Annotated in this window: 42 protein-coding genes, 2 tRNA genes, 1 other RNA gene and 2 pseudogenes (1 of these 47 cut by a window edge); 19 read left to right on the top strand and 28 right to left on the bottom strand. The window is 38.1% G+C overall.

Annotation, left to right across the window (positions count from 1 at the left end):
• The 3 genes from RMB03_RS21015 to RMB03_RS21005 all read right to left on the bottom strand — a co-directional run.
• The coding region (locus RMB03_RS21015) for an integrase arm-type DNA-binding domain-containing protein (protein WP_311077468.1) at window positions 1–775 on the bottom strand (775 nt) is incomplete at its 3' end.
• Window positions 776–945: 170 nt separating this feature from the next.
• Window positions 946–1,035, bottom strand: a tRNA-Ser gene (locus RMB03_RS21010).
• An 86-nt stretch (window positions 1,036–1,121) separates the two neighbouring features.
• Window positions 1,122–3,152, bottom strand: coding sequence for an NADPH-dependent 2,4-dienoyl-CoA reductase (locus tag RMB03_RS21005; RefSeq protein WP_311077467.1), 2,031 nt, complete (start codon window positions 3,150–3,152; stop codon window positions 1,122–1,124).
• Between the two features lie 446 nt (window positions 3,153–3,598).
• On the opposite strand from RMB03_RS21005, the gene argG reads away from it, so the two are divergent.
• Window positions 3,599–4,957, top strand: coding sequence for an argininosuccinate synthase (gene argG, locus RMB03_RS21000; protein ID WP_080026529.1), 1,359 nt, complete (start codon window positions 3,599–3,601; stop codon window positions 4,955–4,957).
• 62 nt (window positions 4,958–5,019) lie between these two features.
• Here argG and RMB03_RS20995 read toward each other — a convergent pair whose 3' ends face one another.
• On the bottom strand, window positions 5,020–6,282 hold the full coding sequence (locus RMB03_RS20995) for a diguanylate cyclase (RefSeq protein WP_311077466.1): 1,263 nt from the start codon (window positions 6,280–6,282) through the stop codon (window positions 5,020–5,022).
• A 149-nt stretch (window positions 6,283–6,431) separates the two neighbouring features.
• Between RMB03_RS20995 and pyrC the strand changes: the two genes are divergently transcribed.
• From pyrC to RMB03_RS20970, 5 genes are all read left to right on the top strand, one after another.
• Window positions 6,432–7,466, top strand: coding sequence for a dihydroorotase (pyrC, locus tag RMB03_RS20990; RefSeq protein ID WP_003652801.1), 1,035 nt, complete (start codon window positions 6,432–6,434; stop codon window positions 7,464–7,466).
• Entirely contained in the window at window positions 7,451–8,113 is a 663-nt protein-coding gene (gene rnt, locus RMB03_RS20985; protein WP_004641888.1) for a ribonuclease T, read from the top strand. The genes pyrC and rnt overlap by 16 nt, the downstream gene beginning before the upstream one ends.
• An 18-nt stretch (window positions 8,114–8,131) precedes the next feature.
• Window positions 8,132–8,207, top strand: a tRNA-Glu gene (locus RMB03_RS20980).
• A 185-nt stretch (window positions 8,208–8,392) separates the two neighbouring features.
• On the top strand, window positions 8,393–10,510 hold the full coding sequence (locus RMB03_RS20975; RefSeq protein WP_311077465.1) for a TonB-dependent receptor: 2,118 nt from the start codon (window positions 8,393–8,395) through the stop codon (window positions 10,508–10,510).
• Window positions 10,511–10,725: 215 nt separating this feature from the next.
• Window positions 10,726–11,409: a glutathione binding-like protein gene (locus RMB03_RS20970; protein WP_311077464.1), complete on the top strand. Its 684-nt coding sequence runs from the start codon at window positions 10,726–10,728 to the stop codon at window positions 11,407–11,409.
• Between the two features lie 5 nt (window positions 11,410–11,414).
• Here the strand turns inward: RMB03_RS20970 and RMB03_RS20965 are convergent, their stop codons facing one another.
• The 6 genes from RMB03_RS20965 to RMB03_RS20940 form a co-directional block, all read right to left on the bottom strand.
• Complete coding sequence (locus tag RMB03_RS20965) at window positions 11,415–12,659, bottom strand: NADH:flavin oxidoreductase/NADH oxidase family protein (RefSeq protein WP_311077463.1); 1,245 nt, start codon at window positions 12,657–12,659, stop codon at window positions 11,415–11,417.
• 184 nt (window positions 12,660–12,843) lie between these two features.
• A complete protein-coding gene (locus tag RMB03_RS20960; RefSeq protein ID WP_409070631.1) occupies window positions 12,844–14,439 on the bottom strand; it encodes an ABC transporter ATP-binding protein in 1,596 nt (531 codons plus the stop codon).
• Entirely contained in the window at window positions 14,414–15,424 is a 1,011-nt protein-coding gene (locus tag RMB03_RS20955; RefSeq protein WP_311077462.1) for an ABC transporter permease, read from the bottom strand. Before RMB03_RS20955 ends, RMB03_RS20960 begins: the two co-directional genes overlap by 26 nt.
• Window positions 15,424–16,476: an ABC transporter permease subunit gene (locus tag RMB03_RS20950; RefSeq protein ID WP_311077461.1), complete on the bottom strand. Its 1,053-nt coding sequence runs from the start codon at window positions 16,474–16,476 to the stop codon at window positions 15,424–15,426. The genes RMB03_RS20955 and RMB03_RS20950 overlap by 1 nt, the downstream gene beginning before the upstream one ends.
• Before the next feature lie 31 nt (window positions 16,477–16,507).
• The gene (locus tag RMB03_RS20945; protein ID WP_311077460.1) at window positions 16,508–18,343 is read right to left on the bottom strand and encodes an extracellular solute-binding protein; all 1,836 of its coding nucleotides are present in this window, start codon (window positions 18,341–18,343) and stop codon (window positions 16,508–16,510) included.
• Between the two features lie 15 nt (window positions 18,344–18,358).
• Window positions 18,359–21,568 (bottom strand): LysM peptidoglycan-binding domain-containing protein, encoded by a 3,210-nt coding sequence (locus RMB03_RS20940; protein ID WP_311077459.1) that lies wholly within the window; start codon window positions 21,566–21,568, stop codon window positions 18,359–18,361.
• Window positions 21,569–21,800: 232 nt separating this feature from the next.
• On the opposite strand from RMB03_RS20940, the gene dnaQ reads away from it, so the two are divergent.
• From dnaQ to nudC, 3 genes are all read left to right on the top strand, one after another.
• Window positions 21,801–23,177, top strand: coding sequence for a DNA polymerase III subunit epsilon (gene dnaQ / locus RMB03_RS20935; protein ID WP_311077458.1), 1,377 nt, complete (start codon window positions 21,801–21,803; stop codon window positions 23,175–23,177).
• 131 nt (window positions 23,178–23,308) lie between these two features.
• The gene (locus RMB03_RS20930; protein WP_311077457.1) at window positions 23,309–24,952 is read left to right on the top strand and encodes a chemotaxis protein; all 1,644 of its coding nucleotides are present in this window, start codon (window positions 23,309–23,311) and stop codon (window positions 24,950–24,952) included.
• Window positions 24,952–25,695, top strand: coding sequence for an NAD(+) diphosphatase (gene nudC / locus RMB03_RS20925; RefSeq protein ID WP_004641863.1), 744 nt, complete (start codon window positions 24,952–24,954; stop codon window positions 25,693–25,695). The genes RMB03_RS20930 and nudC overlap by 1 nt, the downstream gene beginning before the upstream one ends.
• A 28-nt stretch (window positions 25,696–25,723) precedes the next feature.
• Here nudC and RMB03_RS20920 read toward each other — a convergent pair whose 3' ends face one another.
• The 3 genes from RMB03_RS20920 to RMB03_RS20910 form a co-directional block, all read right to left on the bottom strand.
• Window positions 25,724–26,587 carry an alpha/beta hydrolase gene (locus tag RMB03_RS20920; protein ID WP_311077456.1) on the bottom strand — a complete coding sequence of 288 codons (864 nt, stop codon included), beginning with the start codon at window positions 26,585–26,587 and terminating at the stop codon, window positions 25,724–25,726.
• Window positions 26,588–26,590: 3 nt separating this feature from the next.
• Window positions 26,591–27,298, bottom strand: coding sequence for a BON domain-containing protein (locus RMB03_RS20915; protein ID WP_003652832.1), 708 nt, complete (start codon window positions 27,296–27,298; stop codon window positions 26,591–26,593).
• A gap of 77 nt (window positions 27,299–27,375) precedes the next feature.
• Window positions 27,376–27,777: a YraN family protein gene (locus RMB03_RS20910; protein WP_003652834.1), complete on the bottom strand. Its 402-nt coding sequence runs from the start codon at window positions 27,775–27,777 to the stop codon at window positions 27,376–27,378.
• A gap of 209 nt (window positions 27,778–27,986) precedes the next feature.
• Here RMB03_RS20910 and rsmI point away from each other — a divergent pair, with 209 nt between their 5' ends.
• Both rsmI and RMB03_RS20900 read left to right on the top strand, forming a co-directional pair.
• A complete protein-coding gene (gene rsmI, locus RMB03_RS20905; protein WP_311077455.1) occupies window positions 27,987–28,823 on the top strand; it encodes a 16S rRNA (cytidine(1402)-2'-O)-methyltransferase in 837 nt (278 codons plus the stop codon).
• A 90-nt stretch (window positions 28,824–28,913) separates the two neighbouring features.
• Window positions 28,914–29,285 (top strand): hemin receptor, encoded by a 372-nt coding sequence (locus RMB03_RS20900; protein ID WP_311077454.1) that lies wholly within the window; start codon window positions 28,914–28,916, stop codon window positions 29,283–29,285.
• A gap of 2 nt (window positions 29,286–29,287) precedes the next feature.
• Here the strand turns inward: RMB03_RS20900 and RMB03_RS20895 are convergent, their stop codons facing one another.
• Window positions 29,288–30,178, bottom strand: a complete 891-nt coding sequence (locus tag RMB03_RS20895) for a LysR family transcriptional regulator ArgP (RefSeq protein ID WP_311077453.1) — start codon at window positions 30,176–30,178, stop codon at window positions 29,288–29,290.
• Between the two features lie 105 nt (window positions 30,179–30,283).
• Between RMB03_RS20895 and RMB03_RS20890 the strand changes: the two genes are divergently transcribed.
• Window positions 30,284–30,886: a LysE/ArgO family amino acid transporter gene (locus RMB03_RS20890; protein WP_311077452.1), complete on the top strand. Its 603-nt coding sequence runs from the start codon at window positions 30,284–30,286 to the stop codon at window positions 30,884–30,886.
• Window positions 30,887–30,943: 57 nt separating this feature from the next.
• Here the strand turns inward: RMB03_RS20890 and RMB03_RS20885 are convergent, their stop codons facing one another.
• Window positions 30,944–31,585: a cation diffusion facilitator family transporter gene (locus RMB03_RS20885; RefSeq protein ID WP_311077451.1), complete on the bottom strand. Its 642-nt coding sequence runs from the start codon at window positions 31,583–31,585 to the stop codon at window positions 30,944–30,946.
• Between the two features lie 65 nt (window positions 31,586–31,650).
• Here RMB03_RS20885 and RMB03_RS20880 point away from each other — a divergent pair, with 65 nt between their 5' ends.
• On the top strand, window positions 31,651–32,052 hold the full coding sequence (locus RMB03_RS20880) for a MerR family transcriptional regulator (protein WP_311077450.1): 402 nt from the start codon (window positions 31,651–31,653) through the stop codon (window positions 32,050–32,052).
• Window positions 32,053–32,112: 60 nt separating this feature from the next.
• Here RMB03_RS20880 and RMB03_RS20875 read toward each other — a convergent pair whose 3' ends face one another.
• From RMB03_RS20875 to RMB03_RS20855, 5 genes are all read right to left on the bottom strand, one after another.
• Window positions 32,113–32,364: a hypothetical protein gene (locus RMB03_RS20875; protein WP_003652849.1), complete on the bottom strand. Its 252-nt coding sequence runs from the start codon at window positions 32,362–32,364 to the stop codon at window positions 32,113–32,115.
• A gap of 207 nt (window positions 32,365–32,571) precedes the next feature.
• On the bottom strand, window positions 32,572–33,804 hold the full coding sequence (locus tag RMB03_RS20870) for an FAD-dependent monooxygenase (RefSeq protein WP_311077449.1): 1,233 nt from the start codon (window positions 33,802–33,804) through the stop codon (window positions 32,572–32,574).
• Window positions 33,801–35,009 (bottom strand): 2-octaprenyl-6-methoxyphenyl hydroxylase, encoded by a 1,209-nt coding sequence (gene ubiH, locus RMB03_RS20865; RefSeq protein WP_311077448.1) that lies wholly within the window; start codon window positions 35,007–35,009, stop codon window positions 33,801–33,803. The genes RMB03_RS20870 and ubiH overlap by 4 nt, the downstream gene beginning before the upstream one ends.
• A 31-nt stretch (window positions 35,010–35,040) precedes the next feature.
• Window positions 35,041–36,360 (bottom strand): Xaa-Pro aminopeptidase, encoded by a 1,320-nt coding sequence (pepP, locus tag RMB03_RS20860; RefSeq protein ID WP_017391667.1) that lies wholly within the window; start codon window positions 36,358–36,360, stop codon window positions 35,041–35,043.
• Between the two features lie 67 nt (window positions 36,361–36,427).
• Complete coding sequence (locus RMB03_RS20855) at window positions 36,428–37,057, bottom strand: UPF0149 family protein (protein WP_005042155.1); 630 nt, start codon at window positions 37,055–37,057, stop codon at window positions 36,428–36,430.
• 64 nt (window positions 37,058–37,121) lie between these two features.
• On the opposite strand from RMB03_RS20855, the gene RMB03_RS20850 reads away from it, so the two are divergent.
• The 4 genes from RMB03_RS20850 to RMB03_RS20835 all read left to right on the top strand — a co-directional run bounded on the left by RMB03_RS20850 (window position 37,122) and on the right by RMB03_RS20835 (window position 39,836).
• Window positions 37,122–37,682 carry a hypothetical protein gene (locus tag RMB03_RS20850; protein ID WP_005042157.1) on the top strand — a complete coding sequence of 187 codons (561 nt, stop codon included), beginning with the start codon at window positions 37,122–37,124 and terminating at the stop codon, window positions 37,680–37,682.
• A complete protein-coding gene (locus tag RMB03_RS20845) occupies window positions 37,679–37,963 on the top strand; it encodes a cell division protein ZapA (RefSeq protein WP_003652859.1) in 285 nt (94 codons plus the stop codon). The genes RMB03_RS20850 and RMB03_RS20845 overlap by 4 nt, the downstream gene beginning before the upstream one ends.
• Window positions 37,964–38,151: 188 nt before the next feature.
• Window positions 38,152–38,335, top strand: a non-coding RNA gene (ssrS, locus tag RMB03_RS20840) — 6S RNA.
• Window positions 38,336–38,483: 148 nt separating this feature from the next.
• Window positions 38,484–39,836: an integrase family protein gene (locus RMB03_RS20835; protein WP_311077447.1), complete on the top strand. Its 1,353-nt coding sequence runs from the start codon at window positions 38,484–38,486 to the stop codon at window positions 39,834–39,836.
• Window positions 39,837–40,192: 356 nt separating this feature from the next.
• Here the strand turns inward: RMB03_RS20835 and RMB03_RS20830 are convergent, their stop codons facing one another.
• Window positions 40,193–40,840: a LysE family transporter gene (locus RMB03_RS20830; protein ID WP_311077446.1), complete on the bottom strand. Its 648-nt coding sequence runs from the start codon at window positions 40,838–40,840 to the stop codon at window positions 40,193–40,195.
• A 208-nt stretch (window positions 40,841–41,048) separates the two neighbouring features.
• Window positions 41,049–42,863, bottom strand: coding sequence for an NAD(P)-binding domain-containing protein (locus RMB03_RS20825; RefSeq protein ID WP_311077445.1), 1,815 nt, complete (start codon window positions 42,861–42,863; stop codon window positions 41,049–41,051).
• 337 nt (window positions 42,864–43,200) lie between these two features.
• On the opposite strand from RMB03_RS20825, the pseudogene RMB03_RS21110 reads away from it, so the two are divergent.
• Together RMB03_RS21110 and RMB03_RS20815 are read left to right on the top strand one after the other, a co-directional pair.
• Window positions 43,201–43,386 (top strand): annotated as a pseudogene (locus tag RMB03_RS21110) (integrase core domain-containing protein); the annotation flags it as partial.
• Window positions 43,314–43,886 (top strand): annotated as a pseudogene (locus RMB03_RS20815) (DUF4113 domain-containing protein); the annotation flags it as partial. The pseudogenes RMB03_RS21110 and RMB03_RS20815, both read left to right, overlap by 73 nt.
• A gap of 11 nt (window positions 43,887–43,897) precedes the next feature.
• On the opposite strand, the gene RMB03_RS20810 reads toward RMB03_RS20815, so the two are convergent.
• The 6 genes from RMB03_RS20810 to RMB03_RS20785 form a co-directional block, all read right to left on the bottom strand.
• On the bottom strand, window positions 43,898–44,926 hold the full coding sequence (locus RMB03_RS20810) for an LPO_1073/Vpar_1526 family protein (protein ID WP_311077444.1): 1,029 nt from the start codon (window positions 44,924–44,926) through the stop codon (window positions 43,898–43,900).
• A 19-nt stretch (window positions 44,927–44,945) separates the two neighbouring features.
• A complete protein-coding gene (locus RMB03_RS20805; RefSeq protein WP_174757691.1) occupies window positions 44,946–45,191 on the bottom strand; it encodes a hypothetical protein in 246 nt (81 codons plus the stop codon).
• 148 nt (window positions 45,192–45,339) lie between these two features.
• Entirely contained in the window at window positions 45,340–45,918 is a 579-nt protein-coding gene (locus RMB03_RS20800) for a glycoside hydrolase family 19 protein (protein ID WP_311077443.1), read from the bottom strand.
• 42 nt (window positions 45,919–45,960) lie between these two features.
• Window positions 45,961–46,350 (bottom strand): hypothetical protein, encoded by a 390-nt coding sequence (locus tag RMB03_RS20795; RefSeq protein WP_057094863.1) that lies wholly within the window; start codon window positions 46,348–46,350, stop codon window positions 45,961–45,963.
• A gap of 143 nt (window positions 46,351–46,493) precedes the next feature.
• Entirely contained in the window at window positions 46,494–48,089 is a 1,596-nt protein-coding gene (locus RMB03_RS20790; RefSeq protein ID WP_311077442.1) for a hypothetical protein, read from the bottom strand.
• A 143-nt stretch (window positions 48,090–48,232) separates the two neighbouring features.
• On the bottom strand, window positions 48,233–50,401 hold the 3' portion of the coding sequence (locus RMB03_RS20785; protein ID WP_311077441.1) for a phage tail protein. It continues 321 nt past the right edge of the window; only the last 2,169 of its 2,490 coding nucleotides appear in the window; its start codon lies beyond the right edge, outside the window; the stop codon is at window positions 48,233–48,235.

Genomic DNA, 50,401 nt, shown 5'->3' with positions numbered 1-50,401 from the left:
TGCGGATTTCTCCTGGTCGTTGGAAGGTTAATACTGAAAGCTTTAACGCGACCTGAGTAGTGATTAAGCATCGTGCATGTAATTTTGAATAGTTCCAAATTTTATTCAGCATTGGAGCTAGATCTTGCTCTTCTGTCACTGCAGCAAAATTCCCACCTTGTGGATTCGGCAACTCAATATCTTCTATTGGATTATATTGGATAAGTTTCTTTTTTCGGGCTGATTTAAAGATTTGATTCAAATCTGACTTTAAACGTTTAGCAACAGATAATGCTTCACGATCAATAATACGCTGGAAAACTTTTGCCTCTAATACCTCTACAGTGAGTTGAGGAAAACTCATATCACCAATGTAAGGATAAGCATCATGATTTAAACGACGAATAGTCTCTTCATCTTGTTTGCCTTCTAATTCTCGTTTTTTAAGCCACTCAGCACTAACTACACGAAACGTATGCTCCGCTTCTTTCTGTTTTTGATTTTTAGTTTCTAATCGCACTGTTGCAGGGTCGATACCCTGCTTAATTAGTTTCTTATATTCATCACGAACTAAACGAGCTTCTTCCAAAGTAACTTCAGGATACGTCCCTAAAGACAAATCATTGCGTTTACCAATATAAGGGCGGGTATAATTAAATATCCAGTATTTGCTACCGCTAGAATCAATACGTAAGTAAAGATTACCCCCATCAGGAAGCTTATACATTTTATCAGGATTAGCTTTTGCTTTTTTAACCTGTAAAGCGGTCAGTTTATTGATTCCACGTGAAGTCATAACGCTATAAACAAAAAAAATGCAGCAAGAGATTATCTTACTGCATTTTTTACTACTTTATAACCGCTCATTGACGTACTGTGTCATAGCTTGCTATATCGTTTGTTTCTGACTTTAACCTTATAAGTCAATAACTTATACAGCGTTAAACAGTGTCAGAAACTTCAATGTGGCGGAAGCGGTGAGATTCGAACTCACGGAGGACTCACACCCTCGTCGGTTTTCAAGACCGGTGCATTAAACCGCTCTGCCACGCTTCCATGTGCGTAAGAATACAAAGCTTATTCATTTTATTCAAGAAAAATATCATCGCTTTGTGTTCAAGTGCGTATTGTTTCATCAAATATTACAATCGAGCAGCCAATTCTGCTCCTTCTTTGATCGCACGCTTCGCATCTAGCTCCGCTGCGAGCTTTGCACCACCAATAATGTAGTAGTTCGCTATAGTCGACTCACCTTCTTTTGGCATCAAGTCTTTTACCGACTCTTGACCTGCACACACCACAATCGTATCGACACGTAAAAGCTGGTCTTGACCATTGTGCTCAATCCAAAGCCCTTCATCAGTGACTGCTTTATATTGCACACCACGGAGCATACGCACGCCATGCTTTTTAAGCTGTGCGCGATGTACCCAACCTGAAGTCTTGCCAAGCCCAATACCGAGTGGTGTTGTTTTACGTTGCAGTAAGTAAATCTGGCGAACGGGAAGTTCAACTACTGGTGGTTGCATACCACCTTCAGAAATATAGTTTGGATCTGGGTCTACGCCCCATTCACGTTGCCACTCGGCTAAAGGTTGAGGCTGGGGTTGATGTGGCGGTTTAAGTAAAAACTCTGACACATCAAAACCAATACCACCTGCACCAATCACTGCAACTTTTTGCCCAACTTCTGCACCTTTTAAAACCTGAGCATAAGAAAGAACTTGTGGTGCATTACTTCCTTCAATTTTTAATGCGCGAGGGATTACGCCTGTTGCAACAATCACTTCATCAAAACCTTCACGTTCAAGTTGCTCACGGTTCACGCGAGTATTTAAACGTACATCCACCCCAGTTTTTTCGAGTTGGACTTTAAAGTAGCGAATCGTTTCGTGAAACTCTTCTTTACCCGGCACCACCTTAGCAAAGTTGAACTGACCACCCACATCTGAAGTCGCTTCAAATAAAGTGACCGCATGACCACGGCTTGCCGCAACGGTTGCTGCTGACATACCAGCAACCCCGCCACCAACAACAGCAATACGTTTAGGCTGCTTGGTTTTTAAATAAACCAGTTCAGTTTCATGACCTGCACGTGGGTTCACTAAACAAGACACGCGCTTATTTTTAAAAGCATGGTCTAAACATGCTTGGTTACAAGCAATACAGGTATTAATTTCATCAACGCGGTTAGTCGCTGTTTTGTTTACCCAAAAAGCATCGGCCAATAATGGGCGTGCCATTTGAACCATATCTGCTTTGCCAGTTGCCAAAATTTCTTCGGCAGTTTCAGGCATGTTAATGCGGTTTGAAGCAATAATCGGAATAGAAATATGTTGTTTTACATGTGCTGTATAATCGACAAAAGCAGCACGAGGTACAGACGTTACAATGGTTGGTACACGTGCTTCATGCCAGCCGATGCCCGTATTTAATAACGTTACGCCTGCCTTTTCTAAAGCTTTGGCAACAATCACGACTTCTTGCATGGTGTTACCGTCATGAACTAAATCGAGTAAAGACAAGCGGAAACAAATAATAAATTTCTCGCCGACTTTGGCACGAATCGCTTTAACAATCTCGACCGGAAAACGCATACGGTTTTCAATGCCACCGCCCCAGCGGTCAGTACGGTGGTTCACGTGACTACTTAAAAACTGGTTAATTAAATAACCTTCCGAGCCCATAATTTCGACACCGTCATAGCCTGCTTTTTTGGCAATGTCAGCGCACTGAGCATAATCTTCAATTGTGCTGAGAATATTTTTTTCAGAAAGCTGGCGTGGTTTAAACGGCGAAATTGGAGATTTAATGGCTGTTGAAGACACAACAAATGGTTGGTAACCATATCTGCCCGCATGCAAGATTTGCATTAAGATTTTAGAGCCATGTTTATGAACAGCATGCGTTACCAGACGGTGCTGAGGAACATCAAATAGACTGTTCATGGTTCCGCCAGCAGGTGCTAACCACCCTTGACGGTTCGGTGAAATACCGCCTGTCACAATCAGGCCAACCCCACCTTTGGCACGCTCTTCAAAATAAGCAGCCAGTTTTGGGTAATTATAGAAACGGTCTTCTAAGCCCGTATGCATGGATCCCATCACCACACGGTTTTTAATAGTGGTAAAGCCTAAATGTAATGGTTTTAATAGATTGGCGTAACTTGTCATGCTGCGTCCCAATAGTTTTTTTGCAACTTGTTGCATAGTACTTTAATACTTTTTTTCCGCTTTTGGATGACCCAGTAAAGAAATTTATTGGAGCTTATGGTCAATCCATCAAAACCAATCGTATTACTTTTATTTAATAACACTAATGAAATCTGGTTCTTTCTCCAATTTATATAATAAAAACTGCATAATCACGCCAAGAATGATGACACTTCATATTCATCCTATTTTCTTTTAAGTCATTAAAAGTCTTTTCTTATTTGAACAACAATACTTCATTCACCTCTTCTTATTCTATAAATGAACTTATATTTTTTAAGAAATTAAAACTTCAAATCAGAACAAGTGAATTAATGCTTTTTTTGCCAAAAAAAGCACCATGAATAGTGCTACAATAGCCGCCATTCAGAATTCTCGAGACCACCTATACGGGGTCTTTTTTATAAATGTTAGGATTAGCAATGACTGATAATGCAACTATCTTGCAGCATGTACCAGTAGGCAAAAAAGTTGGGATTGCCTTCTCCGGAGGCCTAGACACTTCAGCTGCTCTATTGTGGATGAAACAAAAAGGCGCAGAGCCTTATGCATACACTGCAAACTTAGGCCAGCCTGATGAAGATGACTACGATGCAATTCCAAAGAAAGCAGAACAATACGGCGCTGTAAAAGCTCGCTTAATTGACTGCCGCTTACAACTTGCGCTCGAAGGTATTGCTGCAATTCAGTGTGGTGCATTCCATATCAGTACAGGTGGTGTTCCTTATTTCAATACGACTCCATTAGGTCGTGCAGTAACAGGTACAATGTTAGTTACTGCAATGAAAGAAGATGACGTAAACATCTGGGGTGACGGTTCAACTTATAAAGGCAACGATATTGAACGTTTCTATCGTTATGGTTTGTTGACCAACCCGAATCTTAAAATTTACAAGCCTTGGTTAGATCAAAACTTCATCGATGAACTCGGTGGCCGTGCTGAAATGTCACAGTTCCTGATCGACAACGGTTTTGACTATAAAATGTCAAAAGAAAAAGCGTATTCAACTGACTCAAACATGTTGGGTGCAACTCACGAAGCAAAAGATCTTGAATACTTAAATGCTGGTATCAAAATCGTTGACCCAATTATGGGCGTTGCTTTCTGGAAAGATGAAGTTGAAATCAAACCAGAAGAAGTGACTGTACGCTTTGAAGAAGGTGTGCCTGTTGCGTTAAATGGTCAAACTTTTAACAATCCAGTTGAACTTATTCTTGAAGCAAACCGTATTGGCGGTCGTCATGGTTTAGGTATGTCTGACCAAATCGAAAACCGTATTATCGAAGCGAAATCTCGCGGTATTTATGAAGCACCGGGTATGGCCCTTCTTCATATTGCTTACGAGCGTTTAGTTACTGGTATTCATAACGAAGATACCATCGAACAATACCGCATTAACGGTTTACGTTTAGGTCGTTTACTTTACCAAGGTCGTTGGTTCGACTCTCAAGCGCTTATGTTGCGTGAAACTGCACAGCGTTGGGTTGCTAAAGCTGTTACCGGTGAAGTTACTCTTGAACTTCGTCGTGGTAATGACTACACCATCATGAACACTGAATCTCCAAACTTAACGTACGAAGCTGAACGTTTAACAATGGAAAAAGGCGATTCAATGTTCTCGCCTATGGACCGTATTGGTCAGTTGACTATGCGTAACCTCGACATTACCGATACACGTGCAAAACTTGGTATCTATACAGATGCTGGTTTACTTTCAATCGGTCAAGGTTCTGCTATTCCTCAATTAGACAGTAAGAAAAAATAATTATCTTATAGCGTCAAAAAAGGCCACCTATTAAGGTGGCCTTTTTATTTTTTAAAATTCATTCAGGCAATTTCGGCGACTTGTAAAGGTTGATAATAAATCTGGTTACGTCCAAGTTGCTTAGCCCGATATAAAGCTTGATCGGCAGCATGAATTAAATTTTCCTGAGTTACTCTTAAGCCTTCTGTGTAAACAGTAAAACCTAGACTAATCGTCACATGCTTAGAAACTAATGATGCAGCATGAGGAATCGCTTGACGTTCTATAGCTTTATAAATATTGGCTGCCACCGCATATGCACCTTGAGCCGGTGTTTTTGGTAAAAGAACCACAAATTCCTCTCCGCCATAACGGGCAACAAAATCAACATGACGAATCGAATTTTTAATTGCAGAGGCAATAGACGAGATGACCTTGTCTCCCATCTGGTGTCCATAACAATCGTTATAGTTTTTAAAAAAATCGATATCAATAAATAAAACTGCTAATGGACGTTGTTCTTGCTTTGCCCGATAGTAAAAAAAGTCAAACATCTCATCGAAAGTACGTCGATTAGAAATTTTAGTGAGCGCATCTTGCTGACTCAAATGAAGCAACTCAGATGCCTCAATACGTAAAATCTGTTCGTTAAGCTCAGCAAGCTCATTATTTAAAAAAAGGCTTCTTTCTCTAGACGTGAGCATCGTACTAATTGAAAAACCCAAAATACAGCTACCAAACAGCGCCCTTCCCAAAGCGATATAGTCACAATTTGCTTGCAATAAAATCAATAGAGAAAAAACACAAATTGCTGCGATCAGACCGACATAAAGCATATGCAAAGGCTTTATACCGCTCAAGATAAAGCCGAGCATATATAGAAAAGAAAGTAGTAACATCGACTGATTTTTAAGAGCGATATTTCCTACACTAAGAAGCAACATTGCATTGACAATAATGGTAAAAAAAACAATTCCGCATGCAGCAATATAAAAATATTCAGAGAGTTTCTTAAACTTTGCAAATACCCAAAATAACAGTAGCGCACCTGCAATATTAATTGCACTTAATATGCAGTAAATAAAATCCCAAGTTATGTAAGGTACACCTATCACCAAATAGTCTGTAGGTAGCGCTAGCAAAATAAAAATAAGATAGGTTAGAACACCACTTGCTAAAAATTTTGAGATATTTTGTTTTGTTCGCTCAAGATTTAAGCACCAGAATTTTTTTTCTAATTGATGAGGCAAAGGTGTATTGGCATAACGATGGGTATGTAAAGTTACCAGATATTCTATTTCTTCTTTTGCCTTGAGTAATTCATGTACATTTCCCCTATTTACCACTACCCGTTTCCTGCCTCTTACACATTAACAAAATATAACATTATTTTTTAACGCCTCTTGCGCTTTATTTTGCCATTTGTCCGTAATTCTCGTTACCATTTTCACACTTTATCGATTATCATTTGTTTTATTTCGAAGTTTGAACTGCCTTGGACTCTATTACCCTGCTCCAGCCAGATGACTGGCATGCACATTTACGTGATGGTTTAGCATTAAAACGTACCGTACCTGATTTGGCTAAACAGTTTGCTCGTGCGATCTGTATGCCAAACCTTGTTCCGCCAGTAAAAACTGTGGAAGAAGCATTAGCTTACCGTGAACGTATTCTTGCTCATGTTCCAGAGGGCCTGAATTTTGACCCGCGTATGGTGCTTTATTTTACTGACTTCACCTCACCAGACGAAGTTCGTAAAATTAAAGAATCTGGACATGTAAATGCAATTAAACTTTACCCAGCTGGCGCGACCACCAACTCTGATAACGGTGTAAGTGACATTCGTAAGGTTTATGCAGTTATTGAGCAATTAGAAGAGCATCAAGTTCCGTTATTACTTCATGGTGAAGTAACTCATAACCACGTCGATATTTTTGACCGTGAAAAACGTTTCCTTGATGAAGTACTCAACCCGCTTTTAAAACAGTTTCCAAAACTTAAAGTGGTGCTTGAGCACATCACCACAAGCGATGCGGCTCATTTTGTTTTAGAGCATGACCGTAATGTTGCTGCAACAATCACGCCTCAGCATTTATTATTTAACCGTAATGACATGTTGGTTGGTGGTATTAAACCGCATTTCTATTGTTTACCAATCTTAAAGCGCCAAACACACCAAACAACTTTGCTTGAAGTTGCAACGAGTGGTAATCCTAAATTTTTCTTAGGTACAGACAGTGCACCCCACTCGCAAGATGCAAAAGAAAATGCGTGTGGCTGTGCGGGCTGTTATAGTGCACCAAATGCAATTGAACTTTATGCTCAAGCATTTGACCAAGTAGGCAAATTAGAACGCCTAGAAGGCTTTGCAAGCCATTTTGGCGCAGACTTTTACGGTCTACCACGTAATACTTCTACTATTACCTTGGTAAAAGAAGATAATCTTGTACCAGAATCTTTTGATTATTTAGATGATCAAAAAATTATCCCGCTGCATGCCGGGAAAACGCTGCAATGGAGAAAAGTGTGACACAAGAAACCTCTGTCCCGGTCATTGGCCAACGTTTTCGTGGCTTCTTACCTGTTGTTGTTGACGTTGAAACGGCAGGTTTTAATGCCCAGACAGATGCATTGCTAGAAATTGCGTGCATTCCAATTGTGTATGATGCTCAGGGACAATTTGTCCCTGGTCCAGCATTTCATGCACACATTAACCCGTTCGAAGGGGCTAACCTCGACCGCCGTTCGCTAGACTTTATTGGTATTGATCCATTCAATCCAATGCGTATGGCAATGGCTGAAGATGAACGGACTGCATTACGCCGTATTTTTAAATCAGTCAATGACGTTCGTAAACAACAACATTGTACCCATGCAGTGTTGGTTGGTCATAACGCCCATTTTGATCTTGGCTTTGTTCAAGCAGCGATTGCACGTACAAGCACAAAAAACCAGAATCCATTTCATAGTTTTTCAGTGATGGATACGGTTACTTTAAGTGCTGTTATGTTTGGGCAAACTGTCCTTGCCAAAGCCTGTATTCAAGCTGGAATTGAGTTCGATGGTAAAGAAGCACACTCTGCTTTATACGATACTCAGAAAACTGCTGAACTGTTTTGCTATATTTTGAACAAACTGTCTCCTTACCTACTTGACAGTTTGGTGGCGGCTTCTTAAGATACCGCCATCCTCAACGTCCCTATCGTCTAGAGGCCTAGGACATCGCCCTTTCACGGCGGTAACCGGGGTTCGAATCCCCGTAGGGACGCCATTATTCTATTCTTATAAAATTTCTTTTTATTTTCTTAACATTCTATTTGTTTTTTTTAACCTCTCTTATTTCAAAATAAAATACATTTGTATTTAAATATCACTAATCCAGTATTTCTTTTACATAGATTTACAATATAATAATTCTTATTTTTATACTGATATTTATTATCAAATAGGTTTTAAATGGATCTTAAGCTTCGCCTCCTCTCCCTGAGCATTGCTCAAATCTGCTGTTTATCACCTGCTTTTGCAGAAACAGATCATTCTTCAACTACTCTTGCGACGATTAAAATTAAAGCCCAACAAGCATCTGACCAAACTTATAAAATCGATAGCTCTAGTAGCGCAACACGTAGTGAAATCGCATTAAAGGATACACCGCAATCGGTCAGTGTTGTGACCCAAAAAGTAATTGAAGATATCGGGGCGACACGCTTAATTGAAGCTCTTGATTTAGCAGGTGGCGTTGGACGAGCGAATAACTTTGGTGGTCAAGGCTTAACTGGTTTTAACCTTCGTGGTTTCACCAGTGGTGAATTTTATCGTAACGGATTTCCAATTAACCGTGGTTATCCAAATGCACCAGATAGCAACACCATTGAACGTATAGACGTTTTACGTGGCCCCTCTTCTAGCTTATATGGCCGTGGTGATCCAGGCGGTACGTTTAACTTAATTTCTAAAACACCGAAGTCTGAGCAACAAACCACTTTAGGTGCTCAGCTTAACAGTGAAGGTTTATATCGCACCACTGTAGACACCACAGGCACCATTCCAAATGCAGAAAATATCGGTTATCGCCTAAATGTGATTGCAGAAGGCGGCGATAGTTATCGTGACCATGTCGAATCTAAACGATACGGAATTGCACCAGTCATTCAATGGCAAGCTTCTGACGCCACTAAAGTCACTTTTGAGGCCGATATTTTACGTAACCAGCATCCACTTGATCGTGGTCAAACACGCTATGTTGGTCAGAAGTCTTTTAATAGTTCACCAGAAACTTATTTGTGGGAAACAGGTAAATATAACAACCGAATCTACAATGATAACAACATGACTCAATTACGAGTCGAACATGACCTTGGAAATGACTGGAAGCTCAATGCGGGCGTGCAATATTTAAATGGCAAATTGCATGGCTATGCAGTAGAAGGAAATCAGGTTAATGAAAAAGATATAGAAAAAATTGACAGAAATTACAACTATCGCGAATTAAAATGGCAAGACACTGATGCACAAATTAACCTAACAGGTAATTTCCAACTTTTAGGTTTAGCACATACATTAGTGACTGGGCTTGAATATGAAAACTACGATTACAAGTCATATATTATTCGTTCAGATCCTAAGTTAAATAACTACCCAATCAATATTAATGATCCTGTTTTAGGTCAGCCTCTACCCGAGCTTAAAAAGGTTGCGACCCATGACCGTGAAAATTTAAAAACAACTGCTCTTTTTGTACAAGATCAAATTGATTTAAATGAGCGTTTAAGTGCTTTATTGGGTTTACGCTTTGAACACTATGAGCATGACTATAAAAACCTATTACCGAATACTACAAATTGGAATACCAGTCATGATGCCTTTATTCCTCGTTTAGGGTTAGTTTTTAAAGCCCGTGATGATCTTTCAATCTACAGTAATGCTGCAAAATCATTTAAACCAAACACGGGCGCTAATCGCAATGGAGAAGGTTTTGACCCTGAAGAAGGCATCGCTTACGAGTTAGGTTTTAAATGGCAAGCGCTAGACAATATGTTGTCGGTTGACTCTGCTATCTTTTATGCAGAAAAAGAAAATGTATTAACTATCGATCCTATTGATTCAGCCTATAAGGTTTCTGCTGGTGAAGTTCGTAGTCGTGGTATTGAGCTAAATATTGCAGGTCAGATTACGCCTGCTTGGAAAATTATTGGTGGATACGCATATACAGATGCTGAAGTGACTAAAGACAACACTTTGCAAAAAGGAACCGCTTTAGCCAATATTCCAAAGAATAGTTTTAACCTTTTAAATATTTATGAATTTCAGGGTGGAGCTTTACAAGGTTTAGGTCTAGGGTTTAATCAAAAATATATTGATAAGCGCGCAGGACAAACAGCCAATAGTACTTATACTATGAAAGGTTATGCAGTTACTGATTTGGTTTCTTATTATCAAGCAACACCAAAACTTCGTCTTAACTTAGACTTGAAGAATATTTTTGATAAAGTTTATGATGAAAGTGCCTTTAATTTATATGCTTATCCGGGCGAACCACGTACCGTTCAGTTTGGTATGAGCTATACGTTCTAACTTGAAAATATAAAAAATCCTTTCACGGCGATAACCCAAGTTCTAATCCCATAAGGATTTCAAACTCTAAAAAACCACTGCATTTTTAATGCAGTGGTTTTTTATTGATTTTCTCTCATAAAAATATAATCTTTTGATTTATAAATACTTTATTATACTTAAGTTATCTTCTGTCCTATACTAAGAGTAGATCAAAACTATAATTTGAACATGACATGCAAATTCGATTATTTCATCTACAAAATTCACGCTCTCAACGCATTATTTGGTTTTTAGAAGAATTAGGACTCAATTATGAGCTCATTATTCAATACCATTCAGATGTAGACGAAAATAAAAACTCAGCCCACCAATTATCAAAATTTCCTACTATCGAAATCATTGAACAAGGAGAAATTTCAATCTTAGCTGAAACCTCAGCTATCTTAGATTACTTATCTCATTTACATCCCCAATTGGGACAGAACAATTTATTAAGCCAACAGCTCCAAAATTTTTATTATTGGAAAAATTATTGTGAGGCGACATTCATTCCCGATTTGGTACTCAAACAAATCTTTCACCAAATTGTACAACGTACACCTTTTCCAATCCGTTTCATTCCTAAACTTTTAAAATATGGATTTGATCAAGGCTATCTAAATCAATCATTACAACGACAAATGAGCATGATTGATAAACATTTAGAGCATCACTTATGGTTTGCTGGAGATCAGTTTACTATTGCTGATATTTTGATGTGGTTTCCATTACTGGCTTGCTCACAAAATTACAGCCAGTTTAAACATATACAGCGTTATCTTGCCCAAATAGAAAACAGACCTGCCTTTAAGAATGCTTTAATTAAAGGCCAATGGTCTGCTTCTACATTTAACGCTTACTGGACTATTGCATGGTAATTAATTTACGCAGATTTACGTGAATTCACGCGACCTTTTACCACAGCTTTAATATTGCCTTTGGCATAATTAAAAAAGACGACGAGTGGTGAAAGTTTTGGATTTGGCTTTTTGCCTTTACCAATTGTCTTAAATTGAGCGGCATACCAAATAATTTCCATGATTGCCATTTTGTCGACAAAAGGTAGGCCTGTTTTAATTGGTTTTACTGCATAGCGCACGTCCTGCCCTGCAATTAAACGATCTGTTAAATCAGTCTCAACTGCAAGCGGACGCGCAATACCAATAAAATCACAAGCCCCACTTGCGAGTGCAGCATTCATCCCTTCTACAGTACGGAATCCACCTGTCACCATGAGTTTACATTTAACGTGTTGGCGGATCTTTTCAGCAAAATCTAAAAAGTATGCTTCACGAGCAATCGTACTTGTCTTGCGCTTGTCAGCTTTAGCCCCTGCCATTGCAGGTGCTTCATAGGTGCCGCCTGAAATCTCAATCAAATCAATGCCAGCTTCATCTATCGCTTTAAATACTGAAATCACATCTTCTTCAGTAATTCCACCACGTTGGAAATCGGCAGAGTTCAGTTTGACTGAAATGATAAAATTCTCGGAAGTTGCTTCGCGAACAGCCTTATAAACTTCTAATAAAAAGCGTGTACGGTTTTCAACTGAACCACCCCACTGGTCGGTACGCTTATTCGTTAAAGGCGATAAGAACTGGCTAATCAAATATCCATGCGCACCGTGTAATTGCACCCCTTCAAAACCTGCTTTTTCACAAATACGTGCAGCGGTTGCAAATCGATTAATGATATCTAGAATTTCATCATGAGTCAGTTCACGTGGCGTTCCAAACATAGCCGCTAAAGCTGGGCTAAATGGTACTGCTGACGGTGCGACAGTCTCTTTATTTAATCCTTTTGGACACTGACGCCCTGGATGGGACAATTGAATCAACTGCACCATCCCATATTTTTTACCTAATGCTGCCCACTCTTTTAAGCGCTCTAAATCCCGTTCGGTTTCAATAACAACAACACCGGGTTCATTTTTTGCGCCCACATTGACCATGACGTTGCCTGTGATTGCACAGCCAAGCCCACCTTTTGCCCACGCCCCATATAAGCCTAAATGCAAGTCATTTGGTTGACCTTCATAATTTGCAAGCGCCTCACTCATTGCACCTTTAATAATTCGGTTTTTGAATGTGGTATTGCGAATTGTGATGGGTTGAGCAATCTGGTTCATGGTTAACCTCTTTTTGGTTTTAGAGCAATTGCTCTAATTTAGACGAGTTATAGGGCATGTCAAGTCATAATCGATAACTGACAATAGCATATGTCAATTTTAAAGAATATAAAAATATGCAACTTTTTGCATAAAATACAAAAACAAACTATTCCATTTAAAAACAATTGTTTAATAATTTATTTTAAAAGTTTGCTTTAATTAATTGTCTTGTATATTCAGTTTTAGGCTTAGAAAACAACAGTTCGGTTTTCTGATATTCAACAACTTGTGCACGGCGCAATACCATGACTTTATGGCACAACGATTTGACTATATTTAGATCATGGCTAATAAAGATATAGCTCAAATGTTCAGTTCTCTGTAATTGTCGTAAAAGCTTAATGATGGCTTTTTGTGTAGTTCGGTCTAATGCAGAAGTCGGTTCATCCAAAATTAAAAGTTTAGGCTGAACCACTAAAGCTCTTGCCAAAGCAACCCGTTGACGTTGTCCTCCAGAGAGTTCGTGTGGGTAACGATGTTGAAAATCTTCAGGCAGTTCAACCTTATTAAGAACAGATTTAACTTGTTCTTGAATCTGACTGTTCAATACTTCTTTTACTTTTAAACCTTCAGCAATAATCTGCCCCACCGTCATTCGAGGGTTCAAACTACCAAACGGATCTTGGAATACAAGTTGAAAATCAGATCTCGCCAAACGTAAAGCTTTGGGAGCCAACTGATTCAAATCTTGTCCTAAAAAATTAATCCGCCCTTCACTTTTAATGAGCCGTACTAAAGCCAGAGCCAAAGATGACTTTCCAGCACCACTTTCCCCAACGACCCCAAGTGATTCACCTTGAGCAAGATCAAAACTTAAACCTTCTATTGCAGTCACATAGCCTTGAACGCGATTGAAAATACCTTTTCTAATTGGAAATTGCACGCTGAGTTCTTGAACGGACAAAACATTCTTTTCTATTTCAAGAGATTCTGCATTTCCAAAATCATGTTCTAATAATTGCTGTGTATAAACGGTTTTAGGATTTTCAAAAATCTGGCTAAGCTCACCTTGCTCTACAACACGGCCACTTTGCAATACAACCAGTTCATCGGCATATTCACGTACCAAATTTAGGTCATGGCTAATTAAAATGAGTGCCATTCCATATTTTGATTGTAAAGATTTTAAGAGTTCTAAAATCTGAATCTGTAAAATCACATCAAGTGCTGTAGTCGGCTCATCAGCAATCAAAATTTTGGGTTGCAGTGCCAATGTCATGGCAATCATGACACGTTGTCGTTGACCGCCAGAAAGCTCATGTGGATAGCGTTTTAGAATCTGTTCTGGCTCACTAATTCCGACATCTGTGAGTAACTCAATGACTTGTTGTAGACCATCCTTTTTACTCAAACCTAATAAAACAAGGTTTTCACCCACAATCTTTTCAACCTGATGTAGTGGATTTAAAGCCGTGGCAGGTTCTTGAAAAATCATGGCAATTTGTCGACCACGCACATTGGATTGAGCTCTTTCATCTATCTCAAGCATATTTTGAGGGCCAATCCAAACGCGACCTGTTATTTCTAATTTTTCTTGTAGTAACCCCATGATTGCTAAACAGCTAAGTGATTTACCTGAGCCACTTTCCCCAACAATAGCCAGTGTTTCCCCTTCACTAAGCTGCAAATTAAGGTCTTCTAACAAAATCTTTTGATCTAGCGTTTGAATAGAAAGATGTTCTACCTTCAACAATGTAGGAGTAAATTTTGTATTATTTTCTTGGGTCAAAAGCATCACGAACAGCCTCCCCAATATAAATTAAAAGTGAAAGAACAATAGCCAGGCTAAAAAAACCTGAAATCGCTAGCCATGGTGCATCTAAATTATTTTTACCTTGGAGCAATAACTCCCCTAACGATGCTGCATCGGGTGGTAAGCCATAGCCTAAAAAATCAAGAGCAGTTAAGGCACTAATATTAGTTGTTAAAATAAATGGTAATTGGGACAAGCTCGAACTGATTGCATTCGGCAAAATATGCTTAAAAATAATAACGCGATCAGTCACTCCTAACACTTGAGCGGCACGAACATAATCAAGCTGGCGAGCTTTTAAAAATTCTGCCCTGACAATCCCCACTAAAACTGTCCAGCCAAAAAATAACATAATGAAAAATAGCCAATATACATTGGGTACAAACATGCTGACCAAAATCATGACCATAAATAACATGGGTAAGCCATTCCAGACTTCAACCAAACGTTGTCCCAATAAATCTACCCAACCGCCATAGTAACCTTGAATAGCACCCACAGTAATGCCAAACAAAGCAGAACAAAAGGTTAAGGCCAAACCAAAAAGTAAAGATACTCTTAAACCATAGAGAATACGGGCAAAAACATCTCTTCCCTGATCATCAGTTCCTAACCAATTCTGCTTGGAGGGTGGTGATGGTACAGGAACTGCTAAATCTAAATTGGGAGTTTGATATGAAAATTTAATAAGTGGCCAGACTGCCCATCCTTGAGCATTAATAAGTTCTTGCACAGCCGGATCTTTATAATCTGCTTCTGTTTCAAACACGCCGCCAAACGTCGTTTCTGGATATGTCTTAAACACAGGCAAATAGTAAGAATCCTCATACTTCACCAGTAAGGGCTTATCGTTAGCAATCAACTCCGCAGCTAATGAGAAAATCAAAATTAGACTAAATAAAATAAAGCCAGCCCAACCTAATTTATGTTGTCTAAAACGTTGTAATCGTGTCCGCACAATCAAAGACATTATTTGCCTCCTTGTGCGTCAAAGTGAACCCGAGGATCAATCCATTGGTACAGCACATCACAAATGAGACGTAAGATTAGACTAAATAAAGTAAAGAAAAATAGGGCACCAAAAATAACAGGATAGTCCCGCTGGACAATGGCTTCAAAGCCCAATAAGCCCACACCATCTAAATGAAAAATAATTTCTACAAAGAGATTACCCACAAAGAAAATACCCGCTAGCACTTCTGGCAACCCTGCGAGTACGACTAAAATAGCATTACGAAATACATGCTTATATAAGACTTGCTGGCTATTCAATCCTTTTGCATAAGCAGCTAAAACATAGGGTTTATTGAGTTCTTCTAAAAACGAATATTTGGTTAAATACGTTAAACTGGCAAAACCGCCTAATACCATCGTAATAAGTGGCAAAGTCATATGCCATAAATAGTCGGTAACTTTATCCCAAAGACTGAGTTGATGAAAATTATCTGACACAAGATTTTGTAATGGAAACCATTGAAAATAAGAGCCACCTGCAAAAAAAACCACAAGCAAAATAGCGAATACAAAACTTGGTACAGCATACCCCACCACAAGTACTAACGAAGTGGAGCGATCAAACCATGAACCTTGCTGTCTTGCCTTCTTAATACCAAGCGGAATAGAAATTAAATAAATCAGAAAAGTACTTACCAGCCCAAGCGAAATAGAAACCGGCATTTTGTCCCACAACAATTGCACGACTGGTTTATCTTTAAAAAAACTCTGTCCAAAATCTAAAGTTAAATAGCCTTTTAACATGAGGAAAAAGCGTTCAGGAGCAGAACGATCAAAGCCATACTGCGCCTTAATTTGTTCAACCATTTCAGCACTTAAACCTTGAGTACCTTGATAATAAGTCTCTGCACTTAATGCACGTCCAATTCCCAAATCACCTTCAGCTTGATGTATTGCTTGCTCAACTGGCCCACCCGGTGCAATTTGCACAACCACAAAGTTAATCAATAAAATGACAAACAATGTGGGAATCATTAAAAGAAGTCGCTTGAGAATATATGAACCCATATAACAGGATTTCCTTTATGGTAGGTGCTTTTTATTGTTGATGTAAATATTTAGCAACTTTTTTGGCTTTGTTTGCATCACTCCACCAATAATCTATTCCAGACGAAAGTGCTGGTTTAGTTTTAGGTTGTTGATACATATTCCAATAAGCATACCAGTTTTCACCTTTACCATAGGTCGGAATTTGATAATAACCAGCCCTCAGTAATCGATCGAGAATACGAGTATAAATAATCTGTTGGTCACGGCTCTTACTCGCAACAAGTTTTGAAATCACTTGATCAATTACGGGGTTGCGAATACCCGCATAATTGTAATTTCCATCCTGCGCTGCTGCGATGCTCCCCCAAAACTGAGTCTGTTCATTGCCCGGATTGAGAGATTGAGGCAGATTCATCGTAGTCATATCAAAGTCATAACGGCGGGTGCGCTCTAAATATTGCGGAGCGTCTACTTGACGTAAATTAACCTGAACACCGATTTTTTTAAGATTACGGACAAAGGGCATTAATGTTCGTTGTTTGCCATCTTGTTGAATTAAAAACTCAAGCTGAACTTTTTTACCTTCAGGCGTCAACAACTGTCCATCTTTAACTTTATAACCAGCCTGTATAAGCAGCTGCCGCGCAATTAATAAATTTTGACGGTTAAATCCACTCGCATCCGACACTGGGTATTTCCAGTTTGCTAAAACACCTTGCTGCATGAGTGGAGATAACTTAGGCAATAACGGCTTTAACAACTCTAATTCAGTTTTCGAAGGCTGACCCGTTGCAGCCAATTCGCTATTTTCAAAATAACTTTGTAGGCGTTGATATTGACCATAAAACAAAGCTTTATTCTGCCATTCAAAGTCATAGGCATAGGTTAAGGCTTGCCTAAAACGAATATCATTTAAGGGTTTTCGTCGTGTGTTAAAGACATAACTTTCAGTGGCGATGGGATTATGGTGACGGAACTTATATTGAGTAACTAACCCTGCTTTTACTGCCGGAAAACGATAATCGGTTACCCATTTTTTGGGGTTAGTTTCTTCATGCAAGGTGTATTGCCCAGATTTAAACCCTTCAAAAGCAATATCCCAATTTCGATAATAGACATATTTTAAACGATCAAAATTATAGCGCCCCTTATTAATAGGCAAATCTTTTGCCCAGTAATTCGGATTTCTTTTATAACTAATGCTTCTACCTGCATCAACTCGTTCAACCACATAAGGTCCCGAACCAACAATTGGTTGTAGAGTAATTCGGCTAAAATCTCTTTTTTGCCAATCTGTTTTTGAATAAATCGGCAAGGTTGCCAAAATGAAAGGCATTTTAGGATTATGTGTAGACTTAAAACTAAACTTTACTTGATGGGCATTTATTACTTCTGTTTTTGCCAAATCAGCAAGGTACATCTGCAAACCTAAATTGGACTTAGTCTGATATGCATCAAAGCTAAATTTAGCATCTGCCGCAGTGACTGGCTGTCCATTACTAAAACGCGCCTTAGGGTTTAAATAGAAAGTAACAGACTGCGTTTTTTCTGGATCATAAGTAACTTTCTCTGCCAAAAGAGGATATAAAACCCCGACCTCATCTAGCGATTGGGTCATTAAAGTATCAAAAAGATAATTAACGCCCTCTGTAGCATTCCCCTTACCATTCATACTATTGAGGTTATCAAAAGTTCCTTGAGCCGCCTGACTTAACAAGCCACCTTTAGGTGCATTAGGATTTGCATATGGCATAGCCATCATTCCTAAATATTTAGGCTTGGAATGAATCGCTATATATGAGGTAGTTTGCTGTGCAGAAAAAACAACATGAGAAACGACACTGAGCCCGACTAGCAGGCTCAGTTGAAAATATGATTTATGCATAAGTTACTAATTATTTTATAAATTAGGCACTTTAATGACATCGCCAATGCGAAGCTGAGTAGAAGGTGTCAAATTATTCAGCTCAGCCAAGAAATTGGTTTCTAAACCATATTTGCTTGCAAGGCCAATTAATGTATCGCCACGCTTCACTTTGTATTCCACAACAGTTTTTGGAATCACAATATTTTGACCGCGCTGTAAATTAGCACTCGCTTTTAATGCATTCATTTCAGCAAGTTCACGCACTGAAATACCCGCACGGCTCGCAATACTATTTAAAGACTCACCAGATTTAACAGTATATCTTTCAGTGTTTTTACCAGCCGCAACTGTTTTAGTTGACGACTTGGTATCAGCTTTAGCTGTTTCTACTGTAGGCACATCACCTGTTAGCTTTAAACGTTGCCCTACACGAACACTACTGTTACGTGAAAGACCATTCAATGCAGCAAGATAATCCAACTGTAAGTGGTAACGGTTAGCAATATTACCTAAGCTATCACCAGATTTAACTGTGTAGGTCTCAGGTGTTTCTTCTTTAGCATTTTTAGAAAGTTTACTTGGTGCTTCTTCAACTGTACCTGTGAGTTTTAAACGTTGACCCGCACGTAGTCCTGCCGTACGAGATATACCATTTAAGTCAGCCAAATAGCCTGTTTGTAAGTTATATTTACTAGCAATAGCATTTAGGCTATCCCCAGACTGTACAACGTATTGTTCTGGAACAGTATTAGTAGCAGGCACTTTTAAAGTTTGCCCAAGCTGTACATGACTACTCGCTTTTAAGTTATTTAATTCGGCTAATTCAGCTAAGCTAATTTTTGATTTAGTTGCAATACTCGATAAAGTATCACCACGCTGTACTTTATAGCCTTCTGTTTTATAAGAAACACTTAACGTCGCTTTCTCAGATTTACTAGCAGTCTTAGTTTCCGCAACTTCATCTACCGAAATATCTTGTGTAGGCACATTAATTTTTTGGCCTACCATCAAGTTACTGCCCGCAGTTAAACCTGGAGTTAATTCAGCAAGTTCCTGATTAGAGAGCGCATAACGATCTGCAATCAATTTAAGGTATTCACCGCGCTTCACAGTATAGCTTTTAGTTGCAATGCGTCGTGCATTTGCTTGAACTACTTTTGGTTCTACTTTAGCAGTTGAGCGGCTATTCTTCGGCTCTTTTAACTGTAGTTTTTGCCCAACAAACAAACCATCGGTCACTGATAAATCGTTATATTCAGCTAATTGCTTTACTGACAAATTAAACTGGTTAGCGACACCGCTTAAGCTATCATTGGCTTGAACCACATACACATCTGGTTTAGCCGTACTTTTCGAAGTACTTTGAGTTTCTTGTGGTCTAGCATCATAAAGATAAAGACTAGTTCCTACAAACAAAGTCTTTTCTGGATCAATCTGGTTCCACTTAGCAACATCACGCCAGTTCACACCATTCTTCATGGCAATAACTGCTAAAGTATCGCCTGGTTGAATTGTATAAGTACTACGCTTACCTTTAGGCTGTACAACTACGACATCAGTATCAGTTTTGATATAAGGCTTATCTTTATTACGTTGCCCATCTTCAGAGTTAGCTACAGTCGCATCTTCAGCTAAAGTTTTTGGATAAGCAAAACCTCTACTTACCTCTTTACCTTGTTGCTCTGCAACTGACTGGCTCGTCTGAATTGCGGTTAACCTAATTTTGCCATCATAAGGATCGACAATTTCAGTTCCTTGCGGCGCAATTGCTTTTAATTCAGCAACGACTTGATCTTTCTCGGCTTGAGTTGCTTGCGGTTGTAAAGCTTGATCTACAGTTTCTTTTGCGCCTTCAGCACGAACTGCAGCTAAAATCTTTTCACGTTCAGAAGCCGAAATTGGTGGCTCCATCTTAACAGGCTGCTTAATGTTAGCTGCATTCGTCACAGCTACAGGAATACGCGGAGCACTCGGTACATCTGCCGATGCGGCAAATGCAGCTAACGCATCTGAACCACGTGGTGTAGATTTTGAAGTCGTTGAACTATTCTTCACGGGTGAAGAAGGTTTAATCGGCTGAACTTGCGTTTTAGGAGTGGTTCTTGTTGTTACTGAAGTAGAAGGACTAACCGTAGGCGTAGATGGTGACGTTACATTTGCCCACCAACCTGAGCTACCACCCGATTTTGTTCCTCTTAATTTATTATCAATTGAAGGACTTAAATCTGCTGGAATCAAAATACGCATTGGACTTGCAGGGTCTACTGCTTCCCCACGATATCCTGGGTTTAATGCATAAAGTTCCGAACGGCTTAATCCTGCTACAGAAGCAATTTCATTTAAAGTTAAAGGTGCAGATAAAGTCACTTCACGGAAATGGGGTCTATTTGCAATTGGCGGTAGTTCTACACCATAAGCCTTTGGATTTTTAATAATTTGAGCAACAGCCAAGAAACGTGGAACATAGTTCATTGTTTCTTGAGGTAATTTTAATGACCAATAGTCAGTCGGTAAACCCGCAGCTTGGTTACGGTTAATCGCCTGTTGAATACGTCCCGGGCCAGCATTATAGGCCGCCAAAGCAAGTTCCCAAGAACCAAATTGATTATAGAGGCTTCCTAAAAATTCATAAGCTGCGCGAGTCGACTCAACCACATCGCGACGCCCATCATACATACCTGTTTGCTTTAAGCCATAAATACGACCAGTGCTTGGAATGAACTGCCATAGCCCTGCTGCTGCTGCACTACTTGTTGCAGCTGGGTCATAAGAACTTTCAATTACCGGTAATAATGCGAGTTCTGTCGGTAATCCACGGCGTTCTGCTTCTTTCACAGTATGGTACAAATAACGGCTGGCACGAGCACTTAAACGATCAAGGTAAGGCTGACGAGAAATAAACCAACTACGCTGAGCTTCAATACGGGAATCCCAGTGATTCAAGTCCATTTTGAAACCAACGGACATACGCTTCCAGACATCACCATGCTTCAAAATAAGCAGACGATCACCTTCTACAGCGCGCATATCGGTTGCTGAAAGTAAGTCTTCCAAAGAGTCAAGACTACTCGCATCTAGATAACCTGCACCACTCACCTGTTTCGATTTAGAGGTTTTTGCAGATTGCGGAGTCGATGAACAGCCTGTTGTAATACCCAACGCAGCTAAAGCAGAGCTAAGTACGGTAATTTTGAACAATGATGCCGCAGATGGCTGCCACACAAATGTGGTTGGTTTATACATAAAAACTTCCAAACAACTCGCGTAATATTTTTTGGGGTCTGGCCACAAACCCTGGGTCTTCGATGCCATTGTATTAAAGCGTGCAAGATAGACAAGGCAATAATTTGATGTCATTTGCATGGAAATGTTACAAGAAATTAAAAAAACCTTGCTTTGTTACGATGGAACCGAACTTTTTGCGTATACAATACACCATATTCAGTTCTTTTTCTTTTAGTTTAGGTTTCGATTTATGTCTCAAACAATCACACTGTATGTTGATGGTGCATGTCGTGGCAATCCGGGCTTAGGTGGTTGGGGCGCATATGTCATTACCGAGCAGGGTGAACATAAATTATTTGGCGGTGAACCAGATACAACCAATAACCGCATGGAGCTCACTGCTGCGATTGAAGGCGTTGCATTTTGCCCAACCGATGCTCATTTAATTATCTGGACAGATTCAAATTATGTGAAGCAAGGGATTACTGAATGGATTCATGGCTGGAAAAAGAAAAACTGGAAGGATGTAAAAAATCCTGACCTTTGGCAAAAATTAGATGCTGTCTGTGCCGGTCGAAATATTGAATGGCATTGGATTAAAGGCCATGCTGGACATGCAGGCAACGAAATGGCCGATGAGCTTGCAAATATCGGAGCTGATCAAACTGCCCTGCAAAAAAAAACAGTTCAAGCAACTGCCCTGCAAGATATAAAAAAGCCTGAAGAGGATTGGTTACTCGATGACCCTTTTGGGTTTGATATGGCAGAAGTAACCGAAGAAGATAATATTGATCTTGAACAGCCAGAAGAAGTTGAGATGATTATTGTGGAAGAAGAAGTTATTGAAGTTGAAACTGCTGAGCCAGAAAGTAAGCAACCAATTAATAATATTCATCCTCAAATTGTTGTGACCGAAGCCAAATTACAATTACAAGGGCCTCGACAACTGATTCTTGATACAGAAACCACTGGTTTCTATTTCCAAGATGGTGACCGCATTATTGAAGTCGGTGCCATTGAAATGATTAACCGGAAACTCACCGGTAGCTCGATTCATATTTATATTAACCCGCAAAAACCAGTGGGCGACTCAGAAAATATCCATGGTATCAGTGATAATTTCTTAAAAGATAAACCGCTCTATGCAGATATTGCCGATACGCTCTTTGATTATCTAAAAGGCGCAGAGATTATTGCCCACAACGCGACCTTCGATATGAACTTCCTTGATATGGAGTTTAGACGCGCAGGCCTTCCTGCACTTTCTGAAGTATGTGAGGTAACAGATACTTTAGCCTTAGCAAAAAGCAAACATCCAGGACAAAAAAACTCGCTTGATGCCCTTGTAAGACGTTATGAAATTCCAGCACGTGACCGTACTTTCCACGGTGCATTACTCGATGCTGAAATTCTTTCAGATGTTTACCTAGCAATGACAGGTGGGCAGGGTTCTTTTGATATAGATGCCTTATCTCAAAGTGAAAATAGCCTGAACACAGCAAATAAAACCAGAGTTCAAATTGAACTACCAGTTATTCTTCCTTCCGAAGAAGAGCTAAATGCACATGAGACTTGGGTCAAAGAATTTGAGAAAAAACATGGAGAACCTTGCCTTTTTTCAAAATAAATTTTTGATTCTTTAGCGTTTTTAGCTTTTCCCCTTTGTAAGTTAAGTTATATTAGTCACATAGATTTTTAGCTCAAATTATCGAGCACTACGAATATAACAATTGATTTTTTTTGCAAAGGGGAACGTTTATGTCTGAGCATACTTCGATTCATTTCGATCCAACAGCTTTACTCATCATTAAACATGAAATTGATCGTTCAATAAAACTGGTTGAAGGTGCAGTAAGTACTTTAATTGAGGAACAAACACTCCCTTTCGGTATTGATGATGCATTAGAACAATTTAAGCAATGCACTCAAGTCCTCCGTTTAATTGATATCCCCTATCTTGCAAAAATTACTCAATATTCAACTGAGCTGATGCAAAAAATTATTGCGAAGCCAACGCAAATTAACACCAATGATGTCGTTGCACTGAGTGAAGGCACGACCATGGTAAAACGGTATATTGAGTTTATCTGTTTGCGTGAATTACAAGTACCTCAGTTTCTTCTTAATACATTAAACAATTTAGAATTAGCTTTAAATAAACCACTGACACCTTCTGGACAAGCGATTGCTCCTTTACTTGCAAATACTGCGCTTGAACTCCCATTACCAGAAGTATTGATTAATGAAACAACTCAGTTTATTCATCAACTCTATAAGCTATCTCTACATCAATTTTTAAACAAGACAGAAGCTAATCATAATTTTCAAGCTTTTAAACTTATTGGGACCTATTTGGTCAGCATGGCAAACCATCAGCCAAGCCAACAATATTGGCAACTCGTAAATTATGCTTTCGGCCATATTGATAACCTGCTTTTAAATGATTCACGCCTACGTGTACTCATTAATATTGAAAGTTATATTGGTCAGTTCTTAACAAGTCCTGAAACTTTTAAGCCTGATTTGGCTGCACTTGCAGATATTTTAAGTATAGTTATCGCTCAAGAAGATGAGGTTGCTCACCATATTCGCAACCAACTCCATATCGGTGAAGAAATACCTACAGACACTCAATTGCTCGTTTTAAGCCGTCATCTTTATGGACCTGACTTCGACACCATGCACACAGTCAGCCAATTAATATTGAGCGAAATGAACAAAGTACGTAATGATATTGAATATAACTATCAAAATATGTCGACTGAAAAAGCACACCAATTACAAACGAGCCTTTTGCAATTAGCCTATACATTTAAACTGCTTAATCTTGATGAAGCTGCATCTGAACTATCTCAACAAGCAAATAGTTTAAGTCAGCTCAATATATTAAGTAATGAAAACTATGCTCAGCAGCTTATGGACAGCATTTTGTCTGCCATGAACTCAATTGGTATTTTGGTACGCCAATATACGTCTAGTCGTTTACAGCTTAATGTGAATAATACAAATATTTCTTTAGATCGCCTTGAAGAGGCACATCAAGCCTTACTCACCGAGACAAAAAATTTAATTGATTTTATTTGTCAGAGCCTTACCTTGTATTCAAATGATCAGACACAAAATATTGAAGCAATTTCAGGTTCATTAAAAGAGCTGGCGGGTGCAGCAGAATTTCTCGGAAGTACAATTCAACAAGATGCTTTACTTCAAACTGCTCAATTTGTTCAACAACAGCTTGAACAAAACCAGCCTTTTAATACAGACCAAATTCACTGTATTTTTAACGTATTAGCAGGTCTTGACATGTTGGTTGACAATTTAAAAAATAAACAACCTGTTCTACAATCCATGTTTAATGTAGCATTGTCGAGTAGTCAACAACTTCAAAAAAAGGCAGCTTAATGTCTGAATTATCACTTGCTTATATTTTCCATCATCAACAATTACTGGTTGATCAAAACCTTCAACTACCCAAAGTCGAAAAGTTAGCAAGTGATTTACTTTTCACTCATGATGAGCAGGTCATTGCACGTGACTTGCTTGCTGAGGAAGCTATACCAGAAGGCTTACAACTGGTTCCAATTCGCCAACTCATTACAAGTTGGTCGAAAGAACAGTTTTTGCAAGCGAGCCGTGCTGTACAGTTACTTGAATGGCGACGCAATCATAAGTTTTGTAGTCACTGCGGACACCCGACAGAAGTTCATCCAACTGAATATGCAATGGTGTGCCCATCTTGTCGCTATCATCAATATCCTCGCGTAAACCCGTGCATTATTACCGTCATTACTCGAGGTGATGATGAAATCTTACTGGCGAAGTCAGTCCACAATAAAACCAATATGTATGGTTTGATTGCAGGTTTTGTTGAAGTTGGTGAAACTCTTGAAGAAGCGGTACAACGTGAAGCTTTTGAGGAAGTAGGCCTAAGACTCAAAAATGTTCAATATATGTCAAGTCAGCCTTGGCCTTTCCCGAGTAACCTTATGGTTGCGTTTCGAGCAGAATATGAGTCTGGTGAAATTAAGCTGCAAGAAGAAGAAATTGCAGATGCACAATTCTTCAAGATTGATCAATTACCTGAAATTCCATTTAAAGGTAGTATTGCTCATTCAATGATTATGCAGATTACCCAAGCTGGGTAATCTGTTGTGTTTTAAGCGATACTCTCGTTTAAAACACTTCTTCAAGAAAATGCAAGATCGTTCTTTTAGTCCTGAAATAATGGCTAATAAAACTAGAAAGGCTGGCCAAAATCGTAATATGTCCAGTTTTAGGAATCACGGCGATATGACTGTGATTACCCTTCTCTCTAAGCGCTTGATCCATATCTAAAGTATTGTGTTTTTTTACAATTTGATCGTTTTCAGCCATTAAAAGGTAATGTTTAATATTATTTTGATTAACGAAATAATATGGCATGACTTCTTTATAAGAGGTGCTTTGATCAAAAGCATCTTCGGCCAGTGGATCACCTTTATAGTCAAAATGATATGGGCCAGCTAAACCGATTATTGCCTTAATTTTCCCTAAACACTCAATTTTAGTTGAATCAGGGTGATAAACAGCAGACATCACATTAAATGCCCCTGCCGAATGCCCCATAAGTACAATATTTTCTGTAGAAATTTCCAGTTTTCCCTGATTTTGATGTAAATAATTCAATGCTTGAGTTAAGTCATCAACAAAGCTTGGGAAAATATTTTTAGGTGCTAACTGGTAGTTAATAACAGCAACGTCATAACCTTCTTTGGCAAATGTCTCACCAATAAAAAGATAATCTCGTTTATTACCATGCTGCCAAGCCCCACCATGCACAAAAACAATGAGAGGCTGATGAGTTAGCTTTTTAACAGATCGGTAAACATCCAAACGGTGGCGAGGCTTTAGGCCATAACGAACATTTGGAATCTGTTCAAAACCATCTTTTGGCGTAAAACGGTTTAAAGCAAAACTCCCCAAATCATACAGGCGGAACTCTTTATAAAGAGTTCGCGCCTGTTCAATTTTGCTTTGTAGTTGTTCAATCAGATTCATATATTACTGTGCAGTCGAAGCAGGATCTGTTTGGTCAGGATCAATTGCAACAGGTGTTTGCACTGTTGGTTGAGCAATGACGTTATTAATAATCGGTGTAGTTGTTGCACTACCCGTACTTGCAGCTGGCGCAGGTGCCAAATCAACATTATCAATTAAAGTGACAATTTTGGTAACGTTACCGACGTTTTGTAAGACGCTATTTAAATCATTAATTTCAGCTGTATTTAAACGTCCCATTACATAAAGTACGCCATCTTCGGTATGTACCAGAACCTTACTATCAGAAACCACAGGTGCTTTCATTAAAAGAGCACGCGTATTTGCTGTTACACCAGCATCTTGCATGATGGTGTTATAGCTGACTTTGTTACCCACCGTAATATAGTTATGTACGGCTTTCACATCACTCATGGCTTTAAGATTGTCTTCTGCCAATTGTTTCAAGTACGGGTCTGGCACTTGGCCAGTTAATAAAACTGTACTATGGAAGCTTTCGATATTAATACGTGACTGCTTGAAACGTTGATCAAGTTTATAAATGTTGATATTGGCTGTACGTTTAATTGAAGAGTCAATGAATACTTGGCCTAAACTGCGGACACCGCTATCTGTGCCCACTGGAGCTGTGCCTGTTCCACCAGAAATAAAACTTGCGCAACCTGATAAACTTGCGACACAAAGCATTGTTACAGCAATACGTTTTAACACTCCACCAGACTCCTATCAATTTCTTGGCTTGATCATAAAGCATCAGACTTAAATTTGCTCAAAAGAGTAATGAACTCTTAATCCAAAGTAAATGCATTTTCGATCCATTGCAGATCATAATGGAATTTTGAAAAGTCATGCTGTACTGTTTTTGCAATTTTCTGTGGAAAATCAAAACAAATCACATCAAAACGACAATAAAAATCCTGATAAGATGGATAGCGCTGTAAAAAACGCATCGCAGTTTTGATAATTTTCTTCTGTTTTGTCCACGTTACCATTTCACAAGCTTGCCCATAATTTCCTATAGTGCGTGCTTTTACTTCAACAAAAACTAGCTCTTGCCCTCTTTTGACGATTAAATCAACTTCGCCACGGCGTGAATGGTAATTACTTGTGACCCACACATAGTTTTGTGCTTGTAGAAGGTTTAACGCAGTTTGCTCTGCCCATTTCCCCAACTGCTGTGCTAATAACATTTTTATTTCCCCAAATTAAAAAGTAGCTCTACATGTTTTTATGCGTAAGTTATTTTCTTAAATTCATCTGCCATATCAGATCTGAATTGAACAAATGAAAATCAGATCATTTTCGAAAAGCTCAAGCTGGCAGACATTGTTCACGCCCAAATCATAATTTCGGGTAAACTACCCCATTAAAATTGTTTATCTGTACGGAGTAAAACCAAATGAGTGCTCAGTTATTTGTTGTAGCCACCCCAATCGGGCACTTAGATGATATGACTTTCCGTGCAATTGATATTTTAAAATCAGTTTCTATTGTAGCTGCCGAAGATACTCGCCAATCAGCACAATTATTTAAACACTATAATATATCGACTCAACTTACTGCATGTCATGACCACAATGAAAGCAATAAAATTGAGCAATTAGTTCAAAGACTACTTGCTGGCGATAACATTGCTTTAATTAGTGATGCAGGGACACCGCTCATTAGTGACCCAGGGTTTAAATTAGTTCGTGCTGCCCAAGAGCATGGTATTAGAGTCGTTCCTGTGCCGGGTGCATGTGCTGCCATCGCTGCTTTAAGTGCTGTAGGTTTACCGAGTGACCGTTTTAGCTTTGAAGGCTTCCTCCCATCTCGAGCTTCACAACGTATTTCTCAATTAGAAAAACTTAAAAACGAAACACAGACCTTAATTTTCTATGAAGCACCTCATCGTATTTTAGAGTCTGTTAAAGATATGGCTCAGGTATTTGGTGAAGACCGTCCTGTAGGGTTTGCACGTGAAATTACTAAAACCTTTGAAACCATCAAAAAAATGACGTTAAAAGACTTGGTCAGCTTCATTGAAAATGACCATAACCAAGAGAAAGGTGAAATTGTAGTCGTTGTAGGTGGTGCAGCTGCAAAAACAGATCTAGAGCAAGAAAAACTAGACGAGCTTTTAAAGCGCTTACTCCAAGACTTATCTGTTAAAGCAGCGTCTCAACTTGCAGCCGATTTAACAGGAATTAAGAAGAAAGTCGCTTATCAACGTGCACTCGAGTTAACACAATCGTAATTTTTTAATTAGATATGGTGATGGCAAATAATCTGTGTCATCACCATGCGTTAATTTTGCATAATAAAATATAAAAATAAGAGTATTGATATGACTGAACAGCTTGGCAAACTTGGCCCTCATGAAGGGCAAGAACTAGAATTATTACTTTCAGGTGAGAAACCGATTGCTTTATTTTACGATCTATTACCTGTCGAGTTTTTAAAGCATCTCGAACAAGGTACTTTATCTATGTTGAGTAAAGATATTGAAACTTCTCTACCTTTACCATTTTCAATTATGCTGATCTATAAAGATGCATCTTTAGCAGATTTAAATGAACTCATGATGTGTATTGAAACTTTATTTAAAGAAACTAATTTTGAAAAATGCATAGAGCTTGAACGAAGAGTTGGACAGCTTTTAGGTTACTCAGAACAAGATATAGAGTTTTATATTCAGCATATTTCGAATCGTCATTAAGACTATCTCAATAAGTGTTTCGCTGACTCCACAATAGTCTCTGTCAGTGCATCTAACTGTTTAGACTGCCTTTTCCAATGGTGCCAATATAATGGAATGTCGAGCTCAGCTTCGGGTATAACATCCACTAAAGTTCCATTGGTTAACAAAGATTGCACCTGTAGTTCTGGAACCATGCCATATCCCAAACCCAATTGAATCGCTTTCACAAAGGCATCTGTAGCAGGAATAAAACTGTAAGGATAGCTCTGCAAAGGTAACCCATAATATTTCAGTAATACCTCTGAATGCATGAGATCTTTATGGTTAAAAATTACAGCTGGTGCATTTCTTAAAGTTTCTCGGGTTACACCATGTTTAAACCAATCAGCAGCAAATTCAGCCGAAGCCAACATTTTATAACGCATTTTTCCGAGTGGTTGAGCTAAACAGCCTGACATGACCTGCTCTTCTGCCGAAATACAAGCATTGACTTGTCCTGTTTCTAATAAAGTATGCGTGTGAGATTGATCATCAATTTTTAATTCTAATACTATTTTTTCTTTAAAAAGCGTTTGCTGAATGCTAGGTAAAAGCCAAGTGGCTAATGAGTCCGCATTTGAAGCCAGAGCAATTTTGTAGAAGTCTGATTCAGATGATTTACCCATCAAACCTTGTAATAAGTTTTGCTCCATTAATCGTGTATGACGTAAATGCTGCAATAACGTTTGTCCAGCTTGCGTGAGTAGACATGGGCGTCCGCGTATAATTAAAATTTGGCCTAAATACTTTTCTAAAGCCTGCACGCGTAAGGATACTGCCGAGGGAGTAATATATAAATGCTCACCTGCTGCATCAAAACTTCCAATTTCTGCTACTGCAAGAAAGGCTTCACATTGTTTGCTATCTAACATATCAAACCTAAATTTTTCTTAGCCAAACCTAAATATTCTTAATTTTACTTATTTCTTAATAAAAAGTCAGATAATTCCCACATCTGATTTTTTCATCCTACTGTTATGTTCTCTCTTAGTATATTTTTTAAAGGTTTCGGTATTGGTAGCGGGCTTATTGTAGCAATTGGAGCGCAAAATGCTTTTGTTCTAAAACAAGGGCTTAAACAGCAGCATGTATTTTGGCTATGTTTAATCTGTGCGCTTTCCGACTCGATTCTAATCGCTTTTGGTGTATTAGGTTTTGCCGAAATCATGACAGCATCACCAATTTTAATTACGGTCGCTAAATATTTAGGGGCAACGTTCTTATTCGTCTACGGTGCGAAAGCATTCTATGCGGCCTTAAAAACCACTCAAAGCATGGAGCTTGATAGCAGCCAGAAACAGACTTTAACCCAAGCCCTAGTGACCTGTCTTGCCTTTACTTGGCTTAACCCACATGTCTATTTAGATACCATCGTTCTGATCGGTTCAGTTGCAACCCAGCTAGAAGACAAAATTAGTTTTGCTTTGGGTAGCATTCTTGCCTCTTGGATTTTCTTTTTTAGTCTGGGTTATGGTGCAAGATTATTAAAACCATTATTTACCAACCCAAAAGCTTGGAAAATTTTAGATTTCATTATCGGTATTGTCATGTGGAGTATCGCAATATCACTACTCATCTAGTTCATTTAAAATAGCAAAAAGTACCATGTTTAAATGGTACTTTTTATGTGCTCAAAATTATGCTTGAGAACCCAACACCAGCTTTGACTGTTTTCTTTCTTGCTGTGATTGCTTTATAACAGCATAACCAGAAGATATACCTAAGTAGGCAATGACAAAGGCAACAAATAAATCGGGAAATACGCTGCCTGTTCCAAATACCCCAACCGCCGCTAAGATTACAGCAACATTGGCAATAGAATCGTTTCTGCTGCACAACCAAACAGAACGCATATTGGCATCTCCATCGCGGAACGCATAAAGCATCAGAGCGACTGAAACATTCGCAATTAAAGCCATCACGCCAATTGCGCCCATCACCATAGGTTCAGGTGGAACACCATGGAAATATGACCAAACCACTTTCCCAATGACAAAAATGCCAAAAGCTGTCATCGTTATTCCTTTCATTAATGCCGCTGTTGCACGCCAATATAAGCTCATCGAAAGAACAACTAACGATAACGCATAGTTTGCTGCATCTCCGGCAAAATCTAATGCATCTGCCCATAGTGAAACCGATTGGGCTTTGTAACCACCCAAGATTTCCACTACGAACATCAATGCATTAATGACAAGTGCAATCCATAGCGCTTTTCTAAACCTTGGACTCACTTTCTTTGAAGGAGAACATGTTGAAGCACAACCACATCCAGCCATTTTATTTCCTCTAAAACTCTTTTATAGTCATTAAAAACCCTTGAGTAGCTCCAGAGTCAAGCCTTATGAGTCTTTCTATTGGTCAATTATCAAAAAAAGCGGATGTCCCAATTGATACGATCCGTTATTACGAAAAAGTAGGTGTACTTGATCGTATCCAACGTTCAGAAAATAACTATCGTGTTTACACCGAGCAAACACTTGGCGACCTATTGTTTATTAAGCATTGCCGTGAATTAGATATTTCACTCAGTGATATTAAAACGTTAAAAGAAATGAAAGCTGAACCTAAACAGGCATGCACAAAAATTGATAATTTAGTAGATAAATACTTAAATGAAGTATCAGAAAAAATTGAACGATTATTGCTTCTAAAAGAATCTTTAATTGATTTAAAACAGCACTGCTCTACCAATCGAACAGTAGATGAATGTGGCATTTTAAAAGAACTGCAAAGCTCTCTTTAAATCTATTTTGATAAATTCATACAAATAAAAAAGCACCACTCATGTGATGCTTTTTTAAGATTAATGGTCGCTATGTTCATCAGGAGGAACTTCGGTAATTCTCCCACCCCGAGCTAAAAATGCAGCGATTTCATCTTCCAGCGCTTGGCGCTGTTTCTGTTTAGCAGTGACAGTCAGCGTTTCTGCCTCAGCAAGATCAGTATCACTCATACTGCCTGCTTCTTCATCAGCTGCACCGCTTTCTGCTGCCTTCGCTTCATCTTCATCTACAGCAGAATCTTCTGCATCTTCATAATCATTGATATCTGACATTTCACACTCCCCAGAATGATTTTTATTGCATCATTGCTATGGTCCCAAGACCTCAGAAATTTAGCAACCTCTTTGCATTTAGCAAAGAGCCAATTTGGTCAATTCCGTATCTTTTATGACCAAATTGGTAATGATATATAAATGATTGTTCAAAAAATATCTACTGGCATTTAATTCGCTTAGTAGAGTATAGGCCCAGTAAATATTTTAATGCCTATAGCGGGTACTTTGTAAAGCCCCTAAACCATTTGCTTGTTGCATAAATTTATCTTTTAAAACCGGAATCTGCTCAACTTGCTTAAGTCCCATATTGCGAGCCCAAACTATTGGGAATAATTCACTACTTTCGAGCCAACCAATTGCCGACATGCTATGCATCATGGCGTCATTCTGACCTTTACGGCGATGCTCATAACGCATTAAAGTTTGTTCATGTGCCCATACACCACGGCTTAAATCGTGAAGCAACACGTCACACAGTACTGCTGCATCAAGACAGCCAATATTTACCCCTTGCCCAGCAAGTGGATGAATCACATGTGCTGCATCACCAATCAAAGCTAAGCCTGCTTTTACATATTGTTTTGCAGCGCGAGCTTTCAGCGGGAATTGTGCTCTGGAACGAACCTCTAACACCTCACCCAACATATGTTGGCTTTCTTGAGTTAAAAGCTGCATAAACGCAGTGTCGTTTAAAGCTGAATATTCATCGGCATAATCATCTGGTAGTGTCCAGACAATTGATTGCCAGTATCCGTTTTCAGTTTCTTCAAGACTTGCCATAGGTAAATATGCCAAAGGTCCTGTAGGTAAGAAAATTTGACGGGCAACATAATGATGGGGTTTTGCAGTTTTAATGGCACAGCTAATGGCTGCTTGTTTGTAATCCAGTACATCGAGGTCAATAAAAGCCTGTTCACGTACAAATGAATTAGCGCCATCTGCACCAATCAGCAGTTTAGTTTTAAGCGTAGTACCATCTGCCAATTGAATATGCCAACATCCAACCCCCTGCTCAATACGAGTAACACGAACTTGGGTACGGTAATCTGTTAATTGCTGCAACATTTTTTGTTGAATGGCAACATTTAATACACTCGGTTCAACCATAGAACCTAACGCTTGTTCCGGCATCGGTCTTTGTATGGACTCATGGCCAAAATTAATTTCACCATAGCCATTGAGGTTCCAGACCTGCATGCCCGTATAAGGCATTTGACGCGCAAGATCATCCCAAACATTTACCGTTTTAAGCAAATGAATGGTCGCTTGGCTAAGCGCTAAAACACGTGGATTCATCACACTTAATGTTTTCTCAACATCAAGTACAGGAGCCGCATCAAGCACTGTGGGTTGTACGCCACCTTGCGCAAGTAATAAAGCAGTTAAACCACCAACCAATCCACCACCAACAATGACGACATCCAACACTTCGCTCATGCTTTTAACCCCATTGCATAGTTAGCCACCAATGGTTTTACACCCGGAATAACATCAAATGCAATTAATCCCGTATTACGAATTAATTTTAATAATGGATTTTGGTTACTAAAACCACGAACGACAGTGTCACAGAACTTAATTACTCGCTGCTGATCTGATAAACGAGCTTGTTCATAGGCAAGTAAATTATCAGGGTTACCCAAATCATCAGAAGTGCTTAGCTGGTTCACTAAATAACGCACCAAAACATCTGCATCACGTAGGCATAGATTAAAACCCTGTCCTGCAACAGGATGAATTGTATGCGCTGCATTACCCATTAAAATAACGCGACCTACAGCTTGTTTATGTGCAAGCACTTGTGAAAGTGGATAGCTAAAACGTTTACCCGTTTTTTCAAACTTACCCGCTCGGTCACCATAGGTTTGTTGCAAGGCACTTAAGAAGTGTTGGTCATTTTCTTCGCCTAGCCATTCATTTTCGGTGCCTTTTTTTACAGGCCATACAACCGAACGGCGATATTCACCCGGTAAAGGCAATAAAGCTAAAGGACCTAATGCACTAAAACGCTCAAAACCAACATGCTCATGCGGTTTTGATGTCTGAACCGTGGTGACAATTGCAACCTGATCATAATCATGGACATCCACACCAACACCAATTGCCTGACGACAAAAAGAATCACGTCCATCAGCTGCAATCAATAGTTTTGACTCAAGCTTTAAGGTTTCCTCACCACGCTGAGCTTCAATATGTACTTGTTCAGCATCTTGAGTTAAAGATGTCACTTGTACGCCATCAATTAGCTCAATCAAAGGTTGCTGACGCACTTGAGTTAACAGCACACGACCAAGCCAAGCATTTTCAATCACTTGTCCAAAACTTTCGACTTTTTCTTGTTCTGCGATTAAACGTGCTTTACCAAAACTACCCTGCTCAGTAATGTGGACTTGTAAAATTGGAGTCGCATGTTGCTGTAATGCATCCCACAACCCTAGCTTCTGATAAATCTGTACGCTACGACGCGATAAAGCCGTATTACGTGCATCAAAACTCGAATGGTAAGGGGCAACATTTTGATCATCATAGTTTGGGTATTTCACAGCTTCTAATAGCTTTACCGCAATATTGGCCTTCGCTAGCATGAGCGAAAGGCTCAAACCAACCATACCCCCACCTACAATAATCACTTGTTGTTGCATCGAGTTTTGCTCCTTTGGCGAATACGTTTAATTATGCTTTAGCTTGCGCCATTAAATGTTCAATATCTGCAATATCTTTAACTACATTGGCAGTTAAAACTCGTGGCCCTTTCGACGTTGCGACTACATCATCTTCAATACGAATACCAATACCACGCCATTTTTCATCTACAGTTTCATCATCTGGCGCAATGTATAAACCAGGTTCAACTGTAACAACCATACCCTCTTCATATTGACGCCAGTCCTCACCTTTTTTGTAAGATCCAACATCATGTACATCCATACCTAACCAATGACCTGTGCCATGCATATAAAACTGACGGTATGCTTCGGTTTTGATGAGTTCGTTAACATCACCTTTGAGCAAACCTAAATTAACTAAACCTTCAGTTAAAATTTTGACTGCAACTTCATGAGGTTCACGGTAAGAATTGCCAATACGAACTGCGTCAATAGCTGCATATTGAGAAGCCAATACAACTTCATATAAGGCTTTTTGTTCAGCACTAAATTTGCCATTTACTGGGAAAGTACGGGTAATATCCGATGCATAAAACTCATATTCACAAGCTGCATCAATCAAGACTAAATCACCATCTTTTAATGGCTTATTATTTTCAACATAGTGCAAAATACAAGCATTAGCACCACCGCCTACAATACTATTATAAGACGGTACACAACCGTTTTGCCCAAATATATAATTCAGCTCGGCTTCAAGTGCATATTCCATCATGCCTGGACGTACCATTTGCATCGCACGCGTATGCGCTTCAGCACTAATATTTGCAGCAATTTGCATCAGCTCAAGCTCTTGTGGTGACTTGACTAAACGCATTTCATCGACAATACGATCGAGCTGTGCCAGTTGAGCGGGAGCGCTCTCATGTCGGTGCTCGGCATCTGCTTGTTTAATCCACTGGCTCACCCGTGCATCAAACGCAGCATTGTGCCCAATCCGATAATAAAGACGCTCTTTATTTAATAACTTTTCAATAATCTCTTCATCAAGCAAATCAATTGCATATGCTTCATCTGCGTCATAATCTTCAATTGCACCATCAATTCCTGCACGGTAACCATTCCAGATTTCCATCTCGCGATTACGTTCACGGCAAAAAAGACTATAGCTATAGTCATCGTCCTCGAAGGTTTCAATGACAGCAACCGCCTCAGGCTCAGCGAAGCCAGTCAAATAGAAAAAACTACTATCGGCACGGAATTTATAATCCGCATCACGATTACGGTACATTTCCTCACGCGTTGCAATAATTGCAATACTGTTTGGACCCATTTTTTCTGCCAGACGGTCTCTACGATGTCTAAAATCAGCTTGAGGCAATTTCATAATGATCTACTTGATTTAGAATTTTAAAGTCAAAAAATAAAATACAACCAATAACACATCGCCTCAATTAGCTTGGGCGATGTGGAGTAAACATTTCTACAATAGTTTGTTCTGTGTCTACAGCAGCAGATTTAATTTTTGCATGAAAGTTTTTCAATAAAGAACTGTCAGCTACAGTGATTTTTTTTCTACCAATAGACAAGCTTACAGGTATTAAGCGTACAAATTCATACAATTCTTCGTAACTGCTTTCACCTTCCTCATCATTATCAGAGTCTTCAAATTCGACCGCTGCAATATCTTGAAGGTTCTCAATCAACTCACGTTCATCATCACGAATATGACCCGATGCCAACCCAAAACCTAATACAACACCCGCACACCAATCTGATAATGCTTGTACACGCTCTTGAAGCGTATGTTCATCATCAGGAAGCATTGGTAAATAATCTAATTCATCATCAGATATAGCGTGAACGACATCTTCTGCTTCATCAGTTAAAAGTGCTAAAGCATCTTCACTTAACTCTGGCACATTAAGGGTTGTTAAAATTTGTGACCATTCTTCACGCGTTGGCGCTTCTGTCACACAAACAATACCTGTCAACAGACCATGTAACTCACTAGGGCTTGAAATTTCTTCAATTCCTTCAAAATGAGCGTTCCAATCTGTCCAGCCTGAAATATCGTCTTGCATTCGTTTATCCAATCTCTATACTTTGTATATATTACCTTTGATTGCAATTCTGTGCGACCTCGTTATGTTAGAACAATTACAGCGGCTACAAACGCATATTAGCGTATTAAAAACACGCTTACATCATTTAGAGAGTGAACATGCGGCACTCTCAGAAGCTAAAGAACTGGCTGAAACAGAGCATCACGCACAAGTTGTGCAAAAAAATAGTATTATCACTAAAAAACAAGAGGAAATTGAGTCAGTAACTGAGCAACTATCTCAGTTAAAAGGTCAATTTCAACAATTGAATCAGGATGCTAACACACTTGCTGAACGTTATAGCCGATTAGAAAAAAGTACGACTGATTTAAAAAATCGTTTTCAAGAAATTCTTGCCGAACGAAATGAATTACGTGTTGCAAAAGAAAAGTTACAAGCCCACCAGCGTCAAACCCAACAAGAGCTTCATGATTTACAACAAGATCGTGATCGTTTGTTACAAAAAAATGAGCTTGCCAAATCAAAAGTTGAAGCCATTATTCAACGTTTAGGAATTTTAGGTACTGCCCAAGATCAGCATGCCCAAGAAATTCAGCAGCTTGCCCATCCTAATGCTGAAACTGGTGAGGAGACCCAATCATGAGTGAACAAGTCATGGTAGAGCTTAGGCTGATTGAGCAGACCTTTAGACTCGCGACTACTTTAGATAAAAAAGATGAACTTGAACGTGCAGCAGAACTTCTCAATGAAAAATTTAATGAGATGCGTCGTAGTGCTCCACGTGTTGAGCACAATAAACTGGTCATTATGGTTGCTCTACAATTGACTCAAGAAGTACTGAGCCTTAATAAGTCTTTGCAAGAATACACTCACTGTGAACGTTTACTGCAAACGATATTGGATGATGTTGAACAAATTGTTTAATAAACTATCCATATAAAAACGCCTTGCTCTATGAATAATAGATGCAAGGCGTTTTTTATTTAGACTATTAGGACAATTGAAAATTATTTTATGCTTGTTAGTGTACAAAGCTTCATCAAACGCAAACTAAGTTTACAGTTCCAGAGGTTTAGGTGATTGCCAACATGGTCAGATCGGTTATACTTAAACTGTCTCTGGGATGTTCGCCAGCGGGTCTATTCCCCTGCCGATACTTAAACTTATGGATGTGTTCTGTATATTTAGAGTGTATGCCTACCTTCGTGTAGGAAACCCAGCAAGTATACGTCGCCTCCACCTTGAACTCATCGGGTTCAGGGTAACGACACATGCAGCGGCATCTTCGGAGCATTTATTTAATTATAAAAACAACAACTTAAGACAAGAATCATCAATTTAAAAACCTATTATTTTCAACAAAATCAATCAAAAATAGGCTTATAGTAGGCTTCAAAAATATTGTGGTATATTGCTGCGTATCGTTTCGTACTTTTAAATCACCATGAGCCAAAGATATAAGCTTACAAAAACATTTATCGATAGCATTCCCCTCGAAGAAACGGGAAGTAAATTTTATCGTGACTCAGTTACTATTGGTTTTGGTTTAATTGCAACAAAGTCGAAAACCTATTTTGTTGAAACGAGAATGCCCGATGGCCGAAACAAAAGGAAGTCCATTGGTAAACATGGTGTATATACTCTTGAGCAAGCACGTACAGAAGCTAAAAAAATATTGTTAATGATGCACCAAGGCATTGATCCAGTTGCTCAAAAAAGACAATTAAAGAATGACTTTAAATCCGAAAAAGAAGCAAATGAATTAATCCCAACGCTTGAACAAGCCTATGAAGTCTACAAAAGTAAAAAGAAGTTAAGCGCTAATACGATTGATGCTTATGACCGATGTGCCAATGATTACTTTAAAGATTGGAAAAGCATAAAAATTACTGAAATTTCTCAGAAAATGACTTTAAACAAGCATATGGATTTATCTGAGCGAAGTTTGGCTCAGGCAAATCTTGCAATGAAGTTTTTATCAGCTGTCTACAACTTCAATGCCTCAATTCTATATAATGATAATGATGAAAAAATTATTACTGAAAAAAGCCCTGTTGGGGTTATTTATAAAGAGAAGAAATGGAACAAGATAAAACGTCGTAAGGGATATATTCGAGCAGACCAGATACATGACTGGTCACTTGCTGTATGTGCGACTTGGTGGTCAGGCAACCAAAATCTAAATCATCGTGCATACACAAATCAGGACTTCTTACTCCTCTTGATCCTTACCGGATTCCGTAGAGAAGAAGGTGAAACACTGGAATGGACAAATGTTGATTTAAAATATGGAACTATAAAAATTCAGGATCCCAAAAATCATGAAGACCTTCTCCTACCGATGGGAGAAATGCTTTGGTATATTTTGGCAGAACGAAAAAAACTTGCTGGCAATAATAAATACGTTTTCGCTGGTGATACGCTTGATTCACATATCGTTGATAAGCGTGAAGCCCGTTATACGATAACTGAAACAACTGGCATTCAATTTACATTTCATGACTTGCGTAGAACCTTCGGAACAATCGCAAATAGTCTAGCGATTGGTAGTTACACAATTAAAAAACTTATTAATCACACAGTTGGTGATGATGATAATGATGTAACCGATGGATATGTCCAAGTGACATTTGATGATCTTCGCAAAGCTATGAATATGATTGAAAATGTTGTGTTATCTGACGTTTCAAAAGCTTTGATTAAAAACAGATTCTACTTTGAACAAAAATCAATAAGGAATATGAAAGAAAAATGGGTTGAGCATAACAATATTATTATAAGCAGAAATTGTGAATAGTTGGACTGATTAAGGTGGTCCTAAATATTAAATCACTTAATGAAAATTTGAGAATTAGCAAATGAAATATTGAGTCTATTTTTATATCGAGCACACAATTAAGTATGGTGAACCATTCTATAAAGAAGCAGGTTGCGACCTCATTAGAATCGAAAATCACAATATCGCAGAACTGCAAAAAATATCATTGCACAACTCAACCCGTTACTGAATAAATTCTTTAGAGTATAATCACAAGATTTTTTAAGACAATCATGAAGGTTGGTAAAAATCTAATAGCTGTTGATATAAATAATTAAAAACTTGTGAACGTTTAAGGTGGTTTGAATCCCATACGATAGTTACAACCCTTATTTTTATAAATCAGAAATTGTTTCCCAAGCCAAAATTAAAGCCATAAGGATAATTAAAATACCACCCACAAGATTCACTGTTCTCATACCTTCAGTATTGGAAAAAAAACGGCTACTGATGATATGAGCAACAGCTACCCATATACAATCAATAAAGATACCTAATATTATAGGTACAAGCGAGTAAATCATTAAACTATAAGTTGGATTAACAAAATCATCACTTAAAAAACTCGGAACAATTACTCCAAACATAATGAAAGCTTTGGGGTTAGTCATTCCAACGATTATCCCCGCTGTCACAGACTTCTGACTATTTTTTGAATCTGATCTGGTATTAGATATGATTGCTTTAGAAGATGCCTTAATATACTGAATACCAATCAATAAAAGTATGATTACTCCTAATATCTTAATTCCAGACAAAATAATATTTGACTTTAAAATCAGCGAACCAATTCCCAGGGATAAAATAACTGCAACACAAAACATGCCTATAGCATTTCCTATAACACTTCGTAATGCATTACTTCTCCCTTCTGTTAAGACTTGACTGATAAAGAACATAATACTTGGACCAGGAATAGCGATAAGTATGGAACTAGTGATGATCAATCCTACTAAACCACTAGATGGAGTATGAATTATCATTAAGTCTAATCCTCTATTATTAACCTGTTAAAACTATAAAATATGTATGAATCTATCTTCAGCTAAAATTCCCACTTCTAGAATTTATTTTAATCAAAAATGTTATTTGTTAAGACTCTCTAAACTTAATGCTGCGATAGCGGATATCACAGCATAAGAATTTACTTAAGAAGTTGATATATAATGCTTAATATCAACTTCTTACCTGTTATTGTGAAGTATCTGATAACAGTGCTAATGTTGGCTGAATACTTAGCGCTTCAGAAATTTCATCTGCTGTCATTAGAGGGTAGCATTCGTCTATAAACTCTTCATAAACTGGTAATATACTTCTCCGTATTTCCAACCCAAGAGCACAAGAACATGCATTAAATGCCACATTCTTATATTGGTCAACATTAGTCTCTTTATCCACATAATCATCTAGATCCCAACGTCCTATGAGACTTTCTTGCATGTGAAATTCTTCTAGCTCAACTTCATTTTGATATACATGAAAAACTGGGTGGATGTATGCGCTTTTTGATGTATCAAAGTGATCAGCTGGAAGCGTAAAATAATGTGTAGGAATTTCTCCATTGCCATAACGAGAAAAGCCATACTCAAAAACAACTTCAATCCGTTTATTAACGCCCTTCCATCGCTCTTGGTTGTATTTACGAGGAAATGCCGGCCAAACTTGAGCTAAATAATTTTCAGTATCCTTTTTCTCAAAGGTGATCATACTTCCAAAATAGCTGTAAAGTTCGAATAAAGGCATTGTAGTACTAACCATTCCTACCAAGAATGTAGAGAGCGAGTCAATTCCATCTGAGGGATTATTGATAGATATTTCACATTCAAAGACAGGCTTTAAAGGCATGTCATGGTATAATTCTGCAATAATATGTCCTAATGCCTGAATATTGCATCTAAATCCATGAACAAAGCCTGAAGCAGCATCAGGATCATTAATACGAGTTGGAGCACCAATAAAATATAAATTAGGTATATTAACTGATTCCCACGATGAACTGAGCAAACAATATTTATCTCTTTCATCGCATTCAGGCTTAACTGTCTCCATGTCAAAAATGTCGGACATTGTGTAGTTAAAACCACAACATATAATTATTTCATCAATAATACCTGTCCTCCACAGCCAACGAGGAGGGTTCCAATGGGGGCAAGGTGTTTCATATTGAATAAGCAATCTCCCCTCATCTTTACCACTTGTAATTCGACTCACTTCAACAATACGGTCACTAACAATATTGTTATTTGACTTTAACTGCATCAAGTCAAAAACATCAGATACTTGTCCACGTATATCGTGTACGTTATGTGTTTGACGTGCAAACTTTGGTAAGGATCGTGTCATTACTCTTGTTTCAGCTGTTATATCAACTAAATAATGTGCGATCTCAAAAGCAGAGTTACCACGCCCAAGTACTGCTACAATTTTATTTCTATATTTCACATTTGCTGTATCTGGATCAAAATTTTCATATAAAGTATATGTATCATCTGTTAATCCTTTAATATCTGGAATAATAGGCTCTGATCTTCCAGTACCACAAAAAATTCTATCAGCAGAAAAGCTCAGTGTATCTGATACATTGATAAAAAATTTTCCTTCTTTTTTTGATATGTTTCTAACTCTTGAATTTGTAAGTATTGAGGGCATTAGCCCCATGGCTTTAGCAACATATTGAAGATATTTTTTGTAAGTCCTTGCTGATGGCCAATGTTCAGAAGTCCATTCTGTAAACAATAAATTTGGATCTTTTTTTACATCTTCAGCACTTATAGTACTAAGTGTATGCCAATCGTAGCGCATTCGATAAGTATGTGCATCTCCAGGCACATATTTTTTATTAAGGGAAATTAGTTGTCCGCATACAGGTAATTTATCCCACTGGCCTCCTACTGTTGGGCTAGCTTCAAGTAAAAGATAATCAATACCTCTCTTATCAAACTCAAGCGCTAGATTAAGTCCAGCAGGACCACCACCAACAATAATATTAGAATAATGTTTGATCACAATTGAATCTCCTTATTAGGAAGTTATGAGCAATTATTTTTACACTTCACATAAGCTCTAAGTGCCTTATATATTTACAAAATTAGAGTTCTTTAAAAATTTATTAATAAATATAATGTGTTTATAAGACTTTAATTAATAAAATATTTGTATCTAAAATATTTAACATTAATCAATTTTATAAACTAATTAGTTTTAAGACTTCTTGCAATCTATTAAATCAAAATTAAAGACTTCTAATAATTGCTCAAAAAGCATACATTTATTTTTATATTTATAATCTATATTTTTGTAAGGATTTATTATGAGTAAATATTTTTATTTAAAAGTGTAAAATATTCAACCATGTAAACCACAGCAGAATGCGTATATTGAGCGCTATAATCGAACCATGCATTATAGTTGGCTAAGCAAACATTTATTTGATACTTTGGATGAAGTACAAGATTATGCATTGAGATTGAACACACTCCCCCATCAAAAAAGCAAATTGTCGCTTCAAGGTCTTTCGGTGGTCGTGTAACTGAACTAACGGATCTAAAAGAAGCTATCTCTATGTATGCTCAAGATGCGTGTAAAAGACTTCGTGATGAAGGCCTGCTATGTGGATGTATGATTGCTTTTGTACAGTCAAATCCTTTTGATCCCAATGTGCCCTTTTACAATAAATCTATTACAGGATCTTTTTCAGAACCGACTGACTGCGCATTAGATTTTGTCAAAGCAGCGACAAGGATGTTAAATGAAATCTATAAGGAAGGAATTAAATATAAAAAATGTGGAGTAGTGCTGACAGGTCTTGAGCCCAAGTCTGGCCATACTTATGACCTCTTAACCGACTTTGAGCACATAGAGAAAAAGGAATGTTTGATGCAAGCAATGGATGGTATCCATAGCAAGTTTGGAAAGAAAAAAATAGGAGTCGGACCATGTTTTATTCCCAATCGAAACTGGTCCATGAGTAGAGATAAATTAAGTAGAAATCCATTTCTTTGGGATCAGTTAATAACAATAATAAAGTAAGCTATAGATAGTTAATATAGATTAGTGATTCCTCTGGTTAGAAGTTCTTTTGTAACTAAATTATTTCTTTCATTCCCTTCAACTTTATTTAATTCCTTAAATCTTTCAATAGACATTATTAAACTGCCTTTATATTTTTCAAAGATTACATTAGAAATTTTACTTAAAACTTTAAATTTATAAGGATGCTCAAGACCAAAACCATTTAAAACCAAATATAATTCAGGTATAAAAATATCAATTATTTCAGAATTTTGTATATTTAACTCATTTTTAAGATTACTAGGGATAAAATTTTCAACAATTGAATCAACGAATGAATTAATTTTTACATAAGTTTTATTTTTATCAATTAAACCTTTATAATCAAGGTATTCAAAATCAATAGAAGTTGGCTCTAATTTCAAAAAATAATTTAGTATCCATTTAATTTGGAAAAGAGCAATCATTTTATAGCGACTTACCAACTCTGGAGTTAAATCCATTCGCTCATAATTATAACTAAGTTCATGAATAATTATGCCTGTTAACAATATAAAATTTACATGATTCTTATTTAGTGACTTTAAAACTTCAATAGCTTCTTCTATCAAATAGTCAGTGTCGTTATCTGAGGTAATTTTATTTATAAGTAATTCAACTAAAACTTCTTGTGGGGCTTGCTCTTTTTTGCGTATAACTTGTTCCAAACTATCTTGGAATAAATATTGAAAATTTGAATCAGCAACACCTTTAATTAATTTTTCACCAGCCAAGTCTTCATTTAATGAACTTTTTAATGTTTCAAATTGTTCGGATAATCTTGAACTCATTGTCGCTTTAAAATTATTAACAGATGCTTCAACTTTTCGCATTTCATTTTGGATTAATGCTGGTGCATGTTTATGAAGAAGGCCTTCAAACTGACGACTTACTTGGTAGTCAATGGTTTGAATAATCTCATACATTTTTGGACCATAGTGATTGTTGATATCACGCCCTGCTTGATTAATTGTGCTTTCATCTTTAGCTTCAGCTGTTTGCTCTACTTTATCACCCATTCTAAATATCTCCATTAAATCACTTATCCTTATAATCTCTTCCGACTTGAGTAATTGTGCTTTTGTTATCAGCATTAGCTGTTTGCTTAATTGTAGCCTCACTAGAAGGATAAAAGTACAAAACAGATGTTATGAGAGCATAAAATGCTGAAAGAATAAGGCTAAGATTATTAGCATCAAGTCCCCAAAGGGTTACCTTAAAATACAAAATTACGCTAACAGAAATAACCCAAAGAATTGAAAAAATTAATGCAAATATTTTCATATTTTGTCTGCTCTAAATATTCCTATTAAATATATCAAAACTTTGGTTATTTCCTAAATAGCTTTTATACAGATACCCACAGTAACATTATTATTGATCGTATGAGCTGTGCATCCTGATAGCAGAATGCACAGCAATACTAAAGCTTTCATGACATCCAACTTTTAATTTTAGCAAGATTGGATTTACGATCATCTAAGCCATTTGTGCCACCATTGATACGGCGCGTGATAGTCAAAATATCATCACGATCAGCAAGCTCATTCAATCCATTATTAGTCCAGAATTTACAAGCAACAAGTAAGCCGATACTAGGTATAGCGACAAGTTCGGGATGTGATTCAAAATCAATGCCCAATGCTCGACCATACTGCTGGTAGTTAGCGCGTCCAGTCAACTGGATCGGTCCACGGCCCTTAAAGCGAATGCCATCACCAGCCATAATATTGCCTAGATCTTTACGACCTTCATAAGCTGCCCCGCTTGCTATTTCTTCCATGTATCGAAAATTACCTGATTCATGTGCAAGCTGTGCAATGAAGTGGGCAAAGCGCAACTCATTGTAGAGAATCGCATAATCTTTGAAGTGTACGTTAGCTGCTAATGCCAGCTCTTCAGCTCGACTTTGATTTGTGCCAAGTTTCTTAAATAATGCTGTAAGAGTTCCGCGCCCTATCTTCCCGTCAACTGCCACACCAAGTGACTTCTGTAAATTGATAAATTTCATTTCAGTATCCTTTAGATAATAAAAAACCGCCTTTCGGCGGCATTAACTGTTTTCGATATCATTTCTGGCTTTCTTAACTTCTTTGATTACTTCAATAATCGTCTTTCCTTCTTGTTTATTAATGAAGTTAAAGGTCCATCTGACTAAAGCCCACCCAGGAATACCGCAAACGAAGAAGAAACCACCGAGTGCCATCATTCCCCAAACATCAGTAATCCATTCATGAAGGCCCCACTTCACAATAATGAATGAGCCGCCCGCCAGACTTGATACAACTGTACAGATCAAGCCCACTGCCCACTCTTGAGGTGAGCGTGGCATACGTGTCATTAATACAACTGCTGCAACCAAAGCAACCGCTAAAGTCACCATAATTGCTGCCCCATAAAATTTTAATAGTGCTGTTAAACCGCTAGTGGAAACTGGTTCCATTTACTTCTCCAGAAAATTTAGATAATAAAAAAGCCCTAAGCTAATGAAGCAAAGGGCTTGGTTTTAAGTAGTGAGATAAAAACCTCATTATTAAATTAAAAAAAACAATTATTTGAAAGGCTTAACTATTAATTTTGTTACCGTTATGAAGCCTCCCAGAAATATATGACATTCTCTTTGTTAGCGTTTCCTGTTAGTGTCGCAGTTCCATTTATATTCACACTAGTTATACCATTAGCCATTGAACTTGTTCCATAAGGTAATAAACAAACCGTTCCGTCACTGGCCTGAATTTTTAGTAATCTCGGCTCATAACCAATCAGTAGCTCCTTTGTTGTATTACTCCCTGTTCCAACATAGACTCCTTGCTTATAAGTAGAGCTCAAACTTACTGCTCTTGATAAGTTATGAATAAAGGAACTACCAATAGCACTCACTTTTATCAGATGATTTATTACAGAAAGCCCCGCGTTACGTGTTACAGCTATCCAAGTATCATTCGGAGCAGATAAAATTTCCTCAACTTCTACTTGGTCAAATTTACCACTTTGCATATGTAACAATGGTGCATCTGAACTAAAGCATTGTTCATAATGATTATTTTTGATAGTAATGTTTGAGTTCAACGTATTTGAATCAGTATAAATACGCACTAGACTCTGGCCAATACGTTTGAAATTATTGGAGGTAATCGTAATATTCTTAGCAAACTTGTTAATAGTTATAAACTCGCCTGAGTCTGGAGTTTCCGGGAAATCTGAATCTTCATATTGATAAAATGTATTTCCCGAAATTACAAGATCTTGCAAAGATGTAGCCTCGATATATTTCCAATCTGCCGTCCGATGATAGGAAACATTTCCCGAGATTGTCGCCTCTCGACAAGCACCAAAAATTAAACGACTCCCACCTTCCAGCTGATTCCCAGTTATCAAGAAACCTTTGGCATTCTCTGAATTCCAGCCTATATTCTTAACAATATAACAAGGTGAATAATGGTTACGATTATTTCTAAAAATATAACCCCTCATACCTTGTCTGGCATTCATATTATTGAAAGGACCAGGCTCAAAAACATCTTGTGCAGGAAATTCTAAATCTAGCCATGCAATACGAATGTTAAAAAAAGAACTATTATCAACTATAACTCCACGTCCAAAAATTCGAATTGCGTATTGAGATTCTGATAAATAGCAATCATTTATATCTACATCTACATCTGCTCTATTGTGATCTTTTTCATCAAGAATTAATACATCATGATTAAATACGCCAGTTCCAATAATACTAAGATGATGAAATCCACATGCTTCTTTTATTTTTATACAATCGTTAACTACTCTAAATTTTAGAACTGTATTTATGCGGTCTTTTCCAATAAATCGAATGCCAAGCTGCTTTATTTTAATTGTATTAATTAGAAACGTTCCCACTGGAAAGTTTAAATTTGAATAAGCCGGCATAATATTTAAAACTTTTTGGATTCCATTTGTCGCATCAGATACACCGTTAGGGATCGCCCCGCCCCACGTTGCATCATATTCCTTCTGACTTATAAATTGACGAACCCATCCATTAAATACAACTACATCATCTTTTTGTCCAGCTTTACTAGAATCATATATAAAATGGCCTCCTCCAATCGCTAAACCACTATGGTAAGACTTCACATAAACGGTTTGACCATTTACAGGATTTTGAATATTCAACAATTCACTAATACTTTCCATTACATCCATTTTTAATTACCTATTTATTAACAGAGATAAAGCTCTTTTTTCAAATATCACATTGAGATTGAGTTAATTTAAAAAACTACAGTTATTCACCAAATATACTCAATAAAAAAGCACCCGTTTGGGTGCTAAGTAAATAATTTAAATTAACCTTCAGAAGTACTTTGAGTAATCTGATTTGTATAGTTCCAGACTGTGTTTTCCCATACGTCACATACAGCGACACGAATGTAATATGGGGTTGTTGGTTGTAATCCTCCAAAAGTAGTTGTTAAATCTGTGCTGGTCCACGTTGGCGGCATTTGTGTAGGATCAAAATTAGGGGTAGGGCTTAGCCATACTGCATAATCTTTCAAATCAGGAACTTCGCTAGGTACCCAATTCACTGTAATAGAATCAACCGTAGCAGTTGTATAAACATTTAGAAGTACTGGCGGCACTGGATTGCTAATACTTAATTCAGCATAGGTGCTGATCTGGTCGCCGTTCTTACTTGCAACACGTATTGTATACGCTCGGCCTATACCATCAGTTTTAGCCTCTTCAATCGAATAGCTGTAATCCGTGTTAGTTGTATCAACTTGCCGAATCATTGCACCATTCGACCAGACCTGTACACGATAGCCATCTGCACCGGTTGAGCTTTGCCATTGAACTTTGAAGGTGGTACCAACAAACGGCGATTGAAGTGATAACCCCTTAACACCCGAAGGACGTCCACCAGATAATGTATAGCTATAAGCTGTTACCTCATCTAAAGTTTGTTCTTTACGCTCAAGACCATTAAAGCTAGTGAACTTTAAGAAGATCTGTTTTCCGACCAGATTCTCATTAAATTCATACTCAAAAATAGCTCTATCTAAACGCACAAATGGCTCACCAGCATTATGAATCTGAGCATCATCAAAACGTCCACGCAGAACATCACTTAACGTATAAAGGCCAGATCCATTTAACGTGGCTACTTGATAATTAAAATACTCGTCACCGACTTTACAAAGAGTTTGATCGGCTTGAGCATCTTCTAATGTCCCGCTGAAGATACGACTTGCTGTATTTAACTCTACTTGTAAAGCGGTATGATCTGCATCAATAGCTGTAACCAATTGGCCGTATCGTGCAGATCCGTAAATAGTTCCGATCATTTCGTAGGTCGTGTTATCAAGACTGGCCCAAACATTGGCACCGCCCCAATTGATACCACCAGACACCGCAACCCAAACTTGATTCTTGCCATCTGTTAGATCTAGTGGAGGTTCAAAAATAGCAGGCGCATTCACATTACCTGGTTCTTCATTACCACCCTGATAGCCATTAGAGGCTTGTGATTCATATTCAATGGCAGATCTTGAACCTACGGCAAGTTCCTCAGCCGTGATAGTTAATTCACCGAACTCATCTTCCTCAATACGTGTAATACGTACAGGAAATTGATCTAAGCCTAATGCTTCATCTGTGATAGTGACGATATCCATAGGCTCTAACCGGCAGTACTTCCAACCTAAGGTAAACTCGTATTCATTACGCACATACAGCAATCGTTGTAAGCGAAGCTGCGCCGCATGCCGGGCTATTTTAGGCTCACAAAAATAATGGCTTTCGACGGGATCCTCTGTCCTTAAATCAAACATCTCAATATTTGCTTGGTCCTTGGCTTCAGTCGTTTCTGTGTTGTACTGATTGTATCGGTTGATGTATTCAATCTGCACATGATTATAAGCATCAGTATCACGGCTACGGCGTACTCGTACCGGCTCATCATCACTAATGAAATCATCATCCGTTAGGTGATAAACCGGCGTGAGATCTGGTGTAAAAGTTACACCGTTCCCTGTAATTGCAGAATCGCCAAAGGATCTAATTTTTAATCCATCTGGGCTTGGTACCACGGCACAATTTACAGCTTCTACAATCTCGTTGATTGTTTCATAGGCTGCTCGTTGCTCTGTAAAGGCTGGGCTGATTAAAAGATTGGCAGCTCTGCAATAAGTACGGAACTCTTCTAAATCAGCCATGTTTAAATTAGGTGCTGCGCCGTGCCGAGGATGTGTAATAAAGTCTTCAATTACATCTGCGGGGTTTGCATCATCAATAGTTTCTGACAATGTAATAGTGCTAATCACTTCAAAGTTATGATTTGAAAGACTGGCGCTATTCCCCATCTCATAATTGGCGCATGCCACATATCCCAAAAAGGGATAGTTAATTGCCTGATCTGGATGTTTTGAAACTAACCAGCCCCAAGGCGGGTTATTATTTCCATCGTATAATTCAAACTTTAACTGATCGATTGGATCTAAGGTAATAGAACCTTC

It is taken from the genome of Acinetobacter sp. V91_7, from assembly GCF_031799075.1.
Taxonomy (GTDB): domain Bacteria; phylum Pseudomonadota; class Gammaproteobacteria; order Pseudomonadales; family Moraxellaceae; genus Acinetobacter; species Acinetobacter calcoaceticus.
This window is presented reverse-complemented; position numbering and strand designations above follow the sequence as displayed.

Bases quoted from the DNA above. Each gene is read 5' to 3' on its own strand.
- RMB03_RS20920 (WP_311077456.1), bottom strand. From the start codon at position 26,587: ATGAATCTGATTGAACAACTACAAAGCAAAATTGAACAGGCGCGAACT.
- RMB03_RS20800 (WP_311077443.1), bottom strand. From the start codon at position 45,918: ATGAAATTTATCAATTTACAGAAGTCACTTGGTGTGGCAGTTGACGGG.
- RMB03_RS20875 (WP_003652849.1), bottom strand. From the start codon at position 32,364: ATGTCAGATATCAATGATTATGAAGATGCAGAAGATTCTGCTGTAGAT.
- RMB03_RS20955 (WP_311077462.1), bottom strand. From the start codon at position 15,424: ATGTCTTTGATTGTGCGGACACGATTACAACGTTTTAGACAACATAAA.
- RMB03_RS20965 (WP_311077463.1), bottom strand. From the start codon at position 12,659: ATGAACCAGATTGCTCAACCCATCACAATTCGCAATACCACATTCAAA.
- RMB03_RS20885 (WP_311077451.1), bottom strand. From the start codon at position 31,585: ATGGCTGGATGTGGTTGTGCTTCAACATGTTCTCCTTCAAAGAAAGTG.
- RMB03_RS20810 (WP_311077444.1), bottom strand. From the start codon at position 44,926: ATGGGTGATAAAGTAGAGCAAACAGCTGAAGCTAAAGATGAAAGCACA.
- RMB03_RS20850 (WP_005042157.1), top strand. From the start codon at position 37,122: ATGTTAGAACAATTACAGCGGCTACAAACGCATATTAGCGTATTAAAA.
- RMB03_RS20950 (WP_311077461.1), bottom strand. From the start codon at position 16,476: ATGGGTTCATATATTCTCAAGCGACTTCTTTTAATGATTCCCACATTG.
- ubiH (WP_311077448.1), bottom strand. From the start codon at position 35,009: ATGCAACAACAAGTGATTATTGTAGGTGGGGGTATGGTTGGTTTGAGC.
- RMB03_RS20975 (WP_311077465.1), top strand. From the start codon at position 8,393: ATGGATCTTAAGCTTCGCCTCCTCTCCCTGAGCATTGCTCAAATCTGC.
- RMB03_RS20890 (WP_311077452.1), top strand. From the start codon at position 30,284: ATGTTCTCTCTTAGTATATTTTTTAAAGGTTTCGGTATTGGTAGCGGG.
- RMB03_RS20870 (WP_311077449.1), bottom strand. From the start codon at position 33,804: ATGAGCGAAGTGTTGGATGTCGTCATTGTTGGTGGTGGATTGGTTGGT.
- RMB03_RS20930 (WP_311077457.1), top strand. From the start codon at position 23,309: ATGTCTGAGCATACTTCGATTCATTTCGATCCAACAGCTTTACTCATC.
- RMB03_RS20835 (WP_311077447.1), top strand. From the start codon at position 38,484: ATGAGCCAAAGATATAAGCTTACAAAAACATTTATCGATAGCATTCCC.
- RMB03_RS20790 (WP_311077442.1), bottom strand. From the start codon at position 48,089: ATGGATGTAATGGAAAGTATTAGTGAATTGTTGAATATTCAAAATCCT.
- argG (WP_080026529.1), top strand. From the start codon at position 3,599: ATGTTAGGATTAGCAATGACTGATAATGCAACTATCTTGCAGCATGTA.
- RMB03_RS20880 (WP_311077450.1), top strand. From the start codon at position 31,651: ATGAGTCTTTCTATTGGTCAATTATCAAAAAAAGCGGATGTCCCAATT.
- RMB03_RS20795 (WP_057094863.1), bottom strand. From the start codon at position 46,350: ATGGAACCAGTTTCCACTAGCGGTTTAACAGCACTATTAAAATTTTAT.
- RMB03_RS20895 (WP_311077453.1), bottom strand. From the start codon at position 30,178: ATGTTAGATAGCAAACAATGTGAAGCCTTTCTTGCAGTAGCAGAAATT.
- nudC (WP_004641863.1), top strand. From the start codon at position 24,952: ATGTCTGAATTATCACTTGCTTATATTTTCCATCATCAACAATTACTG.
- RMB03_RS20830 (WP_311077446.1), bottom strand. From the start codon at position 40,840: ATGATAATTCATACTCCATCTAGTGGTTTAGTAGGATTGATCATCACT.
- pepP (WP_017391667.1), bottom strand. From the start codon at position 36,360: ATGAAATTGCCTCAAGCTGATTTTAGACATCGTAGAGACCGTCTGGCA.
- RMB03_RS20945 (WP_311077460.1), bottom strand. From the start codon at position 18,343: ATGCATAAATCATATTTTCAACTGAGCCTGCTAGTCGGGCTCAGTGTC.
- RMB03_RS20940 (WP_311077459.1), bottom strand. From the start codon at position 21,568: ATGTATAAACCAACCACATTTGTGTGGCAGCCATCTGCGGCATCATTG.
- RMB03_RS20970 (WP_311077464.1), top strand. From the start codon at position 10,726: ATGCAAATTCGATTATTTCATCTACAAAATTCACGCTCTCAACGCATT.
- RMB03_RS20910 (WP_003652834.1), bottom strand. From the start codon at position 27,777: ATGTTATTAGCACAGCAGTTGGGGAAATGGGCAGAGCAAACTGCGTTA.
- RMB03_RS20855 (WP_005042155.1), bottom strand. From the start codon at position 37,057: ATGCAAGACGATATTTCAGGCTGGACAGATTGGAACGCTCATTTTGAA.
- rsmI (WP_311077455.1), top strand. From the start codon at position 27,987: ATGAGTGCTCAGTTATTTGTTGTAGCCACCCCAATCGGGCACTTAGAT.
- RMB03_RS21005 (WP_311077467.1), bottom strand. From the start codon at position 3,152: ATGACAAGTTACGCCAATCTATTAAAACCATTACATTTAGGCTTTACC.
- dnaQ (WP_311077458.1), top strand. From the start codon at position 21,801: ATGTCTCAAACAATCACACTGTATGTTGATGGTGCATGTCGTGGCAAT.
- RMB03_RS20845 (WP_003652859.1), top strand. From the start codon at position 37,679: ATGAGTGAACAAGTCATGGTAGAGCTTAGGCTGATTGAGCAGACCTTT.
- RMB03_RS20900 (WP_311077454.1), top strand. From the start codon at position 28,914: ATGACTGAACAGCTTGGCAAACTTGGCCCTCATGAAGGGCAAGAACTA.
- rnt (WP_004641888.1), top strand. From the start codon at position 7,451: ATGGAGAAAAGTGTGACACAAGAAACCTCTGTCCCGGTCATTGGCCAA.
- RMB03_RS20805 (WP_174757691.1), bottom strand. From the start codon at position 45,191: ATGAAAATATTTGCATTAATTTTTTCAATTCTTTGGGTTATTTCTGTT.